Below are 57,671 nucleotides of genomic sequence, written 5' to 3' on the forward strand. Positions count from 1 at the left end.
GGAAATATGTCAGAGCTTCTGGCTGTTTCCGGGCTGCCGTCCCATGCGATCGGGATCGATGCGGGTGTAGAGGATGCCCTGACTGAGGAAAATATCGATGGAGTCAGTGAGGTGCTTAAGGCTTTTTCAAGGAGTAATCAGGCAATCGTGCTGGCTACCGGGAAACAGGATTTTGTTACAGATGGTGAACGGATTGTTCTGGTACAAAATGGCAGTGCGGCGCTATCCGGGATCACAGGAACCGGCTGTATGGTCGGTGCACTGACTGCGGCGTTTTTGCCGGGGTGCGAAGATAATATTGCGAAAGAGATGACGGACAGTATAGAGACAGGTGTCTGGTCTGTTGGTGAGATGGGATTAAATGGGAGATCCGGAAATTATCTGGCTGCGGCAGTTCTTGGTACTGCACTTATGGGTATCGCCGGTGAGGAGGCAAAGAAGATTTCCCGCGGTCCGGGAAGCTTTCAGGCAAATCTGCTGGATGAGATCTATGGGCTTTCGGATCGGCAGCTGCTGGATTTGCTGAAGATTGAAATGTACTGAAAAAGAGGGGATCAGGATGGATAGAAAAGATTTGGATGTAACGTTGTATCTGGTGACGGATAGCTCTTATCATACGGAGGAGTCTTTGCTCCGTACGGTTGAGGAGGCCTGTAAGGGTGGTGTGACTCTGGTTCAGCTTCGTGAGAAGAATAAGGGTGGACGTGAGTATCTGGATAAGGCTTTTAAGGTGAAGGAGATCACAGATCGTTATCAGGTGCCGCTGATCATTGATGATCGTGTGGATGTGGCACTGGCCTGTGATGCTGCCGGTGTGCATGTTGGGGCTTCTGATATTCCGGTTGCTGTGGCAAGGAAGCTGATGGGACCGGATAAGATCGTGGGAGCTACTGCCAAGACGGTGGAGGCTGCTGTGAAGGCTTATGAGGATGGTGCGGATTATCTTGGTGTGGGGGCGATTTATCCTACTACTACTAAGGTTGTGACGATCCTTACCAAGGTTTCTACATTGAAGGATATCTGTGAGGCGGTTCCGATTCCGGCGGTTGCGATCGGGGGATTGAATGCCGGGAATATGGATGTGCTTGAGGGCGCAGGCATGAGTGGTATGGCGGTTGTTTCTGCGATCATGAAGGCAGAGGATCCAGAGAAGAATGCGCGGGAGCTGAAGGAGAAGATTGTTGCTTTGATGGGAAAGTAATTCACGAAATGGGTGAAGAATGGTGGTGGATTACACCACCGGCAGATCAGGAATGAGATATCAATGAGTACTAAAAGGAGACTTGCCACAGTGCAGGTCTCCTTTTATAATGGAAGAAATGTGATAAGAAAAGAAGGGAAAGATACATGCTTAAACGAACAGCCATCCGGGCACTTTGTAATACAACGGCATATCAGAGAGGCCTTGATATTTACCGTACCGGAAAGAGAATCCAGTCTTTGGATATTAAGTCTGAAGGAGCTGTGGATAAGATATCCGCAGCGGTGAAGGGAAGTGGGCGTAATGTATACAATACAGGCTTTCAGTATGATACAGAAGCGGATCGCATAAAAAAAGTATATTGTGACTGCCCGGCATTTCGCAGCTATTCAGGGATCTGTAAGCATTGCGTTGCAGTGCTTCTGGAGTATGGAGACCGTAAGGCTTATGAGCGTGTGGAAGTCCGTAAACAACAGGATGAAGATCAGAAACTGGCAGGGATATTTAGCGGAACAGAATTTCCGGCTGCTGTATCCGGATCTGGGCAGCCTGCAACGAAAACCACCGTTGAGTTAAAAAGTATTCTTAATCGTCAGATGTACAGCCGTATGCTCCCATTTTCCGGGGATCCGTATTTTGGCAGGGTGGAGCTGGAAACCTGTCTGAAATTCAATTCTGTGGGAAATTGCTTTACTGTGGAATTCCGCATTGGCTGTGAGAAAAAATATATCCTTAAGGATGTGCTGGCCTTTGTGTGGAACCTGGATCATAATGAGAAGGTTTCTTATGGGAAAAATCTGGAATTTATCCATTCAGATGAAGCCTTTTCGGAGAAATCCAGAGGCGTGCTGTCATTTATCCGGGAATGGGTTGAAAATCATCACGGCACTTACATGGCCAGGTATGAACAGCTGAAAAAAATAACTACAGAGGTAAAGGTGAGGGATCTTACCGTTGACAGAAAAGAACTTGAAGATCTGCTTCTTATACTTGGTGAAAATAGTTTCAAGTTTAAAATGAACAATGATCCGGAAACAACATGGCATGCTGTCAGAGAAATTCCGGACAGAATACTGACGATACGGAAGAAAGATCAGGGATTATCTCTGGAAATCCCACCTGTATACAGTGTAACAGGCATACGGTATCATATGTATTTTGATAATGCGAAGGTATATCTGGTTTCCAGGCAGGAGCTTGGGGTAGTGGAGGAATTTGCCACCTGTCTGGAGCGGCTTCCGGCAGGCAGAGGCTTTATTGATGAGCCGGATATGTCTGCGTTTGTGAGAGAAATGCTTCCTTCCCTGGAAAAATTTTTCCACTGTGATCTCAGGGATTTCCCGGAAAAAACAGGTCTTGAATGCTATAAGGCTGCATATGAGATCTATCTGGATGCACCGGAGCGTGACTGGATTACCTGTAAGGCGTTTTCTGTTTACGGGAAGGATAAATTTTCGGTTTTTGACAGAGATGTGTCTGCCTGCACCAGGGATATTCCCGGGGAGATGGGCGTATTTGTGCTGTTGTCGAAGTATTTTAACGGATATGATGCACAGAGGATGGAGCTGGCATTGGATTGCCGTACCGGGGAATATGAAAATTTAAACGGAGAAGACGCGTCTGTGAATATGGACAGCTCCGAAGAAAAACTCTACCAGCTCCTCAAAGAGGGCATCCCTGCCATGCAGAAAATCGGGACAGTCTACATTTCCCAGGCAATCAGGCAGATGCGTGTAATGAAAATGCCCGGAATCCGTCTTGGTGTGTCTCTTTCAGCCGGACTTCTGAACCTGGATCTGGATGTGGAGGGGATGGATCAGGCGCAGCTTTTTGATATCCTTTCCAGGTACGACCGCAGAAAAAAATATTTCCGTCTGAAGGATGGCAGCTTTTTGGATATTTCCGATGGTCAGCTCCGGGAATTTTCTGTTCTGAAGGATGGAATGCAGATCAGTGACAGTGAACTGAAAAAAGGAAAGACTCAGGTTCCGGCTTACCGTGCCATGTATCTGGACAGTCAGCTGAAGAGAGGCGATCTGATCAAGGTAGAGAAGGATAATACCTTCCGTGCGTTGATCCGGAACATGCAGACAATGGAGGAACATAAATTTCAGATTCCCAGGGAGCAGGAAAAAATCCTTCGGGGCTATCAGAAAGAGGGCTTTTACTGGATCAAAACCCTGAAGCATAATCAGTTTGGAGGGATCCTGGCAGATGATATGGGACTTGGAAAAACTCTCCAGGTGATTGCGTTTCTCTGGTCGGAATTTCAGGAGTCCAGACCAGGAGAAAACAGACGTGCGCTTGTGGTAACGCCTGCTTCGCTTGTGTTTAACTGGATGAGCGAGATCGAACGTTTTGCTCCGGGACTTCCGGCTACCGTTGTCGCCGGTGATGTGAAGGAACGGAAGAATCTGATCAGAAATGCGGGAGGACGGGAAGTTCTGATCACTTCCTATGACCTTCTGAAACGGGATCTGAAGGCGTACCAGAAGCTGGATTTTGCTGTGCAGATCATTGATGAGGCTCAGTATATCAAGAATCACGGGACACAGGCCGCGAAAGCTGTGAAGGAGGTACGGTCGGAATTTCGTCTGGCGCTGACTGGAACACCGGTGGAGAACAGGCTGAGTGAGCTGTGGAGTATTTTTGATTTTCTGATGCCGGGTTTCCTTTATTCTTACGAAAAATTTCGTAAGGAAATCGAGCTTCCGGCTGTGCAGTACAGCAATTCGGATGCAATGCAACGCCTGCAGAAAATGATCCGGCCTTTTGTGCTGCGGAGATTGAAGAGGGATGTGCTGAAGGATCTTCCGGATAAGCTTGAAAAAGATATGTTTTCTCCGCTGGAAAGCGAGCAGAAGGAGCTGTATGAGGCTCATACGGAACGGCTCCGGCTAATGCTGGGAATGCAGTCCGATGCGGAATTCCGTACCTCCAAGCTGCAGATCCTTGCGGAGATCACAAGGCTGCGGCAGATCTGCTGTTATCCGGGACTGGTATATGAAGGATACAAAGGGAATTCTTCCAAGCTGGAGATGTGCATGGAGCTGGTTCAGAATGCGGTGAACGGCGGACATAAGATCCTGCTTTTTTCCCAGTTTACCACCATGCTGGATGTGCTGGCTGTTCGTCTGAAAAAAGCAAAGGTTTCTTTTTATATGCTGACGGGGGCTACTTCCAAGGAAAAACGTGCGCAGATGGTACAGGCATTTAATGAAGACGATACTTCTGTTTTCTGCATTTCATTGAAAGCAGGAGGAACAGGCTTAAATCTTACTGCGGCAGATATCGTGATCCATTATGATCCCTGGTGGAATCTTGCCGTGCAGAACCAGGCCACAGACCGAGCCCATCGCATTGGCCAGAAGAATGTTGTCAGTGTTTACCGGCTTTTTATGAAAGACACCATAGAAGAACGCATTCGCGCTTTACAGGAAATGAAACGGGAACTGGCTGACGAGATCTTAAGCGGAGAGGGAATCGGACAGGCTTTGATCAGCAGAGAGGAAGTACTGGAGCTGCTTGGAAAGCGAGAATAGTAATGGAAGGAGAACAGATGACAAACTGGAAAGAAAAGGCAAAAGAATGGAATGAAAAATATGATGATATGTTTGATGAATTTCCGACTACAGAAGCGGAAGCATTTTATAAAAAAGTAGAAAAGTGCAGGAAGAAATCCCATGATAAAAAGAATTAGTATTTTAATTTTATGCTGTATAATATTTATCAGCGGATGTAATATGACAGGTCGGGACGATCAGAAGATCAAAAAACTGGATCCTGAAAAATTAAATTCGGAAACAACAGATATTAATGACCGTGCAGATTATTATGAGAAATATGTCACGGAGCCCAGTGACCATATGGATGAAGAGGAGCGTTCCAAATACCGTGTAACTCTTCATATGGTTTATGAAAACGCGGAACAGTACCAGCAGGATATGATCATATTTCTGCGTAATGATAATGTGGTTCAAGGTTCAATGGATGTAGGTGAGCCGGACATCGGATTGCTGCCGGGAGTTTTTCGGGTGATTTGCATGATGCTGGAGGGACATGACGCAAACCTGGGAGAAATCGAGATCCTGGAACCTGGAATGGAGTATACCCTCACTATTGATTATGGTCAGAAAAAAGCGATACTGTCGGATTATAAAAAAAGCAAATAAGTATCGTCTGATTTATAAAAAATCCCCTGTGTGAATGCAGAACATGAAATATCTGCTATTCGCACAGGGGAATCTTTTATGCAAAAAACTTGTCGTACAGACCAAAGAAGAAGATAAACAGAATGATCAGCGGCAGGATATAAGTGATGTATCCGCGCATCCATTTCCGGATCTTCATGCCTTTTCCGGTGTTGGCTTCTTCTGTGAAGTTTTCCCAGCCCCAGCCCCGTTTGGAAACACAGAAAAGCAGATATACAAGAGAACCAAGCGGGAGCAGAATGTTGCTTACCAGAAAATCTTCAAGGTCGAGAATTGCGCCGCCGAATACCTTGAGCCAGTCCCAGGACCATACATTGTATCCAAGTACGCATGGCAGAGACAGAAGGATGATGGCGATGGCATTTACAAGACTGGATTTTTTTCGACTCCAGCCGGTAAGCTCCATACCGCAGGAAATAATATTTTCAAATACAGCCAGGATGGTAGAGAAAGCTGCAAATGACATAAAGATGAAGAACAGGCTTCCCCACAGTCTTCCAAGCGGAATGTGGTTGAAAATATTCGGCAGTGTGATGAAGATCAGGCTCGGTCCGGAAGTCTGGTCAACATTGAATGTGAAACATGCCGGGAAAATAATAAGTCCGGAGGTGATCGCAACAAAAGTATCCAGAAGCGCAATATTCATGGATTCACCAAGCAGTGCATGATCTTTTCCGATGTAGCTTCCGAAGATAGCCATAGCACCGATACCAAGGCTGAGAGTAAAGAATGCCTGGTTCATAGCACCGGTAATGGTAGAAATAATACCGATCTCTTTCATGCGCTCGAAATCCGGGATCAGGTAGAATTTCAGTCCTTCTTTGGCACCATCCATGGTAAAACTGTTGATGGCAAGAACAACCATGATCACAAGAAGAGAGATCATCATAACCTTGGTAACTTTTTCAAGGCCGTTCTGAAGACCGCGGGAGCAGACAAAAACACCTGCAATAACAACAACGATCATCCAGAATCCCATAGTAACGGGCTGGCCAAGCATGTTGGTAAACTGTCCTGCAACACCGTCGGAATCAAGTCCCTGGAATTTACCGGTGGCTGTCATATAGAAGTAATTTAGCATCCAGCCTGTAACAGTGGTGTAAAACATCATCAGGAGATAACATCCGATCAGAGTGATATATCCATGGATGTGCCATTTTTGTCCTGGTTTTTCCAGTGCGTAATATGCTTTGACAGGACTCTTCTGGCTGGCACGTCCAACAGAAAACTCCATAGTCATAACAGGAAGTCCAAGAAGGGCCAGGAAGATCAGGTAAAACAGTACGAATGTGCCGCCACCGCCCTGTCCGGCCATGTAAGGGAATTTCCAGACGTTTCCGATTCCGATGGCACAGCCAGCAGAAATCAGAATGAATCCCAGACGGGATCCAAGTTTTTCTCTTTCTTTCATAACTCACCTCATATAAATATGTATAGATTAGAGCGTGTTTGAAAAATCATTCCTGCCTTACAGAAAGCTTTTTTCAAACATGTTCTGGCAGTCGGTAATTTTAAGGAGTCTGACATACCGGTATTATTCGGCAGAAAAATTACTTCATGGCAGCAGGGCTTACCGATTTGCTCCCCCATAACTGTCGCTGAGTTTCTTTCAAGTAATACGCTAAAGTCACGAAGCTTATTCTACCATATTTCATGATTCTGCACAATAAAAATAACTTGCCCCGCGCCCTTTTCTTGTGGAAAAAAATGCTTCGTGGTATACTGAAATACAGACTGGCAGATCAGGATATCTGCCAGAAATACACGGAGAATTTTTCCGGAAAGGATCGTGGAGCATGCGTTTACAGAAAGTACAGGATGCCCTGAATAAGAAAAACATTAAATTCGAATACACAGAGGAAGACGGCTGCGGAAGCCTGGATTTCATGTTCCGTGGACTGAAGTTCCATGTATGGGAATATGAGGATAATGGCTGGGGAGCCGAGACGAACATCTATGCGGCAGGAAGAAGTGAGGATATTGACGGGGATTATGAGAAAAAGATCTCCGCAGAGATCCTTTCCTGGCCGGATATGATAAACAACTGAATATTTCAGGATTCCACATCAGTAACCCTGATCTCATCCCGGAATCCGTCAGTATAATGCAGTTCATAATCTTCTGTGATAAAAACAGCCTGTACGCCTTTTTTCTCTGCAAATTTCAGTCCCTTATCCAGACCGAGTGCGAAACAGGTAGTGCTTAAGGCATCGCCGTCCACAGACTGGTCGGAGATGATCGTCACAGAGATCAGGCCATTGTCATATGGATAACCGGTTTTGGGGTTCAGGATATGATGATATAATTTTCCGTTCTGCTTAAAGCACCTCTCATAAATTCCGGAGGATACAACGGATTTTCCGGTGATATCCATAACAGCCTCTGTTTCATTGCGGTCTGCAAAAGGCTTCTGGATGCCTACCTTGAAGGGAGTGCCGTCAGGCTTTGAGCCGATGCAGAGGACATTGCCGCCAAGGTTGATGATGGCACTGTTTACGCCTTTTTTTACCAGAAAATCCTTCAGGCGGTCTGCGATATAGCCTTTGGCAATGGCGCCTACATCGAACTGAATGTCATCAGAGGGAAGTGTGATATCCTGCTTGTCAATGGTGACGCCGTCGGAGCTGCACAGTGGAAGGGCGTTTTGGATATCTGCATCATCCGGCACTTTCGGATCCTCTGCGGTGAAATCCCAGAGAGAGGTTAAAGGCGCAATGACGATGTCAAAGGCACCGTCGGATTCCCTGGTGATATCGAGCCCTTCGGAAAGCAGAGAGGCAAGGTCCTCGGATATATGCCAAGTGTCTGCTGTGCCGCTGACCGGATATGGAGTAGTTTGCCCAACGGCATTGGAATCTTCATCAGATGTATCTTTGCGGTGATTTAATTTATAAAGCTCGCTGTTCTCGTTTGTCCGGCTGAAGATCAGCTCATATTTATCGCACAGTGCCAGACAGTCATCCAGGAGAGCTTTATCCTGGGAATCGTAAATGGTGATCTGTACGGCGGTGTTCAATTTGATACTGCTGATACTGATGGGTTCATTTTCGTTGTTGAAGCTATCTGTATCAGTGATATTTCCACAGCCTGTGAAAAGAAGCATTGGACAGACAAGAACTGTGCACAATATTAAATAGAAGAAACGGGGATGCGAGTGGCTTCTTTTGGAATGAAAAAAATAAGTTAACATAATATTCTCCTGCTTTTTGAGTGACTGGCTTAACTGAAGATTTATTATATCATGTATTTTCGAAATCAGAAAGGCATATGCTTGCTGCAAAAATTATTGTATTTTGCAATAATATAAGATATAATTTCTCCGAAAAAAGAACATAGATAATGGGGATCAGAATGATTGACCGGAATTTTTACAGATAAAAGGAGATTTTTTTTCATGATAAAAGTAATTGCCAGTGATATGGATGGTACACTTCTTGGGGATGACCACAGGATCGCACCGGAAACCCTTGCAGCGATCAGGCGTGCCTGCGATGCAGGAATCCGTTTTATGGTTGCCACCGGCCGGAATTTTCCCGGCGCCATGGAGGAACTGAAGGGAACGGAGCTGACCTGTGATTATGTGGTGAGCAGCGGTGCGGAAGTACGGAATCCGCAGCAGGAGGTCGTAAAGAGTACACCGATCTCTATTGAGCTGTGTGAGGAGGTCTACAATACGGCAAAAAAATACCCGGTATCTGTGGCATTTTTTACGGATCGCTATGATTACCGTATTGGAACAAAGAAAGAAATTGAAGCTGGGATTATTCAGCAGATCCGTCTTTTCAATATGGACATAGATACCAGCGAGGAGATTGTCCGGAAATCACCCCAGTACCGCAGGATCGCCGGAAACACGAAAGGGATTTCCGATATCCGTTCTCTGGAGAGCAGCGGTGCTCCGGTATATAAGATTTTCATTTTTGCGGCAGATGTGGAGCAATTGGAGAAACTCAGTGATGAGCTGAAAGAAAATCCAGCCGTTGCAGTGGCTTCTTCCTTTATATATAATCAGGAGATCACAGCAGTAGAGGCACAGAAAGGCCCGGTGCTGAAAGAATATATTGAGTCTCTGGGCTATACCATGGATGAGGTGATGGTTCTTGGTGACAGCCTTAATGATTATTCCATGATCTCCATGGATTTCGGAGCAACTGTTGCAATGGAAAATGCAGCTCCGGAGATCAAAAGGGCAGCAAAATACATCACAAAGAGCAACAATGAGTTTGGCGTGGCCTATGCCATTGATCAGGTTCTGGAACGCCAGGGAAAATAGTTTTCCCCCTTTTGAAAAAGTGTCATATATATTATAATGTAGAAAGATGAATACAGAAAAGCGAAAGGCTTGCGTTCCGGTGTATGAAGCAGAGTGGAATGAGAAGTTTCGCTTTATAAAAAACACAGACAAAGAGAGGGAATCACGATGGAAAAAATGGAAAATGTTTATATTATGGATCACCCGCTGATCAAACACAAAATTTCAATGCTCCGTGATAAAAATACAGGAACAAATGAATTCCGTAAGCTGGTAGAGGAGATCGGTATCCTGATGGGATATGAAGCACTCCGCGACCTTCCTACAGAAGAAGTAGAAGTAGAGACACCGATCGAGGTATGCAAGACACCGATGATCTCAGGTAAGAAGCTGGCGATCATTCCGGTACTTCGTGCAGGCCTTGGAATGGTGAACAGCATCCTGACATTAGTGCCATCTGCAAAGGTGGGACATGTAGGTTTGTATCGTGATCCGGTGACACATGAGCCACACGAGTACTACTGCAAGCTTCCGGAGTCTATTGATGAGCGTATTGCAGTGATCGTTGACCCGATGCTGGCAACCGGCGGTTCCGGTGAGGCTGCCATTGATTTCGTCAAAAAGCAGGGCGGCAAGAACATCAAGTTCATGTGCATCATTGCAGCACCGGAAGGTCTGAAACGTCTCCACGAAGCACATCCGGATGTGCAGATCTACTGCGGTTCCCTTGACAGAGAGCTGAATGAGAACGCTTATATCTGCCCGGGACTTGGTGATGCAGGGGACAGAATTTTCGGAACAAAATAAAAAATTAAAAAACAACAAAAAATACTTGACACACCCGGCACTGTTATGGTATTGTACCTAAGAACGCTGCCGAAGACAGTAGGTGCCGTAAGGCATAAGGATTAAAACGCCTACCGAGGTCCAAGTATTCTGAGTTAAGATTACACAAGACCTTATTGCGAAGCAGTAAGGTCTTTTTTAAACAGATTGACTTATTGCGACGGCGGTATACAAAATCTATAAGGAGGTGTACCATTTCATGGCAAAAGTAGAACTGAAACAACCAATCGTAGAAGAGATCTCCAACAGCATTAAGAACGCTGAGTCTGTTGTACTTGTAAACTACAGCGGTCTTACAGTTGAGCAGGATACAATTCTTCGTAAAGAGTTAAGAGAAGCTGGTGTTCAGTACAAGGTATACAAGAATACCATGATGCGTCGTGCATTCGAGGGTACAGCATTTGAGAGCCTCAGTGATCATTTACATGGCACAAATGCGATCGCTATCTCCGAGACAGACGCAACTGCTCCGGCAAGAATCCTTGCTAAATATGCAAAACAGTTCCCGGCACTGGAGCTGATCGCAGGTGTAGTTGAAGGTAACTACAATGATCAGGCCGGAATTCAGGCACTGTCCACAATTCCTTCAAGAGAGGAACTTCTTGGAAAACTGCTTGGAAGCATGCAGTCTCCGATCGCAAACTTCGCTCGTGTGCTTAATCAGATCGCAGAGCAGAATGGCGGAGCTGACGCAGCAGCTGCTGAGTAATCCCAGCAACGTGCAATTGGCGGCATAACGACCGCATGATTATTAATTAAAATTTATAAATGGAGGGAAATTAAAATGGCAAAATTAACAACAGAAGAATTTATTGCAGCAATCAAAGAATTATCTGTATTAGAGTTAAATGACCTTGTAAAAGCTTGTGAGGAAGAGTTCGGCGTTTCCGCAGCAGCAGGTGTTGTTGTAGCAGCAGCAGGTGCAGCAGGCGAGGCAGCTGAGGAGAAAGATGAGTTTGACGTAGAGCTTACAGAGGTTGGCGCTAACAAAGTTAAAGTTATCAAAGTTGTTCGTGAGGTTACAGGTCTTGGACTTAAAGAGGCTAAAGCTATCGTTGATGGTGCTCCGAAGGTTGTTAAAGAGGGCGCTTCCAAAGCTGAGGCTGAGGACATCAAAACTAAACTTGAGGCTGAGGGAGCTAAGGTTACACTTAAATAATCCAATCAGAATAAGAGTTTTTGAGGCTGTTGTGCCTGTCGGTTTTGCCGACGGCGCAGCAGCTTTTTTTATTTTATAACTTTATAATATGCCTTGCTTTTTGCAGATGAATGGATAATAATAAAACAAAGAAAGGAGAAGTCAGGATATGAACAAAAAAATTGCTGCAGGTCTTTTGGCTGCGATACTGGGTGTGACTGGAATTTCGATGCCGGCAGCTGTAGAGGGAGCAAGTGCAAACAGTACCCATTCATTGATAGATCCTTTGGATGCGATCAGGATTCAGAATGCGTCTGAAAAACAACAGGAGAATATTGAAGAGGAAGAAAATATGCCGGCGGAAGAACCGGATCCGCTGGTATTCGATAACAGTGGAGCAGTGGTTCCCGCATCTGCGGCCACCTGGACAGAAAACTCTGAAAATCAGGAAGAAACAGGAGTGCAGTCTGTCGGAGAAGCTGTAACACAGGACGAAGAGGACGTTTTCTCGGACGGCAATGAAAATGAGGCAGTGGACGGATTAGACTCATCCTGGACAGAAACTTCAAATAAAGACGGTGAACCGGAAGAAGTTGAGTTTGAAGATGAAGCTTCAGCGGGAAACGTATCCGGAACAGAAGAAAATCCTGATAATGAGAATGATTTATTGACAAGTCAGTCAGATGAGGTTGAAGAGCTTCAGCCGGAAGAGAATAAAAATGCTTCGGCAGATGAAAATACAGTGCAGGAACTGACGCAGGAGCCGGAACAGGAATCAGGAACATCTGCACAGCAGGAATTACCTCGGGAGGATTTTTCTGCAGGAGAAACAGAAAACTTTTCGGACGGAAGTGCCGCAGAAGGAAAACAGGGAAAATATCAGACGGTGACGTTGAAAATAAAAAACGGGCAGGATATTACCGCACCTTTAAATACTCTGTTTTTGGAACTGAAAGATAAAGCTACTGATGAGACGCCATATAAGATTATTGTTCCACCGGGCAGCTATAAACTGACAGGAACTTTGTGCATGTACAGCAATATGTACTTATATGCACAGGGAGCCACGATTACAAAAACTTCTGTAAATAAACACATTTTGCTCCGTCTGGGAAATACTCTGGAATCGGAAGGAGGATATGCAGGTTACCGGAATGTTGTTATCGAAGGCGGAACCTGGAATTTTAATTATCAGGTGGTTGAGAATAAAGACGAACCTGGTGGATTTGTCGGATTTTGCATTGGTCATGCCAGTAACGTTACCATTAAAAATGCTACATTTCTTAATAATCTGAAATCCCATTTTCTGGAATTTGGCGGTGTAAAGAATGCCAGAGTAACAGGATGTACATTTCGGGGATATTATAAGAATTACGTAAATGGCGGACAGGAATGTATTCAGATTGACTGCTGTACGGATGAGGGGAATGTTTTTCCTCAATATCAGCCTTATGATGGAAGTACATGTGAAGATTTTGTTATAAACGGAAATACATTTCAGGATGTTTTTGCGGGAGTAGGAACACACAGTATGATGTCCGGAAAAACCTACAAGCGGATTTCGGTCACAAACAATGTTTTCCGTGATGTAAAGAAACGCTGCATAGAATTTCTTAATTATGAAGATTCTGTGGCAGAAAATAATGTTATGGTCAATGTTGGAACAGGGGTGGACGTTTCTGCTGCAAATCTGAAAAATACACATAAGACTTCAGGCTATAATGGGGGTCCGGATACAAAAATGAATCGTGGCATTCGTGTAACCGGAAACAGTATCAATCTTTCAAAAACTACCAGTATTGGTGGCTACAGCTGGGTATGCTGTGGTATCAAAATAGCGGGCTGTTACAATATGAACACATCTGCGGGAATAATCCCGAAGGGAATTTACGCTGTAAAGGGAATCACAGTAAAAAACAATCAGATATCCGGGTATGGCAATGGAATTCGAATGACCCGTGCGGAGCTGGGCGTTTTGTGTAATAATCAGGTAAGAGTAAAAAAGACGACAGCTTTTTCAAACTTCGGGATCAGCACGGAGGATTCCAGAGGGACAACCATTCAGAAAAATAAGGTTTCGGGATCTGCCAATGTAGGAATTTATATTTATGACGGAGTATTCGGAAAAGGCTCCGGAAGAAAGAACAGTATCAGTGGAAACATGGTTTCGTCAGTGGACGGAGACGGGATTTACCTTCAGACTATAGCTGCATCTTCGACAGCGGAAAAAAATACGGTAAAAGCAACAGGCGGTTCCGGAATTCGTGTGAGATCAGGAAAAAATGTCAGCGTTTTCAGTAATTCGGTTTCGTCTAATAAAAATCACGGTATTAAGATTGAATATACAACCGGAGGAATACGGGCAAAAAGTAACAGGACTTTTTCCAATGGAAAAAGTGGTATTCTTGTCTGGAAATCAAAGGCAACGGAGATTACGGGAAACAGGGCTGAGAAAAATAAGGGAAATGGTATTTATGCTTATTCTTCAGTTATTCAGGCCATGAAAACCAATACTTTCATCGGCAATGCCGGGACACAGGCTATATATGCAAAAAACTGCAAAGGCTTTACCAGTGTCAACCGTCCATCCTGCAAAACGATTACAACCCGCAGTACGATTATCTGGGGAAGTGCATCAGGAAATAAAAGTGTAACAGCTTATGCACAGAGATCCGGAAAGCTTACAAGACTGAATGTGGCATCCGTGGACAAAAAGAAACAGTTTGCGATTAAAATAAAGAAGCAGAAAAAGAAAACCGTCATCAGGATTGTATCAAAAGATAAATATGGAAACACTGTATCTGTCAGCTATACAGTGAAATAAATAAAGGCTTCTGTTCCACGTATCGTTTATATAAAAGGAACAGAAGCTTTTTTTGAAAAAATGTAAAAAAAATCAAAAAAAGTGCTTGACACACTTTTTTTCTTATGTTAAAGTGGAGGATGCTATATTATGGCTAGATATGCCTGCCTAAAGGTCAGGCGGGATCATGTTGTAATAAATAATAAAAAAACAGGGGTGAAACGTCAATGGAAAAAAACAGAATTCGTTCTGTAAAAACTGGAAAAAGCATGCGTATGAGCTACCAGAGACAAAAAGAAGTCCTGGAAATGCCAAACCTGATCGAAGTTCAGAAAGATTCCTACCAGTGGTTTCTTGACGAAGGTTTAAAAGAAGTATTTGATGATATTTCTCCGATCGCAGATTACGGCGGAAAGCTCAGTCTGGAATTCATCGATTTCACATACGATGAAAAAGATGCAAAATATTCCATCGAGCAGTGTAAAGAACGTGACGTGACTTATGCCGCACCTTTGAAGGTTCGAGTAAGGCTGATCAATAAGGAAACAGAAGAGATCAACGAACACGAGATTTTCATGGGAGATTTACCGCTGATGACAGCTACGGGTACCTTTGTTATCAATGGTGCTGAGCGTGTTATTGTCAGCCAGTTAGTACGTTCCCCTGGAATCTACTACGCGATCGCTCATGATAAGCTTGGTAAGAGACTGTTTTCCAGTACTGTAATTCCGAACAGAGGTGCATGGCTGGAGTACGAGACAGATTCAAATGATGTATTTTATGTACGTGTAGACAGAACAAGAAAGGTTCCGATCACTGTTCTGATCCGTGCACTGGGCATTGGAACCAATGCTGAGATCATTGATCTGTTTGGTGAAGAGCCAAAGATCCTTGCCAGCTTTACAAAGGATACCTCCACAAACTATCAGGAAGGTCTCCTTGAGCTGTATAAGAAGATCCGTCCGGGCGAGCCGCTTGCAGTAGAGAGCGCAGAGAGCCTGATCATGGCAATGTTCTTCGATCCGAGAAGATATGACCTTGCCAAAGTCGGACGTTATAAATTTAATAAGAAGCTTCATTTCAATAAACGTATCGTAGGCCACAAGCTTTCTCAGGATGTTGTAGATACAACAACAGGTGAGATCCTTGCTGAGGCTGAGACACTTGTTACAAAAGAGCTTGCTGATACATTACAGAATTCCGCAGTTCCGTACGTATGGATCCAGGGTGAGGAGAGAGAAATCAAAGTCCTTTCCAGCCTTATGGTTGATATCCGTCACTATCTGCCGGAGCTTGAGAATCCGAAGTCCCTGGGTGTTACAGAATTAGTATACTACCCAGTGCTCGAAAAAATTCTGGAAGAAAATGACACATTTGAGGACAGATGTGAGGCAATCAAACGTGATATCCACGACCTGATTCCGAAGCACATCACCAAGGAAGATATCCTTGCGTCCATCAATTACAATATGCATCTGGAGTATGGCCTTGGAAACGATGATGATATCGACCATCTGGGCAACCGTCGTATCCGTGCTGTCGGTGAGCTGCTTCAGAATCAGTATCGTATCGGTCTTTCCAGACTTGAGCGTGTGGTACGTGAGAGAATGACAACACAGGACACAGAGAGCATTTCTCCGCAGTCCCTGATCAATATCAAACCTGTAACTGCAGCAGTTAAGGAGTTCTTTGGTTCTTCCCAGCTGTCACAGTTCATGGACCAGAACAACCCGCTTGGAGAGCTGACTCATAAGAGAAGACTTTCCGCACTGGGACCTGGCGGTCTGTCACGAGACAGAGCCGGATTCGAGGTTCGAGACGTACATTATTCCCATTACGGAAGAATGTGCCCGATCGAGACTCCTGAGGGACCGAACATCGGTCTTATCAACTCCCTTGCATCCTATGCAAGAATCAACCAGTACGGTTTTGTAGAGGCTCCGTACAGAAAGATCGACAAGAGCGATCCTTCCAATCCGCGTGTAACCGATGAGGTTGTATACATGACAGCGGATGAGGAAGATAATTACCATGTAGCACAGGCGAATGAGCCTCTGGATGAGGAAGGCCACTTCATTCATAAGAATGTATCCGGTCGTTACCGTGAGGAGACTCAGGAGTACGAGCAGCATATGTTTGATTACATGGACGTATCTCCTAGAATGGTATTCTCCGTTGCTACAGCCCTGATTCCGTTCTTGCAGAACGATGATGCGAACCGTGCGCTGATGGGATCCAACATGCAGCGTCAGGCCGTTCCGCTTCTTACAACAGAGGCTCCGGTTGTTGGTACAGGTATGGAGACCAAGACAGCCGTTGACTCCGGTGTATGCGTTGTTGCAAGAAAAGCAGGTACAGTACTTCGTTCTACATCTACAGATATCACCATCAAGAATGATGACGGAACAAAGGATGATTACCATCTGACTAAGTTCATGCGAAGCAACCAGAGCAACTGCTACAACCAGAGACCGATCGTGTTCCAGGGAGAGCATGTTGAGGCTGGACAGGTTATCGCAGATGGTCCGTCTACATCCAATGGTGAGCTTGCACTTGGTAAGAACCCTCTGATCGGATTTATGACCTGGGAAGGTTATAACTACGAGGATGCTGTTCTTCTTAGTGAGAGACTTGTACAGAATGATGTTTATACATCTGTCCATATCGAGGAATATGAGGCAGAGTCCCGTGATACTAAGCTGGGACCGGAAGAGATCACACGTGACGTTCCGGGTGTCGGCGATGATGCTCTGAAAGATCTGGATGAGCGAGGTATCATCCGTATCGGTGCTGAGGTACGTGCCGGTGATATCCTTGTTGGTAAGGTTACTCCTAAGGGAGAGACAGAGCTTACTGCTGAGGAGCGTCTCCTTCGTGCTATCTTCGGTGAGAAGGCAAGAGAGGTACGTGATACTTCCCTTAAGGTACCGCACGGTGAATATGGTATTATCGTAGATGCCAAGGTATTTACAAGAGAGAACGGCGATGAGCTGAGCCCTGGAGTAAATCAGGCAGTACGTATTTATATTGCACAGAAGAGAAAGATCTCCGTTGGTGATAAGATGGCTGGTCGTCATGGTAACAAGGGTGTCGTTTCCCGTGTACTTCCTGTTGAGGATATGCCATTCCTTCCGAACGGACGTCCGCTCGATATCGTGCTGAACCCTCTGGGTGTACCTTCCCGAATGAATATCGGACAGGTCCTGGAGATCCATTTAAGTCTTGCTGCCAAAGCACTTGGCTTTAATATTGCAACACCTGTATTCGATGGCGCCAACGAGGTTGATATCCAGGATACTCTGGAGCTTGCCAACGATTACGTTAATACGGAAGACTTCGAGGAATTCCGTGAGAAATATAAAGACATTCTTGCACCGGATGTTATGCAGTACCTTGACGAGAACAAGGCTCACAGAGCACTCTGGAAGGGCGTTCCGATTTCCAGAGACGGTAAGGTAAGACTTCGTGACGGACGTACAGGAGAGTACTTTGACAGTCCTGTAACAATCGGTCACATGCACTACCTGAAACTGCATCATCTGGTAGACGATAAGATCCATGCACGTTCCACAGGTCCATACTCCCTGGTAACACAGCAGCCTCTGGGTGGTAAAGCTCAGTTTGGTGGACAGCGTTTCGGAGAGATGGAGGTTTGGGCACTGGAGGCATATGGTGCTTCCTACACACTGCAGGAGATCCTGACAGTGAAGTCTGATGATGTGATCGGACGTGTTAAGACCTATGAAGCAATCATCAAAGGTGACAACATTCCTGAGCCGGGTATTCCGGAGTCCTTCAAAGTACTTCTTAAAGAGCTCCAGTCTCTTGGTCTGGATGTTCGTGTGCTCAGCGAGGACGGATCAGAGGTACACATCATGGAGACTTCTGATTATGGAGATACTGATCTTCGTCACGTTATCGAGGGCGATTCCAGAGGACGCAGAGATGAGGAGTACTTTGGTAAGCACGGCTACACCAAGCAGGAGTTCAGCGGTGAAGAGCTTGTCAATGTAGAAGAAGATGAGGACATGGAAGAAGACGATGACATGATCGAATTCGAAGAGTCCTTTGATGATGAGGAATAAGAAAGGGGAAAGAATACATGGCAGAAACAACGAACGCCAATGAAACATATCAGCCAATGACTTTCGATGCCATCAAGATCGGACTGGCGTCCCCTGAGAAGATCAGAGAGTGGTCACACGGTGAGGTTTTAAAACCTGAAACAATCAACTACAGAACCTTGAAGCCTGAGAAGGACGGTCTTTTCTGCGAAAGAATTTTCGGACCGAGCAAGGACTGGGAGTGCCACTGTGGAAAGTACAAAAAAATTCGCTATAAAGGCGTTGTCTGCGACAGATGTGGTGTTGAAGTAACCAAATCTGCCGTTCGTAGAGAGCGTATGGGACACATCGAGCTTGCAGCTCCTGTATCTCATATCTGGTACTTCAAAGGAATTCCGTCCCGTATGGGTCTGATCCTTGACATTTCTCCGAGAACACTGGAGAAAGTGCTTTACTTTGCCAACTATATCGTTCTGGATCCTGCTGATTCAGGCCTTATGTACAAACAGGTACTCACCGAGCGTGAGTACCAGGAAGCACGTGAGTCCTATGGCGAAGGCTTCCGTGTAGGTATGGGTGCCGAGTCCATCATGGAGCTCCTCAAAGCTATCGATCTTGAGAAAGATTCCGCAGAGCTGAAGGCAGAGCTTGTTGATGCAACAGGACAGAAACGTGCAAGAATCATCAAACGTCTTGAGGTTGTGGAATCCTTCCGTGAGTCCGGCAACCGTCCTGAGTGGATGATCATGACCGTTATTCCGGTTATCCCGCCAGATCTTCGTCCTATGGTACAGCTGGACGGAGGACGTTTTGCAACATCTGACCTGAATGATCTTTACAGAAGAATCATCAACAGAAATAACCGTCTGAAAAGACTTCTGGAGCTTGGCGCTCCGGATATCATCGTCCGCAACGAGAAGCGTATGCTGCAGGAGGCTGTAGATGCCCTGATCGATAACGGACGCCGTGGACGTCCTGTAACAGGACCTGGAAACAGAGCCCTGAAATCTCTTTCCGATATGCTGAAAGGTAAATCCGGACGTTTCCGTCAGAACCTTCTCGGTAAACGAGTTGACTATTCCGGACGTTCTGTAATCGTCGTAGGACCGGAGCTGAAAATCTATCAGTGTGGTCTTCCGAAGGAGATGGCGATCGAGCTGTTCAAACCTTTCGTTATGAAAGAGCTTGTTGCCAACGGAACTTCCCACAACATCAAGAATGCCAAGAAAATGGTAGAGAAACTTGAGCCTGCAGTATGGGATGTCCTTGAGGATGTCATTAAAGAGCATCCGGTTATGCTTAACCGTGCACCTACACTGCATCGTCTGGGTATCCAGGCGTTCGAGCCGATCCTTGTAGAAGGTAAGGCGATCAAACTTCATCCGCTTGTTTGTACAGCGTTCAACGCTGACTTCGATGGTGACCAGATGGCCGTACATCTTCCGCTTTCCCAGGAAGCACAGGCAGAGTGCCGTTTCCTTCTGTTATCACCGAACAACCTTCTGAAGCCGTCAGATGGTGGTCCTGTAGCCGTTCCTTCACAGGATATGGTTCTTGGTATCTACTACCTGACTCAGGAGAGACCTGGAAACAAGGGTGAGGGCAAGTTCTTCAAGAGTATCAACGAGGCGATCCTCGCATACGAGAACAAGGTCATCACACTCCAGACCAAGATTATTGTACGCTGCCATAAGACAATGCCGGACGGAACTGTTTTAAGCGGCAATGTTCATTCCACACTTGGACGTTTCCTGTTCAACGAGATCCTTCCGCAGGATCTTGGATTCGTAGATAGAAGCGTACCTGGAAACGAACTGCTTCTTGAGGTTGACTTCCTTGTAGGTAAGAAACAGCTGAAGCAGATCCTTGAAAAAGTTATCAATACACACGGAGCAACAAAGACAGCCGAGGTACTTGACTCTGTTAAGGCTATGGGTTACAAATACTCCACACGTGCAGCCATGACCGTATCCATTTCCGATATGACCGTGCCACCGCAGAAGCCGGAGATGATCAAGCAGGCTCAGGATACTGTTGACCGTATTACAAAGAACTACAAACGTGGTCTTATCACTGAGGAAGAGCGTTACAAAGAGGTTGTTGATACCTGGAAGAAGACCGATGATGAGCTTACAAAAGCCCTTCTGACAGGTCTTGATAAGTACAACAACATCTTCATGATGGCTGACTCCGGAGCCCGTGGTTCCGATAAGCAGATCAAACAGCTTGCCGGAATGCGAGGACTTATGGCTGATACAACCGGTCATACAATCGAGCTCCCGATCAAGTCTAACTTCCGTGAAGGTCTTGACGTACTGGAGTACTTCATGTCAGCACATGGTGCTCGTAAGGGACTTTCCGATACAGCTCTTCGTACAGCCGATTCAGGATACCTGACAAGACGACTTGTTGATGTATCCCAGGATCTTATCGTTCGTGAGGCTGACTGCTGCGAGAACAGAGCAGAGATCTCAGGTATGGAAGTTCGTGGATTCATGGACGGAAAAGAAGAGATCGAGAGTCTTCAGGAGCGTATCACAGGAAGATTCTCCTGTGAGACAGTTAAGAATAAAGACGGAGAAATCCTTGTTAAAGCTAACCACATGATCACACCGAAGCGTGCTGCCCGTATCATGAAAGAGGGCGTAAGCAATACAACAGGCGGACCGATCGACAAACTGAAGATCCGTACCATCCTTTCCTGTAAGTGCAAGGTTGGTGTCTGCGCGAAATGTTATGGTGCGAACATGGCTACAGGTGAGCCGGTACAGGTTGGTGAGTCTGTTGGTATCATCGCAGCACAGTCTATCGGTGAGCCAGGTACACAGCTGACCATGCGTACTTTCCATACCGGTGGTGTTGCCGGTGGAGATATCACACAGGGTCTTCCTCGTGTCGAGGAGCTTTTTGAGGCAAGAAAGCCGAAGGGTCTTGCGATCATCACTGAGATCCCAGGTGTTGCCACGATCAACGACACTAAGAAGAAACGTGAGATCATTGTAAATGATCCGGAGACAGGTGATTCCAAGACTTACCTGATTCCTTACGGTTCCCGTATCAAAGTTATGGACGGACAGGTTCTTGAGGCCGGTGACGAGCTGACAGAAGGTAGTGTAAATCCGCATGACATCCTGAGAATCAAGGGTGTACGTGCTGTTCAGGATTACATGATCCGCGAGGTTCAGCGTGTTTATCGTCTGCAGGGTGTTGAGATCAACGATAAGCATATCGAGGTTATCGTTCATCAGATGCTGAAGAAGATCCGTATCGAAGATAACGGAGATACAGAGTTCCTGCCGGGAACACTTGTTGATGTCCTTGATTTCGAGGAAGTTAACGAGCAGCTTGAGGCAGAGGGCAAAGCACCGGCAGAAGGCAAACAGGTTATGCTTGGTATTACCAAGGCATCTCTTGCTACAAACTCCTTCCTGTCAGCAGCATCCTTCCAGGAGACAACAAAAGTCCTGACAGAAGCTGCTATCAAGGGTAAGGTCGATCCGCTGATCGGTCTGAAAGAGAACGTAATCATCGGTAAGCTGATTCCTGCAGGTACAGGTATGAAGCGTTACAGTGAGATTACTCTCGATACAGGAATGCCGGAAGTAAAAACTGCTTCTGAGGAGCCTGAGGACGCTGAGGAAATTTCCGTAGAGGAAGATAAGACTGAAACTGCTCCGGAAGAAGAGACCGCTGCTGTTGAAGAGACAACAGAGGAAACTGCACCGGTAGAAGAATAAGTCAATACCTTGCTAATATAAAAATAATCTCCCCCCGGAAATCCGGAGGGAGATTTCTGCATATAAACGGAATAATGAACGATTTCTGAGAAAGGAGGGATTGCGATGGACAAGGAACTGCCGATTTCCCCATGGCCGGAATGGAAGATCATAAGCAAGATCGGGGAAGGCTCTTTTGGAAGAGTATACAAAGCTCAGAGAACAGAGAAGGGACGTTCTTTTTACTCTGCAATTAAAATAATCACAATCCCCGCCAGTAAAGGGGAACTGGACAGTGTGCGCTCAGAATCCGGTGATGAGAAATCTGTCAGGGATTATTTCGAAAATCTGGTGGAGGAGTGCATTCAGGAAGTAAGCACCATGGAGTATTTCAGGGGAAATTCCCACATTGTATCCGTTGAAGATTACAAGGTGATGGAATATCTTGATGAGATTGGCTGGGATATTTTTATCCGCATGGAATATCTCACAAGCTTCATGGAATATTATGTGGGAAAAAATCTCACAGAAAAAGAAGTGATGAAGCTGGGCATAGACCTATGCAAGGCACTGGAATACTGCGGACAGCTTCACATCATTCACAGAGATATCAAGCCTGAGAATATTTTTGTATCCAGGTTTGGCGATTTCAAGCTGGGAGACTTCGGAATCGCCCGGGAACTTGAAAAAACCGTGAGTACCCTTTCCAAAAAAGGTACTTATTCTTATATGGCACCGGAGATGTACAGGGGAGAAAAGTACGATAACAGAGTGGACATCTATGCACTTGGCCTGGTGCTCTATAAGCTGATGAATCACAACCGGTTGCCATTTCTGAATCTGGAAAAGCAGCTGATCACATACCGGGACAAAGAGAATGCTCTTACCAGAAGAATGTCCGGGGAAAAACTTCCGTATCCGACAGATGTGGGAGAGGCTTTTGGCAAGGTCATTCTGAAGGCCTGTGCCTATGATGCGAAAGAGCGTTATCAGACACCGCATGAACTGAGGGAAGCGCTGGAAGATATCCGTTATGCTAAGGAAAATGTAGCATCTCCGAGGGCAAAACAGACAGAAGGCTCTGATTCTGTAACAATAAAAGAACGCCCTGTACCGGAATCAATGCCGAAATTTCTTCAGGAGGGTGCTACGAAGCAGCTTGCACGTACAAGTCAGCTGGATATAGAAGCTATCAGGGAAGCAAGACGAAATTATGACAGCTCTTCACGGAAAATAATACGTGGCGTTGCAGAATCTGGCAGTAAAGTGGCAGGACAGAACCGGCAGGGAACGCCGAACCTGTATCGTGACCAGGATACATCATCTCAGTCTTCGCAACAGACAGAAGCTGCATCTCAAGGTTCCGGATCTCCGCGGCAGAAAGTACAGCCCAAGGTCAGAACCATATCTGAGCTGGAGAATCTATCTGACGAACAGAATCTTCGGGAATGGAGCGATCCGCCGTCTGCTGAAGCAAAAAACAGCTCGACCGGACGGAAACGGATCGGAATTTCCTGGAAAATAAAAGCGGCTGCTATAGTAGCTGTCCTGATTTGTGGACTTCTGGTGGTGCGGATGATCCTGCGGCCGACCGATGGTTCAGGCTATTATGTAGATAATGATGCAGACGTTCTGGACAAAGGAAATTTCGGAACCACAGATGATTCAGATAAGAGTTTTGCAGAGGCACTGAGTACGATCCGTGAACATGCGACAACCATAGCGAATGCTCTGGATACATATAAACGTGAAGGCTCGGAGGGGGAACGCCTTCGCTACTATAATTCGTCAGGACAGGTTGCCAAGGTACTGGTGTATCCGGATTTTTCCGCAGATAGTGTTTATGAAGAATATTATTACTGGGATGAGCAGATGTTTTTCACATATGTCTGGAGCGGAGACGAGAAGCAATATTTTTATTATCAGGATGGACTTCTGATCCGCTGGATCGATAAGGACGGAAAGGTTCACGATCAGGAGAGCGACAATGACGAATATGTAGAACTGGGAGATAAGTACTGGAGCAATTCTGTAGTAGAACTTCAGCAGTAATGTCGCAGGGTTTTTACGAAAGGAAAAAGAATGGCCTATCAGATTGATTATGCATATACATGCCACACCGGGAAGGTGAGGGCAAATAATGAGGATAATTTCTGGTGCTGCGGTGTGCGCCTGCCGGTGCACAACCAGGGAGTTGATGGCATCCTGGCAGGTCATACACAGCACTGGCAGCTTCCGGTACTTGCTGTTTTTGACGGCATGGGCGGAGAGAGCTGCGGCGAGATGGCAGCTTCCGCAGCTGTGGAAGCACTGGGTGGTTTCTACGAAGAGAACCGTAAAAGTCTCAAAAAAGAGCCGGTAGATTTTCTTACAGGAGCCTGTGAAAATATGAACGATGCAGTCTGCCGTTACAGCAGAGAAAACCGCATCAACAGTATGGGGACAACCATGGCGCTTTTGTCCTTCAGCGAAAAGGCAATTTATGCCTGCAATCTGGGAGACAGCCGTATTTACCGCCACTTTCAGGGAAAACTTCAGCAGATATCCACAGATCATGTGATTGGCGGAAAAATGCTGGGCAAGGCGCCATTGACTCAGTATCTCGGCTTTCAGGAAGAGAACATGACACTGGAGCCTTCGATCGTGGAGATCGGTTATCAGGCAGGAAGCAGTTATCTGCTCTGCTCGGACGGAGTGACAGATATGCTTTCGGATGATGAGATTCAGTCTGTCTTAAACGGGACAGGAACAGCGGAGGAAAAAGTTTCAGAGCTTCTGGAGCAGGCACTGTCAAAGGGCGGCCGTGACAATGTGACCATGGTACTTGCACAGATCAGCGGCTGTGAGGAAAAAAATCCTCTGAAACGATGGGCAGAACGGTACAGTACCGGGAGATAAAAAATTTCTGCCAGGGAGTATAATATAAAAGGGATAAGGAGAGAATTTACGATGAGAAATCGAATGCAGGATCTTGATTTTGAACAGACAGTTGCCTTCGATTCAGTGAAGGACTTTGAGTTTACGAGAAAGGCGGCACAGAAATTCCGCCAGATCGTCAGTCTGGATTCCTTTGAGGATGAGGATGCGGACGTTATTTTTCATTATCTTTATAAAGAAATGGAGCTTGTCTCTTTCGGTGATTATCTGAAACGATATGTCTATGAGCGTGCAGAACTTGAGGAACCTTTTTCTCAGGTACCTCAGGAGGTTTATAAGGATATTGTGGTGGACTCCTTTAAGGAAACCTACACGCCAAAATCCATGTCACCGACTTCTGCCAAGCTGAGTTCACTGGTAAATAACTGGCTGACACAGGCTTCGGTGAAGAGAGAGACCGTTTTTCTTCTTGGCTTCGGACTCCGCATGAGCACGGAGGATGTATCAGATTTCCTGACAAGAGTTCTTCGTGAGCAGGATTTTGATTTTCACAATCCGGAGGAAGTGATCTACTGGTACTGCTATCAGAATCATCTGGGCTATTATAAGGCTGAGGAATATCGGGAAATCTATAAGAATCTTACTCCTGTGGAAAAAAAGACCGGCGAGATCGTCTACGGTACAGGGCTTTGTCTGGACAGCGAGGAAAAACTTCTGGAGTATCTGGCATATCTGAAAGGCAGATGTGATGATCCGAAATCGGAAAAAAGCCAGGCGTTCCAGGAATTTATGATTCTCCTGGAGCGGGCAAAAAAGATCATCGCAGCCATGTATCAGGAGGATGAAGAGGAAAACGGCGGCAAAAAGATCTGGAAGCCGGAGAATATCAATGCTTCGGATCTTGAGAAGGTTATCTGCAGCGGAATTCCTATTAACAAAATGGGCAACCTCAAAAAAATGTCAGCATCCATTCTGGCAAAACATTTCAGTCAGAAGCGTTTCAGCAGACAGAGGATCAACAACATCCTGAATCACAAATTTCCGGTAGAACGTTTTGATCTGATCACACTGGAGTTTTTTGTGATCTCGCAGGAAATGGAAGACGATGATCCGTATACAAGATACCGTCATTTTCTGGATGAGATTCAGGGAATCCTGGCACGCTGCGGAATGGGTGAGATCTACATAGTAAATCCATATGAATGTTTTATTCTTATGTGTCTTCTGACGGACTGTCCGCTGGCAGTGTTCTCTGAGATCTGGGAGAAATCCTATGAAGAAGGGGAAGAAAAGAATTAAAGCGAATCAGACGGATATTTGCAGTTTGGCAGGAGACTGCCTGATCAGATAAAAAAAGGATGATGCATCGAAATTGATGCATCATCCTTTTTGACTATGAGCAGTTTTTATTTAAATTGAGAAGAGACCTATTCATTATAATATCCGTAAATCATACGGCTGTCCTGTGCGATCACGCTCTGGGCAGCAGCAGTATCGTTAAGATCCTGAGACATGAAACATACGACAAGGTCGATACCTTTGGCTGTATCGTATATGATTCCGGCATCGTTCTCAACATTGTCCAGCTCGCCGGTTTTATTAGCAACCTTTACGCCATCCGGCATCTGAGCAGGGATCTTATTTGTTCTTGTCTGCATCTTCAGAAGATGGTACATGTATTCTGCACCTGCAAGCGTATCCTCTGTAGAAACACTCTTATCGGTCTGATAGATCGTTTTGAGGAATTTTCCACAGTCTTTTACTGAGGTGTAGTTATCTCCGTTGGAGTTGTCTGCAAGAAGAAGACGGCCCATGGAAGTGCTGGTGTAACCATGATCCTGACAGAACTTGTTCACACGTGCCATTCCGGCTGCATCATCGCCCCCGCCAAGATAATTGACCAGGGTGTTTGCCGCATTGTTGTCGCTGACTGTGATCATGGAGTTCAGAGCGTTATCCAGAGTGTCTTTGCCATATGTGGAGGAAAGGCTGTCGTAATCCTCATATACAGCACCCATGATATAAAGCTTGATAAGACTTGCTGCCTGCATCTGCTGATCATTGATGGCACCGTCAGTATTCTTTGCAAGGTTGCACACATATACGGACCAGGTACCGTTGTCTGTGGGAAGAAGAGACTGAACCTGATTCAGAAGATTATCCATGCTGGAATCAGAATTATCAGTAAAAGTGTTGCTTCCGCTGGAAGGGGAAAGTGTTCCTTCTTCCTGAGTTGTGGAAGAGCTGTCTGCACTGTCAGAAGAAGCAGCAGAATCCTGTGTATCTGCACTCTGGGAATTATCCTTAGTATCGTTCTGAGCTTCAGAGGCAGCAGAAGCTGCACTTGTAACAGTGGGATCGTCCGGATAAAGGGCATCCAGCTGGTCTGCTTTGCTGCTTAATTCCGCTGCAGAATCCGAAACCTCCTGGACATTCTTCTGCAGTTCATTGACCTTATTCTGAAGGCTGGCAAGCTTGTCCAGAGAACGGACATTCAGAGCGCCAAGCCCGATCAGGGCAACGGTAAGTACTGCGATCACAGTATATAAGAAAATATTTTTTTTCATAAGAGGCTCCTTTATTTATTGAAAATAAGCGTCAATTCCATTGGCGATTCCTTCGGCCATTGTCTGCTGGAAAGAGGAATCCGCCATCTTAAGATCATCATTCTGATTGGTCATAAACCCCATTTCCACGATCGTGACAGGAATGGTACTCCAGTTAATGCCTGTCATGGTGTCAGTGTAGATAATGCCACGGTTTTGAAAACCGGTGGCTGCACAGTAGGAATCGATAATACATTGTGAAAGCTTGTTGGAACTGTCATAAAGGCTGGAAACGTACGGATTCTGCTGGGAAGGGCACATGGTCAGTGCACCGGAAACCTCCGCGGAATCGTCACCGTTTGCGTGGATACGTACGCAGATCTCAGCACCTTTGGCAGTGACCAGCTCGGCGCGTTCTTTGTTGCTGATAGCAGTGTCATTGTCTGTTCTTGTCATAACGACCTGATAACCTCGCTGTTCCAGAATTTTCTGAAGAAGAAGGGATACATCCAGGTTCAGCTGATATTCCGGAAGCCCGCTGAAGGAACCGCGTGTTCCTGTTGAAGCTTTGGCTTTCATGGTGGAAGAGCCTGGACCGTTCGGTTCCGTGGCACTCATGTCGATATTTTCGCTCTGATGTCCGGGATCGATGCCTACAATGTGACCGTTGGAAGCTGCTGTGGAAGTATTTTCTCCGGATTCATTAACAAATCCTTCACCTCCGGCTTCACTGAAAACGGAAGGTTTGGAGTTCTTCTGGCTGTCCTCAGATTCTGCCTGCGGAGCACGTTCGTGTTTTGTGCTGCTGTTCCGGGCAGCCTGTTCTGTCTGGGAACGCTGCTGTAAATATTTGTCGGTTGCCTGTTTCTTCTCGATCTTGGCTGTATAAAGTTCGATATCCTCTTTCAGGGCTTTCTGCTTGGTTTTGACCGGTTCGATCACAGAATTCATTTTCTGATCAACAGCATCGATCTTCTGGTAAGTCTTATAGCTTAAACCAAAAAGCAGTCCAATACAGATAAGACCCGTCAGAAACAGGACGACCGCCATGAGATGGGGCTTTTTTTCCATATGTTCATGTCCTTTCTGGGTGGGTGTTTGTATTTGTAGAATATTATAAAGAAGGAGCTGGGAAAAAGCAATTACGAAATTAGTCTTGACAACGTGGAAAAATGTGATACTATATATGTAAAATAATTATATATAAAAATTTTATATATAAAATAATTATATAAAGGAGTGGGAGCATGTATTATTATCCGGTGTCGGCAGTGCTGACGGAATGCCTGATTCTTTCTGTTGTGGAACAGAAGGATTCTTACGGATATGAGATCAGCCAGACGGTAAAGCTGGTAGCTGCGATCAAGGAATCCACCCTGTATCCTATTTTGCGGAAGCTGGAGACAGGTGGCTATCTGACGACCTATTCCGAGGAATTCCAGGGAAGGAAGCGGAAATACTATTCCATCACGGAAGAAGGGCGCAGACAGCTGGAATATCTGAGAAAAGAATGGAGAGAATATCGCGACACCATTGATGATATCGTGGAAGGGAGACTGCGGAAATGACGAGAAATGAATATATGGAGCAGCTGAAGAGATATCTGAGGCGACTTCCGAAGGAAGACTATGAGAATGCTGTGGAATATTTTTCGGAATATTTCGATGAGGCAGGACCGGAGAATGAGCAGCAGATGATGAAGGATCTGGGAGATCCTAAGGAAGCAGCAAGAGAAGTGCTCTTGAATCTTCTGGAAGAGAGTGTGGAGAATGGAAGTGCAGAGGAAGCTTCCCGTACGGAAACAGTGAAAACATTTTCGGAAAAGGCACTTCCGGAAAAAAAGAAACGCTCCCCTGGAAAGATCATACTGCTTGCATTCCTGGTGATCTGTGCATCGCCGGTAAGTATCGCACTTCTGATCGCCGGCCTTGCAGTGCTGGCGGCTGTTGTACTGGTGATCGCAGCGGTGATCTTTTCCCTGGCAGTGACCAGCATTGCCACCATAGCAGGCGGAATTATGGTAGTTGGTTTTGGTGCGACACTGGTTATGCGTTCGCTGGCAGCAGCCTGCATGATGGTTGGCGGAGGTTTTCTGCTGGCAGGAGCCGGAATTCTGTTCGGCGTTCTTACCGTATATATCTGTAAATGGTGTGCAACAGGAATCGGACGTCTGGTGAACAGAATGGTGAGAAAGAAGGTAAGCAGACATGAATAAGATCGCAAAAACAGCACTGATAACAGGAACAGCACTTTGTGTGGCAGGAGTTGTCCTTTCAACAGTCGGATATTTTGCCGGGGGAAAGGATTTTTCATATACCTCGAAGCATTTCTATGTGTCCGGCGGAAATTCATCCGAAAAAGATCTGGACATTATGAAAAAACAGCAGATCGATGATTTTTCTGATCTGAATGTAGATTTTCAGGATTTTGATCTGGACATCCGCACTTCAGAAGATGATCATTACTATATGGAATACAGACTTGAAAAAATCGGAGGAGAGAGTCCTCTGACCTGGGGAAACAAAGACGGTGAACTCACAATGAAGGAATCCAATGGTTCTACAGGTGGGTATTTTATAAACTATGATCTGGGCTTTCTGAAAGGCGAAATGGAAGAAACGGAAAAGCAGGACATATTAAATACGGTTATTCTCTATGTACCGGAGAAGGCAGAGCTTTCGAATGCGAAGCTTACATTTTCCAATGGCGACCTGACAATAGAAAAACTGCTCTGCAAAAATATGACAGCGAAATTGGATGATGGAGATCTTTTTGCAGGAGAGTTCCAGGCAGATGAGCTGCAGCTGAAGAACAGTGATGGAGATGTAACGCTGAAAAAAGCGGCTCTTGCAGACGGTAAGATCACACTTGGAGACGGTGATCTGGAAATAGATAAGAGCAGTTTTGACGGCGATATGAAGATCAAAAATTCCAACGGTGATGTTTCCATAGGAACAGATGCAGACAGCCTGGAAAAAACAGATATCTATCTTGAGACTTCCAATGGTTCCATAGACACCGGCAGAATATCGTCTGGCAGCAGCAACAGCGACGACGACACTGCTGTTTATGAGAATAAGGTAAACAATGCAGATGCCAGCCTGGAGGTAAGCAGCAGTGACGGAGATATCACTCTGACTGAATAAAGCCGCGAAAAATTTCGAAGGCTATATGAAATAAATTCGTTACTACGGGAGGATTCTTTTCCTTGTAAAAGAAATAGCAGAATGGTAGAATTGAGATACAGTTTACAATATAATGACATCTGCCACTTTATTAATGAAGCAGGCAGATCAGGAGAGAACAATGGAGAATGTAAACAGACCTCTCAAAAAAATAAAAATCTATTCCCTGCTTACCGGAATCCTCTCATTTATCATACTGATATTCTGTGTACGGATAGTTAATCTGAATATTGTAAAAGAGAAGAAGCTGAGCGCATCTTTTACAGCGGAAACAACGGTAAACAGGATTAAATCACAGATAAACAGATACCTTGTTGTTTCGGAATTTTTCCGGAATATGATCCAGGAAGGGCATGAGCTGGATGATGAGGAATTTACTTTTTTGTCCGAAATGATCTCAGATGATGCCGGAATCATCAAGACGATCGAGCTGGCACCGGATGGAATCGTGAAAGATATTTATCCGCTGAAGGGAAATGAAGCGGCTTTGGGGATCGATATGCTCAATAACCCGGCACGTAAATATGAGGCGAACCTGGCTATGAAGAGTGGCGAATACACGATCGCAGGTCCATATGAGCTGAATCAGGGCGGAATGGGTTCCCTGCTGTTTGAGCCGATCTATGTTTCTGATGCATCAGGAAAAAGTTCTTTCTGGGGCTTTTCGATCCTGGTTCTTGACTGGGAAAAATTTATAAGTGATCTCGAACTGGATAAACTGCAGGATGCTTCCTACTGTTATCAGATCTGGAAGAAATCCGGCAGCACCGGTGAAAAAACGATCATTGCCCAGGGAAACGACGACCTTCATAAGAATGCGCTGGAAATAAGCTGTAAGGTTCCCAATGATACCTGGTATTTCCGGATTGTTCCACACAATGGCTGGATCACAAAAGGACAGATGTTTGCGGAAATCCTGGCAGTACTGGCAGTCGCCTGCCTTGCAACACTTCTCTGCTATCAGGTGCTCCACAGGAAATACAAAGAAAAGCTGTACACAGCACAGATCGAGAAATCCGCAGAGGAAGCAAGGAATGCGAATGAAGCGAAAACAAGATTCCTGTTTAATATGAGCCATGATATCAGGACACCGATGAATGCCATTGTCGGTTTCGCAGGACTCCTTGAGAAGAACATCCGTGACGAAAAGAAATCTCTCGGTTACATAAAGAAGATACAGGTTTCCAGTGATATTCTGCTTACCATTATCAACCAGGTCCTGGAGATGGCACGTATCGAGAGCGGAAAAGCGATCCTGAATCAGGAAGCAGTGAATATTTATGATATGGTGGATGCACTGAATACAGTTTTTGAGGATTCACTTTCCAAAAAATCTCTGGAATATCAGTGCAATGTGAATCTGCAGCATGCGTATATCCTGTGTGATAAGACAAAAGTGGAAGAAATTATTCTGAATATTGTCAGCAATTCGATCAAGTACACCAATCCTCATGGAAAAGTAACCGTGATCATTGAGGAACAGGCTTCAATGGCAGAAAATATGGCTGATTATAAAGTGATTGTAGAAGATACAGGAATCGGAATGAGTGAAGAATTTCTGCCACATATATTCGAAGAGTTTTCCAGAGAGCATACAAGCACAGAGACGAAGGTTGCAGGAACCGGTCTCGGACTTCCAATCGTGAAATCCATGGTTAAGCTTATGGGCGGAACGATCCAGGTTGAAAGTAAGGTTGGAGAAGGTACCCGTTTTACCATCCATATTTCATTCAGGATCGCTTCTGAAGATCAGATCATCCGAAAACAGGAGCGGAGCATTTCAGAGATTACAGAGAAGCTGAAAGGGAAGAGAATCCTTCTGGCAGAAGATAATGAATTAAACGCAGAAATTGCAGAAACGGTTCTTTCAGATGCGGGGCTTGGGGTAATTCGTGTAGAAGATGGAATCATGTGTGTTGCTGAACTTCAGAAGAAACCAGATCAGTATTTCGATGTGATCCTGATGGATATTCAGATGCCCAATATGGATGGCTACACAGCGACGAAGATGATCCGCAATCTGAACAGCCCGAAATCTCATATCCCGATCATCGCCATGACAGCCAATGCTTATGACGAAGACAGACGAAAGGCACACAAGTCAGGAATGAATGGATTTCTTGCGAAGCCGCTGAATGTGGATGAGATGATACGCGAGCTGGGAAAAATATTAAAAGTGTGAACAGAAGAATATATCTGAAAGAGACTTGCAGAAGCAGGAAATAAACCCTGCCTGCAAGTTTCTTTTTTTGCGGTTTTTGTGGCACATTGTGGCTTGTGTTTCTGTACTGTTTTCCGGGAAAAAAATTCCTGCGTTTTTTTGCCGGAAATGTATTGACAAATCCCTGTACTATGATATAATTCAATCAAATCACAGAAAACATATATAGTTACTAGGAAATAAGGAAATGATATAAGACAGGGAAACAAGGAGGATATCATCATGGGTAAAATTTACGGAAGTGCACTGGAACTGATCGGAAACACACCACTCGTAGAGATTAAGAATGTAGAGAAGTCAGAAGGTCTTGAGGCTACTGTTCTTGCCAAGCTTGAGTATTTTAACCCGGCAGGAAGCGTTAAGGACAGAATTGGTAAAGCAATGATCGAGGATGCAGAGCAGAGAGGTGTTCTGAAACCAGGTGCAACGATTATCGAGCCGACATCCGGTAACACAGGAATCGGACTTGCAGCAATTGCAGCTGCCAAGGGATATAAGACAATTCTTACCATGCCGGAGACCATGAGTGTTGAGAGAAGAAACATCCTGAAAGCATACGGTGCAGAGGTAGTTCTTACAGATGGTGCCAAGGGAATGAAGGGTGCGATCGCCAAGGCTGAAGAGCTTGCGAAAGAGATTCCTGGAAGCTTTATTCCTGGACAGTTTGAGAACCCGGCTAACCCGAAGGCACATGCAGCAACAACAGGACCGGAGATCTGGAATGATACAGACGGTAAAGTAGATATCTTTGTTGCAGGTGTTGGAACAGGCGGAACCATCACAGGAACAGGCGAGTACCTTAAGAGCCAGAACCCGAACGTGAAGGTCGTAGCAGTTGAGCCGGCTACATCTCCTGTACTTTCCGAAGGAAAAGCAGGCCCGCATAAGATTCAGGGTATCGGTGCCGGTTTTGTTCCGGATACACTGGATACCAAGGTTTATGATGAGATCATCGCAGTGGAGAATGAGGATGCATTTGAGACATCCAAGCTTCTCACCAAGAAAGAGGGAATCCTTACAGGAATTTCTTCAGGAGCAGCTCTCTATGCAGCAATCCAGCTTGCGAAACGTCCGGAGAACAAGGGTAAAGTGATCGTAGCACTTCTTCCGGACAGCGGAGACCGTTACTACTCCACACCACTGTTCACGAAATAATAAATCATGTTGGAATCTGATGTACCGGATATCTGGTGTATCAGTTCCTTTCCAGAAGGCGGCTTCTTTTGCCCCGAAGCCAGCTTCGGATGGAATATCTGCGGCGCTCTGAATGCCTGTCTGTGCAGGCTGCCGGAGCGCCGGTTTTGTTCCTGGAAAAATGTGTGAAACGTAAGTTTCCTGAAGCTGGTTTTGATTGTATTCTGGGCTGTTTTACGCTATAATAAGTATAACGAATAAAACCTATTAACAATAGGAAGAATTATGGCATAATGACTAATATAAACGAATAAACAAGAATTTTATCGGAGGTAAATATTATATGAGGATTTCTACAAGAGGAAGATATGCGCTGCGTCTGATGCTGGATCTTGCTACGAATTATACAGGCAAGCCGATCCGCCTGAAGGATGTTGCGAAACGTCAGGAGATTTCGGATAAATATCTGGAACAGATCATTTCCATTCTGAATAAGGCAGGCTATGTACGCAGCGTCCGTGGTCCGCAGGGAGGCTACGCACTGCAGCAGACCCCGGATAAATACACGATCGGAATGATCCTTCGCCTCACAGAGGGAAGTCTTTCTCCTGTGGAATGCCTGGACGACAACGGTGCCATCTGTGACCGCGAAGAGAACTGCGTCACCCAGATCCTCTGGAAAAAACTGGACGATGCCATCAAAGGTGTAGTAGACAACATTACCCTGGAAGACCTCATGAACTGGCAGGCTGTTAAAGCTGATGAATACGTGATATAAAAAAAGCTGCGCGAGCAGCTTTTTTATTTTACTGAAATTTTACAGAACCGCGATTTTATATTTTACCTGGCATTTCTATAATAGCACTTGTACTTAAGGCAGTAAGAAAAAACGAATGAATATAGAAAGAGGAGAATTAAATTATGAAAAAAAGAATCGCAGGTATCTTAACAGCAGCACTTATCGGAACAACAGTAATGGGAACAGTAGTAATGGCTGCACCGTCCGGAGCAATCGACGTAATTTCCCGTGAGGACGGATCCGGAACACGTGGAGCATTCGTAGAGCTGTTCGGAATTGAAGAAGAAAAAGACGGCGAGAAAGTCGATATGACAACACAGGAAGCAAGCATCACAAACAACACAGATGTAATGCTTACCACAGTAGCCGGTGATGAGAACTCCATCGGATATGTATCCCTCGGTTCCCTGAACGACACAGTAAAAGCTGTAAAGATCGATGGAGCAGAGGCAACAGCAGCAAACGTAGCAGATGATACATACAAGGTAGCACGTCCGTTCAACATCGTAACAGGCGACAAGCTCAGCGATGCAGCACAGGACTTCATCAACTACATCATGAGTTCTGACGGACAGGACATCATCGAAAAAGAAGGCTACATCAAAGTAGACGAAAAAGCAGACGCATACAAAGCAGGCGATGCAAAAGGTAAAGTAGTTGTTATGGGATCTTCTTCTGTAGGACCTGTAATGGAGAAACTTGCAGAAGCATATCAGAAAACAAACAAAGATATCACAGTAGAGGTTCAGGTCAGCGACTCCACAACCGGAATCAACAGCGCAGCAGAAGGTGTATGTGATATCGGAATGGCATCCCGTGATCTGAAAGACGAGGAGAAAGATAAAGGCATCAGCTCCGAGGCAATCGCAAGAGATGGTATCGCAGTAATCGTAAACAACGGAAATGACCTTGAGGAGCTTTCCAGCGACCAGGTAAAATCCATCTTCACAGGCGATATCACAGACTGGGAAGACGTTACAAAATAATCTCCCGGAAATTGCGAAACTGATTGAAGTATCTTACAAAGAGCGGCGATCATGACAAAGTCAGGAAAGCCGCTCGAGCTACATATCAGAGAGAAAGGTGTTTTATGAATCATTTAGGAGAAAAGGTCATGAAGATCGTCTTCCTTATTGCAGCCTGTGCATCCGTTCTCGCAGTATTTCTCATCTGCGTATTCCTTTTTGCGAACGGACTTCCAGCAATGGGAAAGATCGGTCCCTTAAAATTCCTCTTTGGAACAGAGTGGAGACCAACCAACGACAAATTCGGAATCCTGCCAATGATCGTGGCAAGTATCTACGTAACAGCAGGAGCCATCATCATCGGAGTGCCGATTGCACTTTTTACATCCGTATTTATGGCAAGATATTGCCCGAAAAAAATCTATAAACCGCTGAAATCCGGTATTGAACTGATGGCCGGCGTTCCATCGATCGTATATGGTTACTTTGGCCTGGTTCTCCTGGTACCCCTTATCCGCCAGATCTTCGGAGGAACCGGAAGCAGTATGCTGGCAGCATGTATCCTTCTTGGAATCATGATCCTTCCGACCATCATCGGAGTTACAGAGTCCGCGATCCGAAGCGTTCCTGAGAGCTACTATGAAGGTTCTCTTGCGCTTGGTGCAACAAAAGAAAGAAGTATTTTCTTCGTTATGCTTCCGGCAGCAAAATCCGGAATCCTGGCAGGTGTGGTTCTGGGAATCGGCCGTGCCATCGGTGAGACCATGGCCGTTATCATGGTAGCCGGAAACCAGCCGCGTATGCCAAAAGGACTTCTTCAGGGTGTACGTACCATGACAGCAAATATCGTAACTGAGATGGGATATGCTTCAGGACTTCACAGAGAGGCCCTGATTGCAACAGGAGTTGTACTCTTTGTATTTATCCTGATCATCAACTTAAGCCTTTCGCTTCTGAACAGGAGGGCGGAACATGCAAACTAATGTAACAGCGACCGCAGATCCTGCGGCAGAAACAAATATGAAAAAAAGAAATACACTTTCCATCGGCGACCAGCTGAAATCCTACATCAGCCATCCTGGTGCAGGAATCCTGGCATTCCTCACACTGCTGGGAGCAGTGCTTACATTTGCACTGTTGTTTTTCCTCATCGGCTATGTGCTTGTAAAAGGTATCCCCTACCTGAATGCAAGCCTGTTCAGCCTGACCTACACATCGGAGAATGTCTCCCTTCTTCCGTCACTGATCAATACTCTGATCATGACCCTGGTATCCCTTGCCATTGCAGCGCCGGTAGGAATTTTTGCAGCGATCTTCCTTGTAGAATATGCCAAAAAAGGCAGCCGTTTCGTAAATCTGATCCGTATCACGGCAGAGACACTTTCCGGTATTCCATCTATCGTATATGGTCTGTTCGGTATGCTGTTCTTCGTAACAGCCCTGCACTGGGGAATGTCCCTTCTTTCCGGTGCCCTTACCATGGTGATCATGGTACTTCCGCTGATCATGCGTACCGCGGAGGAGGCACTGAAAGCAGTTCCGGATTCCTACCGTGAAGCCAGCTTCGGACTTGGAGCAGGAAAGCTCCGTACCATCTTTACTATTGTACTTCCGTCAGCAGTTCCGGGAATCCTTGCAGGTGTGATCCTTGCAATCGGACGTGTGGTAGGTGAGACAGCAGCCCTTCTTTATACCTCCGGTACTGTTGCAGCAGTTCCGAACAGCCTTATGGGCTCCGGACGAACACTGGCTCTTCACATGTATGTGCTCTCCAGCGAGGGACTTCATGTAAACCAGGCATCTGCAACAGCTGTAGTCATTCTGGCATTTGTACTTGTTATCAACGGACTGTCCGGTCTGGTAGCCAGAAAAATTGCGAAAGGATAATGATCGATCATGAGTGAAAAATCAAAAATTTCAATTGATAATATGAATCTCCATTACGGAAGCTTTCATGCCCTGAAGGGAATCAATATGGAGATCCCGGAAAAGGAGATCACAGCATTTATCGGACCAAGCGGCTGCGGTAAATCCACACTTCTGAAATCTTTAAACCGTATGAATGACCTTGTGGAAGGCTGTACCATCACAGGAAAGGTAGAGCTTGACGGGGAAGATATTTACGGAGATATGGACGTGAATCTTCTGCGTAAACGTGTGGGTATGGTATTCCAGAAGCCCAATCCGTTCCCAATGAGCATCTATGATAATATTGCATACGGCCCGAGAACACACGGTATCCGTTCCAAGGCGAAGCTGGACGAGATCGTGGAAAAATCTCTCCGTGATGCAGCAATCTGGGATGAGGTCAAGGACCGTCTGAAAAAAAGTGCTCTTGGAATGTCAGGCGGACAGCAGCAGCGTCTCTGCATCGCACGTGCCCTTGCAGTACAGCCGGAAGTACTTCTGATGGATGAGCCTACATCTGCCCTGGATCCGATCTCCACATCCAAGATCGAGGATCTGGCTGTAGAGCTTAAAAAGGATTACACCATTGTCATGGTTACGCATAACATGCAGCAGGCAACACGTATTTCCGATAAGACAGCATTTTTTCTGCTTGGAGAAGTAGTGGAATATGCAGACACAGACAAGCTGTTCTCCATGCCTGCAGATAAGCGTACAGAGGATTATATTACAGGAAGGTTTGGTTGATATTATGTCAGAACGTTTTGTAAGACAGCTGGAAGAACTTCATGTTGAGATGATCACACTTGGAAGTCTCTGTGAAAAAGCAATTTCTCTTTCTGCCAAAGCGATTCAGGGTGAAGGTGGGATGACTCTCATTGGCAAGATCTTTGAGACGGAAAAAGAGATCGATGCACAGGAAAGAGAGATCGAAAATCTCTGCATGAAGCTTCTTCTTCATGAGCATCCGGTAGCCGGAGATCTGCGATCCATTTCCGCAGCGCTGAAGATGATCTCCGATATGGAACGCATCGGTGACCAGGCAGCAGATATTGCGGATCTTTCCAAGCACATCGAGGACAAAGCAGTTACCGGAGATATTATTAATATCCGGAAGATGGCAGAGGATACTGTCCGCATGGTAACCGAAAGTATCGATGCTTTCGTAAAAGGTGATCTGGAGCTTTGCAGACAGGTGATCACAGATGACGATAAAGTCGATGATGCTTTTAATGAGATTAAAGAAAAGCTGGTTGAGATTTTAAGCGATGGAAAACCGGATGTGCGTATCGGACTTGACATTCTCATGGCAGCGAAGTATTTTGAACGTATCGGCGATCATGCAGTGAACATTGCCGAGTGGGTAGAGTATTCCATCACAGGAACTCACAGAAACAGCAGCAGTCATACGGATAATTATTTTGTTGGAGAATAATGTTTTGAGTAAAAAAATCTTCAAATACATCATGCTGGTCTCATCACTGGTTACAGTGCTGGGACTGGCATTTGTCATTGGAATTCTTTATCATTCTTTTCAGGGACAGCTGATGGATGAGCTTAAAAAAGAGGCTGTCTATATTTCCAGAGGTGTGGAAAGTGCAGGTACAGACTACCTGCAGAGCCTGGGTCATGACGATTCCAGGATTACTTATGTGGATAAAAGTGGAAAAGTCATCTACGATAATGAAGCAGATGTGGAAACTATGGAAAATCATGGCCACCGTAAGGAAATCCGGGAAGCGGAGTTAGGTGGGGAGGGTACAGATGAAAGAATGTCGTCCACACTTTCCGAAAAAACCATGTATTACGCGCTGCGCCTGGATAATGGCAATGTGCTGAGAGTTTCCAGTACCCAGGATTCTGCGATCGCGTTGCTTTTTCAGCTGATTCCGCCGCTGATCGCAGTGCTGATCCTTATGCTGGTTCTGTCGGGAATCTTTGCATCCAGACTTTCCGGGAAGGTAGTTGCACCGCTGAACGATCTTGATCTGGATCATCCGGAGGAAAATGACGTATATGAAGAAGTGGAGCCTCTTCTCAGCAAGATATACAGGCAGAACCGTCAGATCCGTCTGCAGCTTGAGGCAGCCAGAAGGCAGCAGAAGGAATTTTCCATTATTACAGAAAACATGCAGGAAGGACTTCTTGTGATCGACCGTTATACTATGGTTCTTTCCGGCAACTCCAGTGTAGGAAGGCTTCTCAAGGTAAAAGAAGTGAAAACAGGGGAAAGTGTGTATTCCCTGAACCGGTCTGAGGAGTTCCGCACAGTTGTGGAACAGGTTCTGGAAGGAAAACACGAGGATAAGATCCTTCGTCTGGATGGCAGTGATATTCAGGTGATTGCCAATCCTGTTACCCGTGAAAATAATATAGAAGGTGCAGTTATACTTTTGGTGGATGTGACAGAAAAAGTAGAGCGCGAGCAGTTACGCAGAGAATTTTCTGCCAATGTTTCTCATGAACTGAAAACGCCGCTGACTTCCATTTCCGGCTTTGCTGAGATCATGCAGGACGGTTTTGTGAAGGAAGAGGATGTGAAGGCTTTTGCAGGGCGGATCTACAAAGAAGCCCAGAGACTGATTCATCTGGTAGGGGATGTGATCCGGATTTCCCGCTTAGATGAAGGAGGCCTTCCGTACCAGTGGGAAAGCGTTGATCTGTACAGCATGACACATGATATTTTTACCACACTCCATGAAGCTGCCAGAAAGCAGGATGTACATATGTATATGGAAGGTGGAAACACGGTTCTGGATACAGTGCCTACGATCATGGAAGAAGTACTTTATAATGTATGCGATAATGCGATTAAGTACAATCATCGTGGCGGCGAGATCTTTGTGAAGCTGAAGGATGACGGAGATGTAGTCAGTGTGACTGTGCGGGACACAGGAATCGGAATTCCAAAGGAGGATCAGGAGAGGATCTTCGAGCGGTTTTACCGGGTGGACAAGAGCCATTCCAAGGAGGTCGGGGGAACCGGTCTTGGACTTTCTATTGTGAAACATGGGGTGAAAACACTGGAAGGACGGTTGTGGCTTAACAGTGAGCCCGGACAGGGAACGGAGATCATTATGGAATTTCCGAAGCATCATATTGAAAAAAACGAGGCAGCGGAGTGAGCAGAAAATCCGCTGCTTTTTTATGCCATGGTTTCCGATGACAGGAAGGTTTGACAGACGATATCAATTGTGTTATCGTAACGGAATCAGGCAGTTATGTTATATCAAGGGACTAATACATTTAGGGGAATAAAAACATGATACAGGCAATTATTTTACTGGTGGTTCTGATCTTTCTGAACTCTGTTTTTGCGGGAGCAGAGATTGCGGTTCTGTCCATGAATGAACCGAAGATGAAGGAGCTGGCAGAGGGCGGAGACCACCGTGCACAGATATTGATGAAGATATCAGAACAGCCGGCACATTTCATGACGGCGATCCGTGTGACTGTGACTACGGCCGGATTTCTGCAGAGTGCTTTTGCAGCGGAATATTTTGCACAGCCTATGGCAGCAGCCCTTTTGAAAGCCGGAGTGGATATACCACAGAATGTTCTGAAAGTGATCTGTATGATCATTGTGACCGTGCTGCTTTCCTATGTGAGCCTTCTTTTCGGAGAACTGGTGCCCAGACGACTGGGAATGAAGAATGCAGATGAGTTGTCCTTACGTCTGGCAGGACTGCTTCATGCAGTGCTCATTGCAGTATGGCCGGTGACGGTACTTCTGACAGCAACAGCCAACGGTGTTCTCAGATTAATGGGAATCCGTCCTGAAGAAAAAGAAGAGCAGGTCACAGAAGAAGAGATCCGTATGATGATCAGCGAGGGAAATGAGCAGGGCAATATTCAGCAGGAAGAGAGCGAAATGATCCGCAATGTTTTTGACCTGGATGATACGACTGCAGATGAGATCTGCACGCACAGGCGTGATGTGGTGGTCCTTTATATGGAAGATCCTGATGAAAAATGGGAAGAGACTATAAGAGCGAACCGTCATACCTGCTATCCGGTATGCGGGGAAAACCAGGATGATATCGTTTATATCCTGGATACCAGAGATTATTTCCGCCTGAATAACAGAACCAGAGAGGCTGTTTTGAAGGAAGCCTGTTATCCGCCGTTTCTGGTACCGGAGTCCATGCGTGCGAATCTGATCTTTCGTGAGATGCGGGAGAAGAGAGATTATTTTGCGGCAGTCCTGGATGAGTATGGATGCTTTGTGGGAATCGTGACACTTCATGATCTGGTGGAAACACTGGTGGGAGATATTGATGACCGCACAGATCTTCCGAAACCGGATGACATCGAAAAAACAGGCGAGCATGTCTGGAGAGTTCAGGGTGGTGCCATTCTTGACGATGTGGCAGAGGCCATGGATGTTGAACTCCCGGTGGAGAAATACGACACTTTCAGCGGCTTTGTATGTGGTGTGCTGGAGAGGGTACCGGAGGATGGAGAAAAATTCCGCTGCCACTGGAAAAATCTCGATATCGTGGTAGACCAGGTCAGAAATCATACAGTAGCAGAGGGCATTGTTCATGTCCGGTCTGAGAAAAAAGTTATTTGACATATTTTACGGCATATTTTCACTGATGTTTTCGCTTGAAAGCTTAATAATTTTGTGACATAATAAGGAAATAACCCGAGGAAAGATTGTGATGGGGGAGAGGAAATGCCAGGTTTTACAAGGCAGATTATATTACAGACATTGACGGAGCTTATGAATGAGAAGCCACTATCCAAGATTACAGTGAAGGATATTGTGGAACGCTGTGGCGTGAACCGAAATACTTTTTATTATCACTTCCGGGATATCCCGGATGCAGTAGAAGCAGTTGTAAAGGAAGAACTGAAGGATATTCTGAAGAATCAGAAGTCACCGGAATCAGTCAGTGACTGTATGGAGATACTGGTCAACGCAGTCCAGAAAAACAAAAAAGCAATGCTTCATCTTTACCGTTCCATACAGAGAGATGTTTTTGCAGACTATCTGGATCATGCGTCGGAGAGTGTTGTGGAAGAGCTGGTCAACAGAGTTGTAGGAGAGTATGAGATGGATCCGGAGGACAGGCGTCTGGTGATCCGATATTATAAATGCGTATTTGTGGGCGTGATTCTGGACTGGTTACGGCACGATATGGATTATAATATTCTTGAGGATATGCATAAACTGGAGAAAATATATCAGATAAGCCTTGAGAAGCAGTTTCTCCGAAGTGAATAATTTCCGGATGATTTTTCCGGAAGATCATAACAAAATGTAAGTCAGTTAATTTTGAGCTGGTGTCTGAAATTTAGGCACTGGCTCTTTTTTGTCTGTTTTTTTTGGAAAAAACGGGTTGTATAATTCAGGTCAGTAAATGAGAAAAAATTATCAAGGGAGGAACGTATGGATGACCTGAAGCAGCTGAAGATCGTGAAAAACATCTACATCATCATGTCATTACTGTTCTGTGCACTGGGAATTTTTCTGATGGCGAAGCCAAAAAGCTCTGTAAGGATGCTGTGCGTACTGATGGGAACTATGCTGATCCTGTACGGTGCGATCAAGATCAGCGGCTATTTTACGAGAGATGCTTTTTGCCTGGCCTTTCAGTTTGACCTGGCTTTCGGAATTCTGCTGATGGCAGTGGGTGTGATCATGATCGCCAGAAAAAATTTCGCAGTGGATCTTATTTTTTCTGTATTTGGTATTCTGATCCTGGCAGATGCACTATTTAAGATTCAGATGTCCGTAGATGCAAAAAGATTTGGTCTTGCACTATGGTGGCAGATCCTGGTGGTGGCCCTGGTGACAGGAGTGATCGGGGTTCTGGTTTTTATCAGACCATTTGAAGCAGCAGCAACAATGATGGTGCTGGTAGGTTTTTCTATTTTACTTGAGGGGCTTCTTAATTTCTGGGTGGCGATCCTGACGATCAAGATCATTAAGAACCACCTGTAAACATAAGAAATAACAAAAGCAAATACCTGTAAGCAGAAGAAATGAATTCTTTTAACTGCGTGGCGGGACAACATAAGGAGGAAACAGAGATGGGAATTATTGACAAAGCAAAACAGGCAGCAATCACAGCGACTGTAACAAAAGCACTGGATTATCTGGAAAAGGATCCGGAGACAAATATACCGAAGATCATGGAACTGGTTGACAAGGTAACACCGGAAGACTGGTACGCAGGACAGAGAAATGCGATCCGTCATTCTATCGAGGCAAAGGATAACTGGTATCAGCTGATCCTTCGTATGTATCAGCTGGATCCGGGTGTACGCCAGACATTTTTTCGTAACTTTATCGTAAATGCCAGCCTTAAGGGAAGCGCAACACAGCAGAAGGTTTCCGCAGAGAATGACTGTAATGTACCGTGGGCGATTCTTCTTGACCCGACAAGCGCATGTAACCTTCACTGTACAGGCTGCTGGGCAGCAGAGTACGGCCACAAGCTGAACCTTGATCTTGAGACTATTGATTCCATCGTAAAACAGGGTAAAGAGCTTGGAACATATATGTACATCTATACAGGCGGTGAGCCGCTTGTACGTAAAAAAGATCTGATCAAGATCTGTGAGATGAACCCGGACTGCGAGTTCCTTTCCTTCACAAACGGAACTCTGATCGATGAGGAGTTCTGCCAGGAAATGCTCCGTGTAAAGAACTTCGTTCCGGCAATCAGCCTTGAGGGAACAGAGGCAACTACAGACGGACGTCGTGGTGATGGTGTTTATCAGAAGGTTATGCATGCAATGGAACTCTTAAAGAGCCACGGACTTCCGTTTGGTATTTCCACATGCTACACATCTGCAAACGTAGATGCAGTAAGCAGTGAGGAATACTTCAATCATCTGATCGAGTGCGGAGCATATTTTGCATGGTTCTTCCATTACATGCCAGTAGGAAACGATGCAGCAGCAGACCTTCTTCCTACACCGGAGCAGAGAATCAAAATGTACGACAGTGTTCGTAAATTCCGTGCAACAAAATCTCTCTTCACAATGGACTTCCAGAATGATGCAGAGTATGTAGGCGGATGTATCGCAGGTGGTCGCCGTTACCTTCATATTAATGCAAACGGTGATGTGGATCCTTGTGTATTTATCCATTTCTCCAACGCAAATATCAAGGAGAACACACTTCTTGAGGCACTGAAGAGCCCGATCTTTATGGAATATCATAAAGGCCAGCCATTCAACGACAACATGCTTCGTCCATGTCCGATGCTTGAGAATCCGCAGCTTCTCCGCAAAATGGTTGAGCGTTCCGGTGCAAAATCCACAGATCTCCAATCACCGGAGACTGCAGAACATCTCTGTGCAAAATGCGATCATTACGCAGAGGTATGGAAAAAAGACGCAGATGAAATGTGGGAAAAGACTCTCGAGAGAAAAGCAGCTAAAAAAGAGACAACATGTTAATTAATACTTGATATACCATGTCAGATAATGTATAATGAACCCGTTTTTCAGGAGTCTGAAATAACAGTTCAGATAAGAGTATCTAAAAAGATACGATACGTGTACTGACAGAGAACAGGGCGGTTGTTCCATTGGGAACGGAGTTTTCTGGCTCCTTCCGAATGGGATAGCCGCCTTTTTTCCATTGGGGACGGAGTTTTTCGGCTTCTTCTGGCTTCATGTTACTGTCAGGCATAGGGAAAGAAAGGATGGATTCATTATGGAAAAACACGAGACAAAAACAGCCAGCCCTTATGAGCTGGACGGACGCCCGCCTCTTAAGGTGGCAATTCCCCTTGGACTTCAGCATGTGCTTGCCATGTTCGTGGGTAACCTTACCCCGCTTCTGATCATCACGGCAGCCTGCGGAATCGAAGCCGGCGGGGAGCTTCAGGTAGCATTGCTCCAGAATGCGATGCTTATCGCGGGAATTGTTACACTTGTACAGGTCTTTACGATTGGACCGGTTGGTGGTAAGCTCCCGATTGTTATGGGAACAAGTTCTGGTTTCATTGGTGTATGTCAGAGCGTTGCCGGTGTCATGGGAAACGGTATCGTAGCTTATGGCGCGATCATGGCAGCATGTTTCATCGGAGGTCTTTTTGAGACTGTACTGGGAAGTTTTCTGAAACCGCTGAGAAGATTTTTCCCATCTGTTGTAACCGGTACCGTTGTACTTTCAATCGGTCTTTCACTGATCAGTGTTGGAATCAGCTCTTTTGGTGGAGGAAGTTCAGCAAAAGATTATGGTTCTCTTGAGAATCTTTTTGTTGGCTTTGTGGTTCTGGTTGTGATCATTGCACTGAAACATGGAACAAAAGGTTTCACAAGTTTTTCTTCTATTCTGATTGGTATCATCGTAGGATATATCCTGGTAAGTATCATGGCGGTGATACTTCCGACAACCTTTACATATGTAGACGATACAGGAGTCACTGTGGAGGCTACAAAGGCATGGGTTCTGAACTGGGATAAGGTTGCCCAGGCAAAATGGTTTGCAGTACCGGCACTGATGCCTGTGAAATGGGTCTTTGACGCACGTGCGATCGTGCCGATCCTGATCATGTTTATTGTTACTGCGGTTGAGACTGTTGGTGACATTTCCGGAATTACAGAAGGTGGTCTTGACAGAGAGGCTACTGACAGAGAGCTTTCCGGTGGTGTTATGTGTGATGGACTTGGTTCTTCCTTTGCAGCACTGTTCGGTGTACTTCCGAATACTTCTTTCAGCCAGAATGTTGGTCTGGTTGCCATGAATAAGGTTGTAAACCGTTTCTGTATTGCAACCGGTGGAATCTTCCTGATTGCATGCGGCCTGTTTCCGAAGCTTGCAGCATTAATTTCCATTATGCCGCAGAGTGTTCTTGGCGGAGCTGCTGTTATGATGTTCTCATCTATTGTTGTCAGCGGTATTCAGCTGATCACAAAATGGCCGGTAGGACCAAGAAATGTTACGATCGTTTCTGTTGCACTTGGTCTTGGCTATGGACTTGGTTCCAACACAGCAATCCTTGCACATCTGCCGCAGGCTATCAGCCTGATCTTCGGTGGTTCCGGTATTGTACCGGCAGCGGTATTTGCTATTATTCTGAATATTGTTCTTCCGCAGGATGAGAAGAGTGAGGTTCAGAGGGCTGAGGAGATGCTGGAAAAGGTAAAGAATAAATAATAAAGAATAAAAATTGAGTTTTTCTTTTTTGGAGACTGTTGGACTTTTTTTGGTTTGATGGTCTCTTTTTTTTGTATCGATTTTCTTTTTGTGAAAAGGTTCTGCTTTTGAAGCAGTGGAAATTTGCGAGGAGGGGAAGCACTCGTAGTTGCGAAAAGCCGTTTCCCCTCCTCGCGCTCCTCCCCTCTGGCCACGCAGTTGTTCTGCGTTTTGGGAATGTGGGAAGATGCTGGATAGGGCGATGGATGCTGCGGTGTTGGGAGTGAGAGGTTGAGCCGATGTGTGCGGACGGGCGGCGAGGCGCTTCGTGCCCTATGCCAAATAGTTCCACCGAAGAGGTCAAAATTTGTCGAAATAATATTCTTGAATCCCTGCCCATTTTGTGCTAAATTAAAGAAAAAGCATTTCATTTCTATCATTCTATACGGAAATCTTTCCGTATCTGAAATTCAAAGCCGTTCGGCATTCAAGAAGAAATCTCAATGCTTATATTACATGATGACGCAGGGAGATTTCCGAGGATGTTTTTTATAAAGGGATTCTCCCAACTGTTTACAAGGAGGATACCGCATGAGTGAAAACAAGACGGAGGTACTGACTGCAAACCGGATTTATAAATCACGGATTTTTGCAATGTTATTCAGTGACAGGAATGAATTGCTGAAGCTTTACAATGCGATCAACGGAACCAGTTATGACGATCCTGAGCTGCTTCAGATCAATACGCTGGAAAATGCTGTTTATATGTCCATGCAGAATGATGTTTCGTTTATTATTGAGATGCGTCTGCATCTGTATGAGCATCAGTCTACATACAGTCCGAATCTGCCGGTACGATATCTTTTGTATGTGGCGGATGTGTATTCGGATTATACGAAGGACATGAATCTTTATGGAAGCAGGCCCGTGAAGCTGCCAACACCGAAATTTGTGATTTTTTACAATGGACAGGCAGAACAGCCGGATCGGAAGGAAGTGAAATTGTCAGAGCTTTTTACGATTTCGGAGAGTGAACCATCTCTGGAACTGACAGCAGTCATGCTGAATATCAACAAAGGCCACAACCGGAAACTGATGGAAACCTGCAGAACACTTCATGACTATGCGGAATATACCTCAAGAGTTAGAGAATATGCTGCAGAGATGAGTCTGGATGAAGCAGTGGAGCGTGCGATCACGGAGTGCATCAGTGAAGGAATACTGGCAGATTTTTTGAGAAAAAATCGTGCGGAGGCGAAGAAAGTGAGCATATATGAATATGATGAAGAACGCCATATGAGACAGACCCGCGAGGAAGGCGTAGAAGAAGGATTTGCCAGTGGGCTGGAGCAGGGAATGAAGCAGAAAGAAAAGCAGATTGCAATTAATCTGATGAACGCAGGAATCCTTACAGAAGAGCAGATTTGTGCTGTGACAGGGCTTGATCTGGAAGAATTAGAGGAACTGAAGAAGACGTTGTCAGAGGAATGATTAATTTTGAGATGGGAGAAGTAATTCGTTTTGGGTTGCATCTCCCTGAATTTATGAGAATGCTTGAAATATAAAAGAGTGAAATAATAAAATGACGGTACAGTGGAACGAAGATGATTTAAAATGTTCATATGAAGCCGGAAGACTACTGGATTAAATATCCAATATTACGGAAATTCAGTGTAAGTGAGAGAAAATAAAACAGGTCATGAGGACTTTATCTGGCCTGTAAAAACAAAATGATAGAAGAAATGCTTACGCTGTATATAAAAAAGTCTGCCGGAAAATCTCGGATTTTCCGACAGGCTTTTTGTACTTCCGACAGAGAAGCATTGATGGGGTTAGTAATTATAAGCACCTTCATAAGCATTACACCGTTCCTTGCGATGGCTCTGCTCCACACAGGAGCTGCACCGGTCACAGAATTCCTGTTCATAACAGGTAGAACAGACACATCCCTTGCAGGCATCCCGGTCATAAGCCGGAGTACAGGTGAAAGGGAGAGAGTTGTTTGAAGTCTCCGTCTTCATAAGATCACGCTCCTTTTTCTTTCATTATAGTCCTGCTCTAAAGGGGGTTCAAGCATAATTGTCTGGAAAAAACAGGAGAATTATTGTTTTGTTACTATTTTTGATTTCTTTTTGGTGGAACTACTTGGTGTAGGGTAACTTGCGAGGGGGAAAGCACTCAGAGTTAGCGAAGCCCGTTTTTCCCCCTCGCGCTCCCCCTTTCCGGGCACGCCGCTGTTCTGGGATTGTAGAAATATGAAAGGTACGAACATGGCGATGGATGCGACGGCATTGGATGCAGCGTACATTGTTTAAGGTGGACGGAAAGTAGTCTGCATAGCAGACTTGTTCCTGTATGTCGAAAATAAAAAATCGGCTCAGCCTGACACTACCAATAACGTAGCATGCAAGACTAAGCCGAAAAAATATACATATTCCCCAACGCAAAATAACTGTGAGATTAGGTTGTAAGGAAATAACACAAACCAACAGCCTGAACAGATTAAAAAAGGAAAGCCCCTGGAATAACCAACTTACTAAAAGCCCCTGGAATCCACGCTACATCCAGCACTCTGTCAACAACTATTCACATCCAAAACGCAGAACAACTGCGTGGCCAGGAGGGGAAACCCGCCACACGCCAAAGTGCCACATTAAAAGAAAAAAGAAAAAAGGAAAAAAATCCAGGCTAATAAGGAAGTGAAACATCCATATCCTACCGGGAGGAACACCACCGTCCTGAAGCACCACAAGGCAGCACAAGTCCCGTCTCTTTCACAGGAAGCCCGATCTCCTGCGAATCCACTGTTCCCTTCCAGGGCTTCAGCTCCGTAGCCAGCATATAAGTCAGAACTGCCGGTGCAAGACCTGTTGTATAAGAATTCACCAGGAAAAACAGCGGATCATCACTTAAGATCTTCGTACAAAGCTTGATCAGCGGATGAATAGCATCCTCGATCTTCCAGATCTCACCCTTCGGTCCACGTCCGTAGGAAGGGGGATCCATAATGATCGCATCGTAATGATTACCACGACGGATCTCACGCTCAACGAATTTTACACAGTCATCCACAAGCCAGCGGATCGGTGCACCGGAAAGACCGGAAGCAGCCGCATTCTCTTTTGCCCAGTTGACCATACCTTTGGAAGCGTCCACGTGGGTAACGGAAGCACCTGCCGCAGCAGCAGCCAGAGTAGCACCACCAGTATAAGCAAAAAGATTCAGCACTTTGATCGGACGTCCTGCATTGCGGATCTTTTCACCAAACCAGTCCCAGTTAACAGCCTGCTCCGGAAAAAGTCCCGTATGTTTGAAGCTGAAAGGCTTCAGATTAAAAGTAAGATCTTTATAATGAATCTCCCACTGATGAGGAAGATCAAAGAATTCCCACTCACCGCCGCCACGGCTGCTTCTGTGATAATGACCGTTCATATGCTTCCAGCCACGGTTCTTACGTGGGGTATCCCAGATAACCTGTGGGTCCGGGCGGACCAGGAGATAATCTCCCCAGCGCTCCAGTTTTTCTCCTTTCGATGTATCAAGTACTTCATATTCTTTCCAACCATCTGCAATCCACATGATGTTTTATACCTCTTTCATATCATATTTCCATAGCAGCAGGAACTCTCCTGAACTGTGGATTTCTCAAAGCAACTCATTTTTATCAGTATAGAGGAAAAATAAGAGCCATGCAAGAGAAGTGCAGGATTTTCCACGAAAGATTTGACAACAGCGCTTTTCCATACTAAAATGTACGCAGAGATTTTCTGCCCGGGCTCTATAAAGTGGAAATACCCGCAGACAGAGAACCCGAACAGAGGAAACACAGCAACCGCAGACAACTAACTGTGCAAAAAGAGGAGAAGTAAACTTATGAAAAAATATTGTGAGATGAGCAGGGAAGAGTTATTGGACTTAAAGAGAGAACTCGACCGTGAGTTTGATAAGATCAAGGCAGAAGGACTGGCACTGGACATGTCCCGTGGTAAACCGGCACCGGATCAGCTTGATCTTTCCATGAAAATGATGGAGGTACTTGCGGGCGATGCAGATCTGAAATGTGAGACCGGTGTGGACTGCCGGAATTACGGAGTGATCGATGGTATTCCGGAAGCCAAGAGACTTCTTGGAGAGATGTCCGAGGTTGAGCCTGAGAATATCATTATCTATGGTAACTCCAGTCTGAATGTTATGTTTGATACAATTGCACGTTCCTATTCTCATGGAGTAATGGGAAATACACCATGGTGCAAGCTCGACAAGGTAAAATTCCTCTGTCCTGTACCAGGATATGACCGTCATTTCCGTATCACAGAATTCTTCGGTATCGAGATGATCAATATCCCGATGTCTCCGGAAGGCCCGGATATGGATATGGTCGAGAAATATGTAAATGAAGACCCGGCAGTAAAAGGAATCTGGTGTGTTCCGAAATACTCTAACCCACAGGGCTATACCTATTCAGAAGAGACTGTTAAGCGTTTTGCACATCTGAAACCGGCAGCACCGGATTTTCGTATTTACTGGGATAACGCTTACAGCATTCATCATCTGTATGATGACAATCAGGATTTCCTTCTTGAGATTCTTGCAGAATGTGCGAAAGCAGGAAATCCGGATATCGTTTATAAATTTACTTCTACCTCAAAAGTCAGCTTCCCTGGTTCCGGTATTGCGGCAGTTGCAGCATCCAAGGCTAACCTGGATGATTTCCGCAAATACATGACAGTACAGACCATCGGACATGACAAGCTGAACCAGCTCCGCCACGTTCGTTTCTTCAAGGACATCAACGGACTTCATGAACACATGAGAAAACATGCAGACATCCTTCGTCCGAAGTTTGAGATGGTTCTTGCTACACTGGACAAAGAGCTTAACGGACTTGGAATCGGCGAGTGGACCAAACCACACGGCGGATATTTCATTTCCTTTGATGCAATGGAAGGCTGCGCGAAAGCAATCGTTGCCAAGGCAAAAGAGGCCGGTGTTGTTATGACAGGCGCCGGAGCAACCTATCCATATGGAAAGGATCCGAAAGACAGCAACATCCGTATCGCACCGAGTTATCCGAGCATCGAGGAGCTTGGCAAGGCAGCAGAAGTATTTGTTCTCTGCGTGAAGCTTGTAAGTGTGGAAAAACTTCTGGAGAAATAATTACGTTACATCAGACTGCCCGGTATTTCAGCGTGTGTAATACCGGGCAGTCATAAATATCGGAGAGATATCTATGGATGAGGAAAACAAAAAAATGAAAACGGGCAGAAAAGTCGTCATAGCACTGATCATTATCCTGCTGGCACTTGCAGCAGCTGCTTATGGATACGGAGTGAACTATTTTACAGATCATTTTCTTCCGGGATCCAGCGTGAACGGCTTTAACTGTTCCTATAAGACTTCAGATGAGACAGAAGAGCTTCTTGCAAAAGAAGTTCAGGCATATGTTCTTGCTGTAGAGACACGAAATAACGGTCAGGAGAGCATTACTGCGAAACAGGCCGGGCTGGTTTACAAGTCGGATGGAGGGGCAGCAAAGCTGATTCGGGCGCAGGACCGTTATAAATGGTTTCTGGCTTTTAACCAGAAGAAAAAATATAATCTTGCCACAGATACCGTATACGATGATGAAAATAAACTCACAAAAGCTGTGAAAGCACTCAGGTGTATGCAGAAAGACAATATGGAAAAACCTGTAAATGCGTGTATTAAAGACAATGGCAAGACCTATGAGATCCAGCCGGAAAAAGAAGGAACAACACTGGACACAAAGAAAGTTCAGAAAGTGATCCGTGATGCAGTTTCTGCAGGTGATACGACCGTAAATCTGGAAAAAAAGAACTGTTATAAAAAGCCATCTGTATACAGGGATGACAAAACACTTAAGAAAAACTGTGCTCAAATGAATAAGATTACCAGCTGTGTTATTACCTATGATTTTTCAGACAGGTCTGAACAGCTGGATCGTAATACCATCAAGGACTGGCTTACAAAAGACGAAAAAGGTGAGTATACAGTTGATAAGAATCAGGTTGCAGCTTATGTGAACAGTCTTGGGTATAAGTATGATACTTTTGGCTGCACAAGAACCTTTATAACATACGATGGACGTCAGAAGACGATCACGGGTGGCGATTATGGCTGGGCTATTGATCAGACGACAGAAACGGAATGGCTTTACAATGCACTCCTTGCAGGAACAACAGAGGTGAGACAGCCGGCATACGCCTACAGCGGACTTTGCCGTAATACCAATGATATCGGCAATACATATGTAGAGGTTGACCTGACCAACCAGAGAATGGTATTTTATAAGGACGGACAGCTTCTGGTGGACACACCGGTAGTTACCGGCTGTATCAATAAAGGTCATGGAACACCGACCGGCTGTTTTGCGCTGGACGCCATGCGTTCACCGGCCGTTCTGAAGGGATCTGGATATGCAGCGCCTGTTACATACTGGATGCCATTTTCCGGAGGCGTGGGAATTCATGACGCGACATGGAGATCACAGTTCGGAGGTCAGATTTACATAACGAATGGTTCTCATGGATGTGTCAACACACCGAAGGATCAGGCAGCAATCATTTATAATAACATCAGTGTAGGAGTACCCATAATAGTATATGAATAAGAGATTTAAGGAAATATTAAAGGAATACGAAGAAAGAAAACACAAGATCATCAAGGGAGATGAAAGCATGAACATCGTTGTATTGGCAGGTGGAACCAGTACAGAAAGAGAGATTTCGATCGTAACAGGAACCGGTGTCTGCAAGGCACTTCGCCAGAAAGGCCACAATGCGATCCTGGTAGATATTTTCTGCGGACTGGAGCCTGTAGACTGGGATGAGCCTTTCGGAGATAAAGATTACGAAGTAGATTCTGCAGCAGAATATATGAGAAGCTTCGATGATGACATCGAAGAGATCAAACGCACAAGAAGAAGCTTTTTCGGACCGAATGTTCTGGAGCTTTGCCAGACAGCTGACATTGTATTCATGGGACTTCACGGCTCCAACGGAGAAGACGGAAAGGTTCAGGCAACCTTTGATCTTCTGGGAATCCGTTACACAGGAACCGGATACTTAAGCAGTGCACTTGCAATGGATAAGGGACTTACCAAGAAGATTTTCCTCATGGATGGAGTTCCTACACCGAAGGGAGTTTCCATGCTGAAAGAGAACTGTACAAGAGATATCCACGATCTGGGAATGGAATTTCCGGTTGTTGTAAAAACATGCTGCGGTGGTTCCAGTGTAGGTGTATACATTGTAAATAATCAGAAAGAATATGAAGATGCCATTGACGGTGCATATTCTTATGAAGATGAGGTTGTTGTTGAGGAATACATCAAGGGACGAGAGTTCTCTGTTGCAGTTGTTGACGGCAAGGCTTATCCGATCATTGAGATTGCACCGAAACAGGGCTTCTATGATTATAAGAATAAATATCAGGCAGGATCCACAGTGGAGACCTGTCCGGCCGAGATTTCACCGGAGCTCACAGAGAAAATGCAGCACTACGCAGAAGCCGGGGCAAAAGCTCTCTGCATCGAAGGATATGTTCGCCTGGATTTCATGATGAAGGAGAACGGAGACATGTACTGCCTGGAGGCTAACACGCTTCCGGGAATGACTCCGACCAGTCTGATTCCACAGGAGGCAAAAGTTCTCGGAATCGATTATCCGGATCTCTGCGAAGAACTGATCCGCATTTCACTGAAAAAATATAACAAGTAGATTATTTTGCAGGACTCCTCCCACTGGCTTTTGTCGCTGGGAGGAGTTAGTGGCAAAGCGAAAGGATTTTATCATGAAAAATCTCACATTGGAAAATATCACGAAGGTCTGTGGCGGTATTTACCATGGCCCGCAGGAGAAGCTTCAGGAAGAGGTAGCTTCGATCACAACAGACAGCCGCAAGGCAGAAACAGGAAGTTTTTTTGTGCCGATCGTCGGAGAGCGCGTGGATGCACATCGTTTTATCCCGCAGGTAATGGAAGCGGGTGCACTTGCAACCTTATCCGAGCGTGTTCTGGAAGATGCGGAGTATCCTTACATTCAGGTAGAATCTTCTCTTCAGGCAGTGAAGGATATCGCGGAATTTTATCTGGAGCAGCTGAATATTCCAGTAGTCGGAATTACGGGAAGCGTGGGAAAAACCAGTACAAAAGAGGTTATTGCTTCTGTGCTGAAGGAGAAATACCGCACCCTCAAAACACAGGGAAATTTCAACAATGAGCTGGGGCTTCCACTGACTGTCTTCCGCCTTCGCGATGAAGATGAGATCGCAGTTCTGGAAATGGGAATCAGTGATTTCGGGGAAATGACCCGTCTGGCAAAAATCGCGAAACCGGATACCTGTGTGATCACGAACATCGGAACCTGTCATCTGGAGAACCTTGGAGACAGAGACGGCGTTCTGAAAGCCAAGACAGAGATTTTTCAGTATGTGAAAAAAAATATCGTGCTTAACGGCGACGATGATAAGCTCTCCACTGTAAAAGAATACAACGGTATTCAGCCGGTATTTTTCGGAAACGGCGAGAACTGTGTAGTTATCTGCGAAAATGTAGAAAGCCGTGGACTTAAGGGAATGAGCTGTGATATCTGCATCAAAGGCGAGCTGGCAGAGAACGGTGAGGAGGAGCGTTTCCATGTGGAGATCCCGATGCCGGGACGCCATATGGTAGCCAATGCACTGGCAGCAGCAGCGATCGGCAGACTTTATGGACTTACAGCAGCACAGATCAAGGCAGGTATCGAGAGTCTTGAACCGGTCAGCGGAAGATTCCATATGATCGAGACAGAAAAATTCATGATCGTAGATGACTGCTACAATGCCAATCCCATGTCCATGAAAGCATCTCTGGATGTCCTTCAGGACGGACTTGGAAGAAAAGTTGCGATTCTCGGAGACATGGGAGAGCTTGGTGCAGACGAAGTTGCACTTCATGAAGGTGTAGGCGTTCACGCCGGACATTGCAAAATTGATGCCTGCATCTGCGTAGGACCACTTGCGGCTCATATCGCGGAAAAAGCGGCCAAGACCAATCCGGATCTTACTGTGATCTGCGAAAAAGATCTGGAAAGTCTCCTTTCAAATCTTGGAACCTATGTAAAACAGGGGGATACGATTCTTGTAAAAGCATCTCATTTCATGAAATTCGAGAATGTAGTCAAAGCATTGCAGGAAATGTAGAAATAATACAGATAAAGAAAGAATTTGACGAACGAAAATTGTTTCCAGTTAAGGGAAGCGGAAGTATAATACCCTTAAGGGCAAATGTGAGAAAAGGGAGGGTATTATGCTGGAGACGATCATGAGCTTCAATATCCCGCTTTACGTCATGACATCCATGGGATGTATCGGCGGTCTTGGGATGCTGGCAACAAACCTTACCTACAGAAGAATTATTCGAAATACTCAACGATTACAGAACCTGAAAGAAAAATGGCTGAACATGTGGAAATCAAGAGACAGGCTTCTTCACAGAATGAACCGTTTCGTATGGTATCCATCCCTGTTCAGTACTTTCCTTCTGGTTCTGTCTGTTTTTCTGAACAACAGACTGGGACACAGAGAAGGTCTGCCGATGCTTTATCTTTATATAGGAGCAGCAGTTCCGGCCGTTCTGCTTCTGCTTCGGCAGGCACTGGATTTTTCGTATAAGGAGGAGCTGATCATGGCTTCGCTGGCTGATTATGTGGAACAGGTCCGGACCTGGGTGGAAGAGATTCCGGTTCCTCAGAAGGAGGATCCTGTTTTGCAGGAGGAGATTGTAGACAAGATAACGAGAAGTATCCGTCAGACGGCAGCTACAGGAAGTCATTTCAGCAAGATGCTTTCTCCGGAGGAAGAAGAGATCATGCGGGAGATCATACGGGAATTCATGAAAACGGAATAAAAATCAAGATGAATGAGAAACTCCCCGACAGGTGCGTATCTCTGCAGCCTGCCGGGGAGTTTCTTTTTTGGAGTATTCGTGTAAAATAAGGATTCGTTTATCAATAAGGCTGTAAGCCGTATCAACCCATGGAGATCGGGCCACCACGAAGTTTGCCAGCTGTGGTGATTCGTTTAATAGCTACCATGTATGCAGCCATACGGAGTGTTACATTCTTCTCCTGGCTGAGTGCATAAACTTCGTTAAATGCTGTCAGCATGATCTTCTGAAGCATCTTGTTGACTTCTTCAAGATCCCAGGTAAGGTTCTGGATATTCTGAACCCACTCAAAGTAGGAAACAACAACACCACCTGCGTTGGAAAGAATATCCGGGCATACGATGATACCTCTGGAATTCAGGATCTCATCAGCTTCAACAGAAGTCGGGCCGTTGGCAGCTTCGATGATCAGCTTCGCCTGAATGCGTCCAGCGTTGTCCTCTGTGATCTGATTTTCAAGAGCAGCCGGGATCAGAACATCACATTTGCAGGTGATAAGCTCATCGTTGGAGATATGCTTAACATTGTCAGCTTCATATTTATCGAGAGTATTTTTCCCGGAAATAAACTTGCGGATTGCCGGGATATCAAGACCGTCTTCACAGTAAAGGCCGCCTGTGTAATCGCTGACTGCAACAACCTTCTGGCCATTGTTATAAAAGATCTCAGCAGCAGTTCCGCCAACATTTCCCATGCCCTGAACAGCGATCGCTGCGTGAGCCGGGTCGATATTATTCTTTTCCATGCACTGGTAAG

Annotated in this window: 46 protein-coding genes and 1 other annotated feature (2 of these 47 only partly in view); of the genes, 39 read left to right on the forward strand and 7 right to left on the reverse strand. The window is 45.5% G+C overall.

The features are described 5' to 3' along the window. The 5 genes from thiM to WMO28_RS03015 all read left to right on the forward strand — a co-directional run. Positions 1 to 543 carry the 3' portion of a hydroxyethylthiazole kinase gene (gene thiM, locus WMO28_RS02995; protein ID WP_349056010.1) on the forward strand. Its footprint begins 360 nt before the window's first position, so 543 of the gene's 903 nt are visible here — the last part of the coding sequence; its start codon lies off the left edge, out of view; the stop codon is at positions 541 to 543. A gap of 16 nt (positions 544 to 559) precedes the next feature. Then, on the forward strand, positions 560 to 1,201 hold the full coding sequence (gene thiE / locus WMO28_RS03000; RefSeq protein WP_349056011.1) for a thiamine phosphate synthase: 642 nt from the start codon (positions 560 to 562) through the stop codon (positions 1,199 to 1,201). A 146-nt stretch (positions 1,202 to 1,347) separates the two neighbouring features. Further along, positions 1,348 to 4,743, forward strand: coding sequence for an SNF2-related protein (locus WMO28_RS03005; RefSeq protein WP_349056013.1), 3,396 nt, complete (start codon positions 1,348 to 1,350; stop codon positions 4,741 to 4,743). 17 nt (positions 4,744 to 4,760) lie between these two features. Further along, positions 4,761 to 4,901, forward strand: a complete 141-nt coding sequence (locus WMO28_RS03010; protein WP_349056014.1) for a hypothetical protein — start codon at positions 4,761 to 4,763, stop codon at positions 4,899 to 4,901. Further along, positions 4,885 to 5,373, forward strand: a complete 489-nt coding sequence (locus WMO28_RS03015) for a hypothetical protein (RefSeq protein WP_349056015.1) — start codon at positions 4,885 to 4,887, stop codon at positions 5,371 to 5,373. Before WMO28_RS03010 ends, WMO28_RS03015 begins: the two co-directional genes overlap by 17 nt. 76 nt (positions 5,374 to 5,449) lie before the next feature. On the opposite strand, the gene WMO28_RS03020 is transcribed toward WMO28_RS03015, so the two are convergent. Next, the gene (locus WMO28_RS03020; RefSeq protein WP_110103604.1) at positions 5,450 to 6,823 is read right to left on the reverse strand and encodes a sodium-dependent transporter; all 1,374 of its coding nucleotides are present in this window, start codon (positions 6,821 to 6,823) and stop codon (positions 5,450 to 5,452) included. A gap of 385 nt (positions 6,824 to 7,208) precedes the next feature. Here WMO28_RS03020 and WMO28_RS03025 point away from each other — a divergent pair, with 385 nt between their 5' ends. After that, positions 7,209 to 7,460 (forward strand): kinase, encoded by a 252-nt coding sequence (locus WMO28_RS03025; RefSeq protein ID WP_349056016.1) that lies wholly within the window; start codon positions 7,209 to 7,211, stop codon positions 7,458 to 7,460. 5 nt (positions 7,461 to 7,465) lie between these two features. Here WMO28_RS03025 and WMO28_RS03030 read toward each other — a convergent pair whose 3' ends face one another. After that, positions 7,466 to 8,602, reverse strand: a complete 1,137-nt coding sequence (locus WMO28_RS03030) for an FAD:protein FMN transferase (RefSeq protein ID WP_349056017.1) — start codon at positions 8,600 to 8,602, stop codon at positions 7,466 to 7,468. Positions 8,603 to 8,806: 204 nt separating this feature from the next. Here WMO28_RS03030 and WMO28_RS03035 point away from each other — a divergent pair, with 204 nt between their 5' ends. The 10 genes from WMO28_RS03035 (at position 8,807) to WMO28_RS03080 (ending at position 26,407) form a co-directional block, all read left to right on the forward strand. Beyond that, on the forward strand, positions 8,807 to 9,685 hold the full coding sequence (locus WMO28_RS03035) for a Cof-type HAD-IIB family hydrolase (protein WP_349056018.1): 879 nt from the start codon (positions 8,807 to 8,809) through the stop codon (positions 9,683 to 9,685). A 156-nt stretch (positions 9,686 to 9,841) separates the two neighbouring features. Beyond that, a complete protein-coding gene (upp, locus tag WMO28_RS03040; protein WP_349056071.1) occupies positions 9,842 to 10,471 on the forward strand; it encodes a uracil phosphoribosyltransferase in 630 nt (209 codons plus the stop codon). A 51-nt stretch (positions 10,472 to 10,522) separates the two neighbouring features. Beyond that, positions 10,523 to 10,658: a sequence feature (ribosomal protein L10 leader region), on the forward strand. Between the two features lie 51 nt (positions 10,659 to 10,709). Then, the gene (gene rplJ, locus WMO28_RS03045; protein WP_118512722.1) at positions 10,710 to 11,219 is read left to right on the forward strand and encodes a 50S ribosomal protein L10; all 510 of its coding nucleotides are present in this window, start codon (positions 10,710 to 10,712) and stop codon (positions 11,217 to 11,219) included. A 75-nt stretch (positions 11,220 to 11,294) separates the two neighbouring features. Further along, positions 11,295 to 11,669: a 50S ribosomal protein L7/L12 gene (gene rplL, locus WMO28_RS03050; protein ID WP_015526302.1), complete on the forward strand. Its 375-nt coding sequence runs from the start codon at positions 11,295 to 11,297 to the stop codon at positions 11,667 to 11,669. A 148-nt stretch (positions 11,670 to 11,817) separates the two neighbouring features. Then, positions 11,818 to 14,472, forward strand: coding sequence for a right-handed parallel beta-helix repeat-containing protein (locus WMO28_RS03055; protein ID WP_349056019.1), 2,655 nt, complete (start codon positions 11,818 to 11,820; stop codon positions 14,470 to 14,472). A 206-nt stretch (positions 14,473 to 14,678) separates the two neighbouring features. Beyond that, positions 14,679 to 18,536, forward strand: a complete 3,858-nt coding sequence (rpoB, locus tag WMO28_RS03060) for a DNA-directed RNA polymerase subunit beta (protein WP_349056020.1) — start codon at positions 14,679 to 14,681, stop codon at positions 18,534 to 18,536. 17 nt (positions 18,537 to 18,553) lie between these two features. Then, positions 18,554 to 22,252, forward strand: a complete 3,699-nt coding sequence (gene rpoC, locus WMO28_RS03065) for a DNA-directed RNA polymerase subunit beta' (protein WP_349056021.1) — start codon at positions 18,554 to 18,556, stop codon at positions 22,250 to 22,252. A gap of 105 nt (positions 22,253 to 22,357) precedes the next feature. Next, positions 22,358 to 24,283 carry a protein kinase domain-containing protein gene (locus WMO28_RS03070; protein ID WP_178643533.1) on the forward strand — a complete coding sequence of 642 codons (1,926 nt, stop codon included), beginning with the start codon at positions 22,358 to 22,360 and terminating at the stop codon, positions 24,281 to 24,283. Positions 24,284 to 24,313: 30 nt separating this feature from the next. Next, positions 24,314 to 25,129, forward strand: coding sequence for a protein phosphatase 2C domain-containing protein (locus WMO28_RS03075; protein ID WP_178643531.1), 816 nt, complete (start codon positions 24,314 to 24,316; stop codon positions 25,127 to 25,129). A gap of 51 nt (positions 25,130 to 25,180) precedes the next feature. After that, a complete protein-coding gene (locus WMO28_RS03080) occupies positions 25,181 to 26,407 on the forward strand; it encodes a hypothetical protein (protein WP_178643529.1) in 1,227 nt (408 codons plus the stop codon). Positions 26,408 to 26,535: 128 nt separating this feature from the next. Here WMO28_RS03080 and WMO28_RS03085 read toward each other — a convergent pair whose 3' ends face one another. Together WMO28_RS03085 and WMO28_RS03090 are read right to left on the reverse strand one after the other, a co-directional pair. Continuing rightward, positions 26,536 to 27,675, reverse strand: coding sequence for a serine hydrolase (locus WMO28_RS03085; RefSeq protein WP_178643527.1), 1,140 nt, complete (start codon positions 27,673 to 27,675; stop codon positions 26,536 to 26,538). Positions 27,676 to 27,690: 15 nt separating this feature from the next. Beyond that, positions 27,691 to 28,725: an N-acetylmuramoyl-L-alanine amidase gene (locus tag WMO28_RS03090; protein ID WP_349056022.1), complete on the reverse strand. Its 1,035-nt coding sequence runs from the start codon at positions 28,723 to 28,725 to the stop codon at positions 27,691 to 27,693. A gap of 176 nt (positions 28,726 to 28,901) precedes the next feature. Between WMO28_RS03090 and WMO28_RS03095 the strand changes: the two genes are divergently transcribed. From WMO28_RS03095 to WMO28_RS03180, 18 genes are all read left to right on the forward strand, one after another. Continuing rightward, a complete protein-coding gene (locus WMO28_RS03095) occupies positions 28,902 to 29,222 on the forward strand; it encodes a helix-turn-helix transcriptional regulator (RefSeq protein WP_178643863.1) in 321 nt (106 codons plus the stop codon). Next, positions 29,219 to 29,869: an HAAS signaling domain-containing protein gene (locus tag WMO28_RS03100; protein ID WP_178643861.1), complete on the forward strand. Its 651-nt coding sequence runs from the start codon at positions 29,219 to 29,221 to the stop codon at positions 29,867 to 29,869. Before WMO28_RS03095 ends, WMO28_RS03100 begins: the two co-directional genes overlap by 4 nt. Further along, positions 29,862 to 30,800 (forward strand): DUF4097 family beta strand repeat-containing protein, encoded by a 939-nt coding sequence (locus tag WMO28_RS03105; protein ID WP_178643859.1) that lies wholly within the window; start codon positions 29,862 to 29,864, stop codon positions 30,798 to 30,800. Before WMO28_RS03100 ends, WMO28_RS03105 begins: the two co-directional genes overlap by 8 nt. A 160-nt stretch (positions 30,801 to 30,960) precedes the next feature. Further along, entirely contained in the window at positions 30,961 to 33,021 is a 2,061-nt protein-coding gene (locus tag WMO28_RS03110; RefSeq protein WP_349056023.1) for a sensor histidine kinase, read from the forward strand. Between the two features lie 261 nt (positions 33,022 to 33,282). Then, on the forward strand, positions 33,283 to 34,215 hold the full coding sequence (gene cysK / locus WMO28_RS03115) for a cysteine synthase A (RefSeq protein ID WP_178643842.1): 933 nt from the start codon (positions 33,283 to 33,285) through the stop codon (positions 34,213 to 34,215). Between the two features lie 322 nt (positions 34,216 to 34,537). Beyond that, positions 34,538 to 34,972 carry an Rrf2 family transcriptional regulator gene (locus WMO28_RS03120; protein WP_178643840.1) on the forward strand — a complete coding sequence of 145 codons (435 nt, stop codon included), beginning with the start codon at positions 34,538 to 34,540 and terminating at the stop codon, positions 34,970 to 34,972. A gap of 143 nt (positions 34,973 to 35,115) precedes the next feature. Next, positions 35,116 to 35,979, forward strand: a complete 864-nt coding sequence (locus WMO28_RS03125; protein ID WP_178643838.1) for a substrate-binding domain-containing protein — start codon at positions 35,116 to 35,118, stop codon at positions 35,977 to 35,979. A gap of 104 nt (positions 35,980 to 36,083) precedes the next feature. Next, a complete protein-coding gene (gene pstC / locus WMO28_RS03130; protein ID WP_178643835.1) occupies positions 36,084 to 36,941 on the forward strand; it encodes a phosphate ABC transporter permease subunit PstC in 858 nt (285 codons plus the stop codon). A 37-nt stretch (positions 36,942 to 36,978) separates the two neighbouring features. Then, positions 36,979 to 37,845, forward strand: coding sequence for a phosphate ABC transporter permease PstA (pstA, locus tag WMO28_RS03135; protein ID WP_435375775.1), 867 nt, complete (start codon positions 36,979 to 36,981; stop codon positions 37,843 to 37,845). Positions 37,846 to 37,854: 9 nt separating this feature from the next. Then, on the forward strand, positions 37,855 to 38,613 hold the full coding sequence (gene pstB / locus WMO28_RS03140) for a phosphate ABC transporter ATP-binding protein PstB (RefSeq protein ID WP_349056025.1): 759 nt from the start codon (positions 37,855 to 37,857) through the stop codon (positions 38,611 to 38,613). Between the two features lie 4 nt (positions 38,614 to 38,617). Next, positions 38,618 to 39,301, forward strand: a complete 684-nt coding sequence (gene phoU / locus WMO28_RS03145) for a phosphate signaling complex protein PhoU (RefSeq protein ID WP_349056026.1) — start codon at positions 38,618 to 38,620, stop codon at positions 39,299 to 39,301. Between the two features lie 4 nt (positions 39,302 to 39,305). Next, positions 39,306 to 40,991, forward strand: coding sequence for a sensor histidine kinase (locus WMO28_RS03150; RefSeq protein ID WP_349056027.1), 1,686 nt, complete (start codon positions 39,306 to 39,308; stop codon positions 40,989 to 40,991). Between the two features lie 137 nt (positions 40,992 to 41,128). Continuing rightward, entirely contained in the window at positions 41,129 to 42,439 is a 1,311-nt protein-coding gene (locus tag WMO28_RS03155; protein WP_349056028.1) for a hemolysin family protein, read from the forward strand. Positions 42,440 to 42,544: 105 nt separating this feature from the next. Beyond that, positions 42,545 to 43,096: a TetR/AcrR family transcriptional regulator gene (locus tag WMO28_RS03160; RefSeq protein WP_349056029.1), complete on the forward strand. Its 552-nt coding sequence runs from the start codon at positions 42,545 to 42,547 to the stop codon at positions 43,094 to 43,096. 165 nt (positions 43,097 to 43,261) lie between these two features. Then, positions 43,262 to 43,816 carry an HdeD family acid-resistance protein gene (locus WMO28_RS03165; protein WP_349056031.1) on the forward strand — a complete coding sequence of 185 codons (555 nt, stop codon included), beginning with the start codon at positions 43,262 to 43,264 and terminating at the stop codon, positions 43,814 to 43,816. A gap of 89 nt (positions 43,817 to 43,905) precedes the next feature. Further along, positions 43,906 to 45,282 (forward strand): radical SAM/SPASM domain-containing protein, encoded by a 1,377-nt coding sequence (locus WMO28_RS03170; protein WP_349056032.1) that lies wholly within the window; start codon positions 43,906 to 43,908, stop codon positions 45,280 to 45,282. Positions 45,283 to 45,541: 259 nt separating this feature from the next. Beyond that, the gene (locus WMO28_RS03175) at positions 45,542 to 46,990 is read left to right on the forward strand and encodes a uracil-xanthine permease family protein (protein ID WP_349056033.1); all 1,449 of its coding nucleotides are present in this window, start codon (positions 45,542 to 45,544) and stop codon (positions 46,988 to 46,990) included. Between the two features lie 570 nt (positions 46,991 to 47,560). Next, positions 47,561 to 48,460, forward strand: a complete 900-nt coding sequence (locus WMO28_RS03180) for an RpnC/YadD family protein (protein ID WP_349056034.1) — start codon at positions 47,561 to 47,563, stop codon at positions 48,458 to 48,460. Positions 48,461 to 48,801: 341 nt separating this feature from the next. Here WMO28_RS03180 and WMO28_RS03185 read toward each other — a convergent pair whose 3' ends face one another. Next, on the reverse strand, positions 48,802 to 48,990 hold the full coding sequence (locus tag WMO28_RS03185) for a hypothetical protein (RefSeq protein WP_178643752.1): 189 nt from the start codon (positions 48,988 to 48,990) through the stop codon (positions 48,802 to 48,804). A gap of 694 nt (positions 48,991 to 49,684) precedes the next feature. Further along, positions 49,685 to 50,548 carry a class I SAM-dependent methyltransferase gene (locus WMO28_RS03190; RefSeq protein WP_178643751.1) on the reverse strand — a complete coding sequence of 288 codons (864 nt, stop codon included), beginning with the start codon at positions 50,546 to 50,548 and terminating at the stop codon, positions 49,685 to 49,687. A 294-nt stretch (positions 50,549 to 50,842) separates the two neighbouring features. Here WMO28_RS03190 and WMO28_RS03195 point away from each other — a divergent pair, with 294 nt between their 5' ends. The 5 genes from WMO28_RS03195 (at position 50,843) to WMO28_RS03215 (ending at position 56,876) form a co-directional block, all read left to right on the forward strand. Then, a complete protein-coding gene (locus tag WMO28_RS03195; RefSeq protein WP_178643749.1) occupies positions 50,843 to 52,126 on the forward strand; it encodes an aspartate aminotransferase type Ic in 1,284 nt (427 codons plus the stop codon). A 94-nt stretch (positions 52,127 to 52,220) separates the two neighbouring features. Then, positions 52,221 to 53,600 (forward strand): L,D-transpeptidase family protein, encoded by a 1,380-nt coding sequence (locus WMO28_RS03200; protein ID WP_349056037.1) that lies wholly within the window; start codon positions 52,221 to 52,223, stop codon positions 53,598 to 53,600. A 67-nt stretch (positions 53,601 to 53,667) separates the two neighbouring features. Then, positions 53,668 to 54,708, forward strand: coding sequence for a D-alanine--D-alanine ligase (locus WMO28_RS03205; protein ID WP_178643756.1), 1,041 nt, complete (start codon positions 53,668 to 53,670; stop codon positions 54,706 to 54,708). 73 nt (positions 54,709 to 54,781) lie between these two features. Further along, positions 54,782 to 56,170 carry a UDP-N-acetylmuramoyl-tripeptide--D-alanyl-D-alanine ligase gene (locus WMO28_RS03210; RefSeq protein WP_349056072.1) on the forward strand — a complete coding sequence of 463 codons (1,389 nt, stop codon included), beginning with the start codon at positions 54,782 to 54,784 and terminating at the stop codon, positions 56,168 to 56,170. Positions 56,171 to 56,276: 106 nt separating this feature from the next. After that, the gene (locus tag WMO28_RS03215; RefSeq protein WP_178643745.1) at positions 56,277 to 56,876 is read left to right on the forward strand and encodes a hypothetical protein; all 600 of its coding nucleotides are present in this window, start codon (positions 56,277 to 56,279) and stop codon (positions 56,874 to 56,876) included. Between the two features lie 121 nt (positions 56,877 to 56,997). On the opposite strand, the gene WMO28_RS03220 is transcribed toward WMO28_RS03215, so the two are convergent. Continuing rightward, positions 56,998 to 57,671: the 3' portion of a Glu/Leu/Phe/Val dehydrogenase gene (locus tag WMO28_RS03220; protein WP_178643743.1), read on the reverse strand. The gene runs 595 nt beyond the window's last position; only the last 674 of its 1,269 coding nucleotides appear in the window; its start codon lies off the right edge, out of view; it ends in the stop codon at positions 56,998 to 57,000.

It is taken from the genome of Blautia aquisgranensis (genome assembly GCF_040096615.1).
Classification (GTDB): Bacteria; Bacillota; Clostridia; order Lachnospirales; family Lachnospiraceae; genus Blautia_A; species Blautia_A aquisgranensis.

Coding starts and splice junctions, on each gene's coding strand:
- thiE (WP_349056011.1), top strand. CDS start 560: ATGGATAGAAAAGATTTGGATGTAACGTTGTATCTGGTGACGGATAGC.
- WMO28_RS03005 (WP_349056013.1), top strand. CDS start 1,348: ATGCTTAAACGAACAGCCATCCGGGCACTTTGTAATACAACGGCATAT.
- WMO28_RS03010 (WP_349056014.1), top strand. CDS start 4,761: ATGACAAACTGGAAAGAAAAGGCAAAAGAATGGAATGAAAAATATGAT.
- WMO28_RS03015 (WP_349056015.1), top strand. CDS start 4,885: ATGATAAAAAGAATTAGTATTTTAATTTTATGCTGTATAATATTTATC.
- WMO28_RS03020 (WP_110103604.1), bottom strand. CDS start 6,823: ATGAAAGAAAGAGAAAAACTTGGATCCCGTCTGGGATTCATTCTGATT.
- WMO28_RS03025 (WP_349056016.1), top strand. CDS start 7,209: ATGCGTTTACAGAAAGTACAGGATGCCCTGAATAAGAAAAACATTAAA.
- WMO28_RS03030 (WP_349056017.1), bottom strand. CDS start 8,602: ATGTTAACTTATTTTTTTCATTCCAAAAGAAGCCACTCGCATCCCCGT.
- WMO28_RS03035 (WP_349056018.1), top strand. CDS start 8,807: ATGATAAAAGTAATTGCCAGTGATATGGATGGTACACTTCTTGGGGAT.
- upp (WP_349056071.1), top strand. CDS start 9,842: ATGGAAAATGTTTATATTATGGATCACCCGCTGATCAAACACAAAATT.
- rplJ (WP_118512722.1), top strand. CDS start 10,710: ATGGCAAAAGTAGAACTGAAACAACCAATCGTAGAAGAGATCTCCAAC.
- rplL (WP_015526302.1), top strand. CDS start 11,295: ATGGCAAAATTAACAACAGAAGAATTTATTGCAGCAATCAAAGAATTA.
- WMO28_RS03055 (WP_349056019.1), top strand. CDS start 11,818: ATGAACAAAAAAATTGCTGCAGGTCTTTTGGCTGCGATACTGGGTGTG.
- rpoB (WP_349056020.1), top strand. CDS start 14,679: ATGGAAAAAAACAGAATTCGTTCTGTAAAAACTGGAAAAAGCATGCGT.
- rpoC (WP_349056021.1), top strand. CDS start 18,554: ATGGCAGAAACAACGAACGCCAATGAAACATATCAGCCAATGACTTTC.
- WMO28_RS03070 (WP_178643533.1), top strand. CDS start 22,358: ATGGACAAGGAACTGCCGATTTCCCCATGGCCGGAATGGAAGATCATA.
- WMO28_RS03075 (WP_178643531.1), top strand. CDS start 24,314: ATGGCCTATCAGATTGATTATGCATATACATGCCACACCGGGAAGGTG.
- WMO28_RS03080 (WP_178643529.1), top strand. CDS start 25,181: ATGAGAAATCGAATGCAGGATCTTGATTTTGAACAGACAGTTGCCTTC.
- WMO28_RS03085 (WP_178643527.1), bottom strand. CDS start 27,675: ATGAAAAAAAATATTTTCTTATATACTGTGATCGCAGTACTTACCGTT.
- WMO28_RS03090 (WP_349056022.1), bottom strand. CDS start 28,725: ATGGAAAAAAAGCCCCATCTCATGGCGGTCGTCCTGTTTCTGACGGGT.
- WMO28_RS03095 (WP_178643863.1), top strand. CDS start 28,902: ATGTATTATTATCCGGTGTCGGCAGTGCTGACGGAATGCCTGATTCTT.
- WMO28_RS03100 (WP_178643861.1), top strand. CDS start 29,219: ATGACGAGAAATGAATATATGGAGCAGCTGAAGAGATATCTGAGGCGA.
- WMO28_RS03105 (WP_178643859.1), top strand. CDS start 29,862: ATGAATAAGATCGCAAAAACAGCACTGATAACAGGAACAGCACTTTGT.
- WMO28_RS03110 (WP_349056023.1), top strand. CDS start 30,961: ATGGAGAATGTAAACAGACCTCTCAAAAAAATAAAAATCTATTCCCTG.
- cysK (WP_178643842.1), top strand. CDS start 33,283: ATGGGTAAAATTTACGGAAGTGCACTGGAACTGATCGGAAACACACCA.
- WMO28_RS03120 (WP_178643840.1), top strand. CDS start 34,538: ATGAGGATTTCTACAAGAGGAAGATATGCGCTGCGTCTGATGCTGGAT.
- WMO28_RS03125 (WP_178643838.1), top strand. CDS start 35,116: ATGAAAAAAAGAATCGCAGGTATCTTAACAGCAGCACTTATCGGAACA.
- pstC (WP_178643835.1), top strand. CDS start 36,084: ATGAATCATTTAGGAGAAAAGGTCATGAAGATCGTCTTCCTTATTGCA.
- pstA (WP_435375775.1), top strand. CDS start 36,979: ATGAAAAAAAGAAATACACTTTCCATCGGCGACCAGCTGAAATCCTAC.
- pstB (WP_349056025.1), top strand. CDS start 37,855: ATGAGTGAAAAATCAAAAATTTCAATTGATAATATGAATCTCCATTAC.
- phoU (WP_349056026.1), top strand. CDS start 38,618: ATGTCAGAACGTTTTGTAAGACAGCTGGAAGAACTTCATGTTGAGATG.
- WMO28_RS03155 (WP_349056028.1), top strand. CDS start 41,129: ATGATACAGGCAATTATTTTACTGGTGGTTCTGATCTTTCTGAACTCT.
- WMO28_RS03160 (WP_349056029.1), top strand. CDS start 42,545: ATGCCAGGTTTTACAAGGCAGATTATATTACAGACATTGACGGAGCTT.
- WMO28_RS03165 (WP_349056031.1), top strand. CDS start 43,262: ATGGATGACCTGAAGCAGCTGAAGATCGTGAAAAACATCTACATCATC.
- WMO28_RS03170 (WP_349056032.1), top strand. CDS start 43,906: ATGGGAATTATTGACAAAGCAAAACAGGCAGCAATCACAGCGACTGTA.
- WMO28_RS03175 (WP_349056033.1), top strand. CDS start 45,542: ATGGAAAAACACGAGACAAAAACAGCCAGCCCTTATGAGCTGGACGGA.
- WMO28_RS03180 (WP_349056034.1), top strand. CDS start 47,561: ATGAGTGAAAACAAGACGGAGGTACTGACTGCAAACCGGATTTATAAA.
- WMO28_RS03185 (WP_178643752.1), bottom strand. CDS start 48,990: ATGAAGACGGAGACTTCAAACAACTCTCTCCCTTTCACCTGTACTCCG.
- WMO28_RS03190 (WP_178643751.1), bottom strand. CDS start 50,548: ATGTGGATTGCAGATGGTTGGAAAGAATATGAAGTACTTGATACATCG.
- WMO28_RS03195 (WP_178643749.1), top strand. CDS start 50,843: ATGAAAAAATATTGTGAGATGAGCAGGGAAGAGTTATTGGACTTAAAG.
- WMO28_RS03200 (WP_349056037.1), top strand. CDS start 52,221: ATGAAAACGGGCAGAAAAGTCGTCATAGCACTGATCATTATCCTGCTG.
- WMO28_RS03205 (WP_178643756.1), top strand. CDS start 53,668: ATGAACATCGTTGTATTGGCAGGTGGAACCAGTACAGAAAGAGAGATT.
- WMO28_RS03210 (WP_349056072.1), top strand. CDS start 54,782: ATGAAAAATCTCACATTGGAAAATATCACGAAGGTCTGTGGCGGTATT.
- WMO28_RS03215 (WP_178643745.1), top strand. CDS start 56,277: ATGCTGGAGACGATCATGAGCTTCAATATCCCGCTTTACGTCATGACA.